Source organism: Mesorhizobium sp. M7A.F.Ca.US.011.01.1.1 (assembly GCF_003998295.1).
Lineage (GTDB): Bacteria > Pseudomonadota > Alphaproteobacteria > Rhizobiales > Rhizobiaceae > Mesorhizobium.
In genome coordinates this window covers 57,672-115,342 of sequence record NZ_RZRT01000007.1, presented here as the reverse complement: position 1 = coordinate 115,342, position 57,671 = coordinate 57,672, and the positions used below count along the sequence as shown (strand labels likewise).

Here is a 57,671-nt window from a genome sequence, read left to right as displayed (position 1 = left end):
CCCTGGAACACCATGCCGGCGGCGCGTTGCTCGGCCGGCCGGTCGGTGATGTCGACGCCGTCGCTGAGCAGCCTGCCCTCGGTCGGCGGCACGAAGCCGGCAAGGATCATCAGGAAGGTGGTCTTGCCCGAACCGGACGGCCCGAGCAGGGTCAGGAACTCGCCACGGCCGATATCGAGCGACAGATTGTCCAGCGCACGGAACGAGCCGAAGCTCTTGCCGATCCCGATTGCCTTGATCTCTGCGGCACGGCCGGGTTGCTGCATACTGCCCTTTCCCTAACGCTTGTCGAAATCGTAGGCAGGGTGCCGGTTCACCGCAACCGAATAGTTTTCGCCTGATCGGCAAATTCCATTCATCTATGGCGAGATGTCGCCACCTGCCCTCAATACGGCAGAATGCGGTTCTCCTGGAGTTTCGACCGCAGCCATCCTGCGAACTCTTCCAGAACCGGATGCGAAGCCTTGGCGTGTTCGGAGACCAGGAAATAGGAGCGCGGCGACTTGATCGCTATGTCGAACGGCCTGACCAGCCGGCCCTCGCTCAGCGCCCGCCGGCTGGTCAGTTCGTCGCCCATGGCGATGCCCTGGCCGGCAATCGCCGCCGAAAAGACGAGGTTCATGTCCGAAAAGAAGATGCCGCCCTCAATGTCGGGGTTTTCCACCTTGGACAGCGCCAGCCAGCGCGCCCAATCCTCGGTGTCATCGAGATGCAGCAGGTTGGCGCGCAGCACGTCCGACGGCCGGGAAAAACCGCCGACCTTGTTGAGCAGCGTCGGGCTGCAGAGCGGCGTGAACGAGATTTCGCAGAGCGGCTCGACCGCCCGGTTCGGCCAATTGCCAACACCAAACGCAATGAAGGCATCGGCATCGGCGTTGCTGACGTCGTCGAGCCGGCGCGGCGTCAGGATGCGCAGCGCCACGTCAGGATACATCTGCCGGAACTCGCCGATATGGGTGCACAGGAACAGCGAGGCGAAGCCGGGCGTGCAACTGACGGCGAACGAGCCGCCGACGCCGGTGCCGGCATCACGCGTCACCGCGTCACCCAGAACGGTCAGCGCCTTGCGCACGTCGCTGGCGTAGCGCTGGCCGCGCGGCGTCAGCGCCACGCCCTTGCCGATGCGTTCGAGCAGGTCGAAGCCGAGGTCGCGCTCCAGCAGGCGAAGCTGATGGCTGACAGCGCTGCGGGTCAGGTGCAACTCGTCGGCGGCGCGCCAGACGCTGCCGTGCCGGGCGAAGCTGTCGAGCGCGCGCAGCGCTTGTGTCGATGGTATTCGCAAGGAGCCTCAGGTGAACCGAATTTGCACGAACCGGGAAAACATATCACTTTTTAGCGGACCGCTTCACTGCTTTCTTCTTATGCCATGGAGAAACCGGTGGCCACCTCGGCGCAAGCAACCGCCCTTGCCTGTCTCGACGGCATCCAGCCGTTGTTGTCCGCGTGGACACGCACCATCTTCGATTACGGCGAGACCGCGTGGCGGGAGTATCAATCAGCCGCCTGGTATGTCGAGCGACTGAAACTCGAAGGCTTTTCCGTCGAAGAAGGTTCCGGCGGCATGCCGACCGCCTTCTGCGCGCATTGGACCAACGGCCCCGGCCCGACCATCGGCATGTACGCCGAATACGACGCGGTGCCGGGCAATTGCCAGGATGCCGCTACGGTCGAGCGTCCGCGCCGGGGACTTGGCAACCAGGCCGGCGGCCACACCGACCCGCATTCCGGACTGGGTATTTCGAGCCTCGGCGGGCTGCTGGCGACCAAGGCGGCGATGCAGCGCCACGGCATACCAGGCACGCTGCGCTTCACCGGCGAGCCGGCGGAAAAGGTGCGTGGGTCCAAGCCGATCCATGCCGCCAAGGGTTATTATGACGGCCTTGCCGGCATGATCTCCTTTCATCCGTTCTACATGCTGCCGCTCTGCAACACGGCGCGCTGGGACACGCATTGCGGCGCGGCCTACGCGATGATCTATCGCTTCATCTGCGACCAACCGGAGCGCTGGGCGCTGGCTGCGGGTGCCGCACCCATTCCGCAAGCACATTCGGCGGCGCGCGCGCCCGGCGCCAACGACGCATTGATGATGATGTACATGGCCTCCAAGGCTCTGCGCGATTCCATGCTGCCTCACCAGGGCGGCTGGTCGATCAGCGAGGCGATCCTGACGGCGGGGCAAGCGACCGCCGACAATTTGCCGGCGGGGCTGGCCGAGATCCAGTACATGATCCGCGTGCCGACGCTTGCCATGGCCGAGCAGGTCACCGCGGTGCTCGACCGCAATGCCGAGGCGGCGGCAGCGATGAGTGGTTGCCGCACCGAGCGGCATTGGGTGTCGAAGTCACGACCGGGACTTGCCAACCATGCCATGGCCGAGATCGCCTATGAAGCACTGTCGACGGTCGGGCCGCCGCGCTGGGACGAAGACGCCAAAGCCGTCGCGCGCGAAATACAGGTCAATGCCGGGCGCATGGCGAGCGACGAGCCGTTTATCGAAGAGCTGGAGCGCCTGATCGAGCCGCAGGCAGCGGAAGCGATCCTGCGCCGCGACCTGCCGCCCTCGCAGGTCAACTCGACCTCCGACGATTACACCGACATGAGCTGGCATACGCCGACGGCGCGCTTCTATGTCGCCCGCCCGGCGCTGCGTTCGGAAACCGGCTACCCCTATCCAGCCTGGGTGATGAATGCGCTGGGCGGTATTTCGGCCACGATAGACCCGATGGTGGCCTGCGCCTCCCGCACGATTGCGCTCGCCGCCCTTCGCCTGCTGGAAGACCAGACCGCCCGCGATGCGGCGATGAATGAATTCGTCGCCCGCACCGGCGGCGGCATCGGCGGTTCGAACTGGATCGCGCCGCTTTGCGACTACGAGCCGCCGATCGGGTTTCGCTGGCCAGAATATGTCACCACTGCGCGTGGACGCGACTGGTGGATACCGAGCAATCAGACACCCCCAAGTCACCTCACGAGGAGCACCCCATGACCGTTCATGACCGCATTGTCGCCGAGCCGTTTTCGCTGCAGCGCCGGAACCCCGCCGGCGGCACCAAGCCGCTGACCGCCTGGGGCTTCGCCAACGAGACCGACGTGCTGACCGACGTCCTGCTCGGTTCGCCCAATTTCCTGCGCCATCTGTCGACCAGCTCGCTGTCGCGAAAGCATCTGCGCGAGGCGCCCTGCAACGTCCAGATCGCCCAGGCGCAGCACAAGGACCTGGTCGCCGCCTACGAGCATTTCGGCGTCAACATCCACTGGCACGAGCCGACGCCTGAGCTGCCGATGCAGGTCTATTCCCGCGATTCCAGCGTCATGACGCCCTACGGCGCCTTCATCACCGCCATGGCCAACTGGTGGCGACGCGGCGAGAACTATGCCGCGATCCGCACCTATGAAAAGCTCGGCATCCCGATCTACGACATGGTCACGGCAGGCACGTTCGAGGGCGGCGACTTCAACGTCATCGAGGACGGCGTCGTGCTGATCGGCTGCGGCGGCGCGCGTACGCAGGAGGAAGGTGCCCGCCAGGTGCAGGCATGGTTCGACAAGGAAGGTTGGGAAACCCGCATCGCCTTCATCGACGAGTACTATGTCCATATCGACCTGATGGTGGTGCCGATCGCCGAGAAACTGACCGCTGTCTGCCTCGCCTGCACCGAACCCGGCATTGTCGACTGGTTGAAGGGCAAGGGCCACGAGATCATCGACGTGCCGTTCCAGGATACAATGGCGCTCGGCTGCAACTTCATGTCGCTGGGCAGGGACCGGGTGATCGCACCGACCTCCAGCCAGACGCTGATCGGCCAGCTCAAGGCGCGCGGTTTCGAGGTCGCGGCCGTCGACATGAGCGAGATTTCCAAGACCGGCGGCGGCATCCACTGCATGGCGCAGGCGCTGAAGCGCGAACCGGCCTGAGGAGTGGGATAGCGCTACGCTGCTTCGCTCACATTCGCATCAGCATGATCGGCATCCTGGCGGCCGAGGGTGCAAGGTCGCGCGGGCAAAACGGCTGAGATCGCCGGCTGGCGGCACCATGTGCCCGGCTTGCGAGTCGGAACGCTGCCCGATGCGAAACTTGCGCCATAGCTAATATAAGCGCACAGTAAAACCGTCTTTTGGGAGAGGACAGCTCATCTGCAAATCGGGAGGAAACCATGAACACCATGAGCCTCACCACGCTTGAACGCGGCAAAACGACAGTCGACGCCGCAGCCCTGGAAGCGTTTTCGGCACAATTGCGCGGCAAAATGCTGAGCGAAGGCGATGCCGCCTACGACGAAGCACGAACCGTCTGGAATGCCACGGTCGACCGACGGCCCGGGCTGATCGTGTGCTGCGTCGGCGCTTCCGATGTCATCAGTGCCGTGAATTTCGCCAGGGAGAACAGGCTTCTCGTCTCCGTGCGCGGCGGCGGCCACAACATTGCCGGAAGTGCGGTCTGCGATGGTGGCCTGATGATTGATCTGTCATTGATGAAATCGGTCCGGGTCGATGTCGCTGCGCGGCGGGCATGGGTCGGGCCTGGTGCGACGCTTGCCGATGTCGACAAGGAAACGCAGGCCTTCGGGCTGGTGGTACCGACCGGCATCAACTCGACCACCGGCATATCCGGCCTGACGCTGGGTGGCGGCTTCGGCTGGATCACCCGCAAATTCGGCCTGACCATCGACAATCTTGCCTCCGTCGATGTGGTCACCGCCGATGGCAAACTGCTCCGGGCCAGCCATGCCGAAAATCCGGACTTGTTCTGGGCGCTGCGCGGCGGCGGCGGCAATTTCGGCGTCGTCACGGCATTCGAGTTCGAACTCCATGAGTTTGGACCGCAAGTGCTGGCGGGGCTTGTCGTCCATCCCTTCGCCGATGCCGAAAAGGTGCTGCGGGAGTATCGCAAGGCGCTCGAGACCGCACCTGACGAGTTGACCTGCTGGGTGGTCATGCGGCAGGCGCCGCCGCTGCCCTTCCTGCCCGCGGAGTGGCATGGCAAGGAGGTTCTGGTGCTGGCCATGTGCTATTGCGGCGACATCGAGGCAGGCGAAAAGGCGACGCAAAAACTTCGAGCCATCGGCACGCCGATTGCCGATGTCGTGGGCCCCAGCCCGTTCACCGGCTGGCAGCAGGCATTCGACCCACTGCTCACGCCCGGCGCCCGCAACTACTGGAAGAGCCATGACTTCACCGAGTTTTCCGAGGAGGCGGCTGCGGTCGTCAGGGGGGCAATAGCCAGGCTGCCGGGACCCGAATGCGAGATATTTATCGGCCATGTCGGCGGCGCGGCAGGTCGCGTCAAGGCGGACGCAACGGCGTTCCCACAGCGCAGTTCGCATTTCGTCATGAACGTTCACGCCCGCTGGCGCGAACCGACGATGGACAAGGCTTGCACCGACTGGGCTCGTTCAATCTACGAGGCGGCCAAACCTTATGCCGCCGGCACCGCCTATGTGAACTTCATGCCGGAGGACGAGGTCGACCGGGTCGAAGCGGCCTATGGTGGCAACCATCGACGGCTTCTGGAAATCAAGCAGCGCTACGACCCATTGAACCTGTTCCGCATGAACCAGAATTTGCGCCCGAAAGAAAGCCTGCGAGCTGCTTGAGGCGCGCCCGTGCTGCAGTGATAAAAAAGCTCACGTCGCCGCTGGAGGCGCGGGCTTTTGCTGTCACATGCTGTTGGCGCGGGGCTGTATTCCCAGCCCGGCCCATCAGCAACAAACCCGATACTGTGTCTTCGCTGCCCTTGTGAGTGCTGGAAAAATGGAGGAATAGTCTCCCGGAATGCATCGCCCTGAAATTGCCGGTTTGCGGTTCTCAGGTCGTGCAATTGCTAGCCGGATATCGAATGGCCAGTCCCGAACCGCGCAAGAGAAGAGGTCCGATCGCCGCCCGGCTGTTGGCGCTCGATGCGTGGATCGATTCGTCGCTCTACGAGATCGGCTTCAAGGCGCGCCAGTTCTGGGAATCGGCGACGATCTTCTCGCGGCGCTTCCGCGTCAACGGCTGGCGCCGTGGCATCATCGAACTGTTGAGCGAAGGTTTCACGCTCGGCGCCGGCGGCATCGTGGTGATGCTGGCGCTGGCCATTCCGGCTTTCCAGGACACGGCCGGCGACTGGCGCGCCCAGGGTGACTTCGCCGTCACCTTCCTCGACCGCTATGGCAACGAGATCGGCCAGCGCGGCATCATCCAGCGCGATTCCGTGCCGGTCGATGAGATGCCCGATCACGTCATCAAGGCGGTGCTTGCCACCGAGGACCGTCGCTTCTTCGATCACTACGGCATCGATGTGCTCGGCCTTTCGCGCGCCATCTTCGAGAATGTGCGGGCGAACTCCGTCGTCCAGGGTGGATCGAGCATCACCCAGCAATTGGCCAAGAACCTGTTCCTCACCAATGAGCGCACGCTGGAGCGCAAGATCAAGGAAGCTTTCCTGTCGCTGTGGCTCGAGGCCAATCTGTCGAAGAAGGAGATCCTGCAACTCTATCTCGACCGCGCCTATATGGGCGGCGGCACGTTCGGCATCGAGGCTGCCGCCGACTTCTATTTCGGCAAGAGCGTCAAGGACCTGAACCTGGCCGAGGCGGCGATGCTGGCCGGCCTGTTCAAGGCGCCGACCAAATATGCGCCGCACATCAACCTGCCGGCGGCGCGCGCGCGCGCCAATGTGGTGCTGTCCAACCTTGTCGATGCCGGCTTCATGACCGAAGGCCAGGTTCTGCAGGCCAGGCTGCATCCGGCCGATGTCGTCGACCGCGGCGAACAGAAAAGCCCTGACTATTACCTCGACTGGGCATTCGACGAGGTCAAGAAGATCGCCAAACCTGGCCAGCACTCGCTCGTCGCCCACACCACCTTCGATGCCAACATCCAGAAGGCGGCGGAAGAATCGGTGGAATTCCACCTGCGCCAGTTCGGCAAGGAGTACAACGTCACCGAAGGTGCCGTCGTCGTCATCGAGACCAACGGCGCCGTGCGCGCCATCGTCGGCGGCCGCGACTATGGCGCCAGCCAGTTCAACCGCGCCACCAAGGCGCTGCGCCAGACCGGCTCGTCATTCAAGCCCTATGTCTACGCAACCGCGATGGAACACGGCTTCACCCCCAACTCCATCATTTCCGGCGGCCCGATCAGCTGGGGCAGCTGGTCGCCGCATAATTACAACGGCGGGTCGGCGGGCAACGTCACGTTGATCATGGCAATGGCCAAGTCGATCAACACCGTGCCGGTGCGGCTGGCCAAGGACCATCTCGGCATCGGCCCGATCAAGGCCATGGCCGAGGCGATGGGTGTGGAATCGCCGATCGAAGCACACAAGACGATGGTTCTCGGCACCTCGGGCATGACCGTGATGGACCAGGCGACGGGCTACAGCGTGTTCGCCGACAATGGCTTCGTCGGCTCCCGGCACGGCGTCAGCCAGCTCGTCACCCGCACCGGCGAGGTGGTCTATGATTTCGCCAAGGATGCGCCGCCGCCGCACCGGGTGCTGTCGGAGCAGGCACTGAAATCGATGAACACCATGCTGGCGGCAGTGCCGGTGATGGGCACCGCGCGGCGGGCTCAACTTCCCAACATCGTCGTCGCCGGCAAGACGGGCACGACGCAGTCCTACCGCGACGCCTGGTTTGTCGGCTTCACCGGCAACTACACGGCGGCGGTGTGGATGGGCAATGACGACTTCACGCCGACCAAGAACATGACCGGCGGCTCGCTGCCGGCGATGGTGTGGCAGCGACTGATGGTCTACGCGCACCAGAATATCGACCTCAAGCCGATCCCGGGCATCGACAAACCTTTCGTCGACGAGGAGATCGCGGCCAAGGCCGAGGAAGCGCTGAAGAAGAGCGACGAACAGGCGGCGGCCAATGCGGCGGCCGAGCGGCCGCCGGTGCTGTCCAGCCGCACGACCCAGACGCTGCGAGACATGACCACGCTGTTCCAGTCGGCCCCCGTCCTCAGTACGCCGCAGCCGCCGGAGACGCTGTCGGCGCTGTGATCTTTCCGATGGGCAGGTCTTTCGACTGGTCCGCGGCGGCAAATCCATCGGCCCGCTTGCCACAAGGCCCCGCGCCGCGATATCCCCGAGCGGCAACTCTTCTGTGTCCCCGGCCCCTCATGCTCAAAACTGCCTTCCTGACGCTGCTTTCGCTTGCCATAGCCATCGTCGGCGGTGGCGGCAGCGTCTGGTATGCGCTGAAAGTCCAGGATGGTGTCGGCGCCATCAGGATCGGCCAATGGACGGCCTTTCCCGATATCGGCACGCCGGCCGCCGATCCCTATTCCAAAGCCCGCGTGGCGCGCGAGGGTGTGCTTGCGCTCGGCCGCGCCGAGGGGCTGTCCTTCGTCGCCGAGCGCGACACGGGCGGCGCCGAGCTCAAGCGCGAATGCACCTACACAATCGAGGGTGGTTTCCCGACGGCACGGTTCTGGACGCTTTATGCCGCCGACCAGTCGCTCGGCGTCGTCGAAACCGGCAAACCCCGGCTGGCGGCGCTGCAATCCTACGGGGTGGTGCGCCAGCCCGACAATTCGGTCATCATTTCCGCCGGACATCACCCGATGCCGGGCAACTGGCTGCTGACCGACGGCTTCGGCAGGATGTATTTCGTGCTGACCTTCTATGACACGCCGATCGCCAGCAGCACCGGCCTGTCCGACGTCTCGCTGCCGCATATCGTCAAGGTCGGCTGCAATGCGTAGTTTTTACGCTGCGATGCGCGGACTTCTGCATGCCGTCCTGCTCGGCCTGCTCGGCGCCGGCATCGTCCACATCGTCGTGCTGCTTCTGGTGCCTGAATTTTCCGAACGCGATGCCTGGTCACGGCTGTCCATGGCGTCGGATCTCTACAAGATGACACGGCTCGATGCCGAGGCCGGGGGCGCGCCCGTGGTGAAATCCGTTGACCCGCTGTTCTATGCAACGGCGTGCCGGTTCGATCTGGGCGAAGGCATGGTCCGCGTCAAGGCACCTGGACATGTCCCGTTCTGGTCGGTCTCGGTCTATGACCGCAGCGGCCACAACATCTATTCCTTCAACGACCACACAGCGACCGGCGGCGTTCTGGATGCCGTCGTGCTGACGCCGGCGCAGATGATCGACGTGCGCAAGGATCTTCCAGAGGATCTTCAGGGGGCGATCTTCGTCGAAGCGCCGATCGAGGAAGGCATCTTCGTCATCCGCGCCTTCGTGCCCGACAGCAGCTGGAAGCCGATCGTGTCGCACTTCTTCGAACAGAGTTCCTGCGAGTTGCAGGACTTCTAAAGCGTGTCGCGTCTGAACGGATTCAGACGACCCGCTTTAGATCTTTGTTTATGCATGTCGTTATCCCAAAACCGGGGTCACTTTTGCGCGACATGCACTAGCCATGATCCCGGACCAGTGGTCGGTGGCCGCCGAAACTCAGTGGTGCGGGATCGGTTTTGTTCCTGGCGAGCCCGGCTTGTCGGGATCGACCGGCCGCACTTCGCCGGCACACGGCCGCTCGTAGCGGATGCCGGGAAAGATGATCACCGCCGCCGGCATTTCAGCGGTTTGCTTTACTCTGGTGTTTGGTGCCGTACGCGGCACGAAAGACAGTACCATGCCCATGGTTCGCGCATTCCTCTCGGTTTCCCCGGAGCACAACGCAACGCCTCCAAATGTCATTAAGGCCGGCAGAGGGTTAACGGAACGTTACCGCGTATCGTTGTTTTCAAAGGACAATTAATTAAAACGCCCTAAACGCTTAAAACGAATTCTTAAAACGCCTCGATTTCAGGGGCTGGCGGTGAAAATCCTCCGGTCCCTTCGTCTATTAGCCGTCGATAAAGTTGCGCCATGCTACTTTCAGGGCTTTTCAGACGGGCGAGCGTCTTTCTTCTTCCGGCTGAAGAATGCCTTGCATTTCTGCCACTCGGTCGGTTCGGACGCAAAGCCCTTATGCCATTGCTCATAATCCTTCGGGTCTGGGAGCAATGCCTGCACCTCTGGCGCGGAATAGTCAGCTTTGGCAACTTTCGGTAACCGCCAGAGAATGTGATGCCGATATTTTCTGCGAACCTCTTGGCCGTGCTTAGTCAGGGCCTCTGCCAACTCTTTGCAGAAATGGATGCAATCGTTGCAATAGCTCTCAATCGCAAAAAGCGTCTGTTTGTACTTCTCATCCGCACCACCTTCGAACGGAATGCCAAGATAGCGGATCAGGATTTCATCGTCTGGCCTTGCAGGCCCCTCATACCATTTCGTTATCATGTCGTTTCTGGCCGCCATCGACGTGTTGAGCGCGTCAATCGCAGTACTCACCGCGATCGCTAGCGAGAGCGTTTTCGTATCGAGCGTGAGTTTTTCAAAAGCGATGGTCTCCAACCGATCCATCGGAACTTTCGAGATAGGCAGGCTATGCAAGTCTGCCTGAAACAGAAATTTCTCCTGTTGCTCACCCTCCTTTGCTGCCTGCCTTTTCTCAATGAAGTCCGCGAACTGCTTTTCCATTTCGCGGAACCGGGCCAGCATCCCAATCAAATGCTGCTTCTTCAGCGACATGAAACTGTTGCCGATTGAGAAACAAAGGGCTTGCGCGGCGTTCACGGCTCTCAACGTAGCCACTATCTCGCGACGCTGATCTCTGCGAAAGATCGCGACCTGTGCTCCCCATGCACCAGCAAACGATGCTGCCACGCCGACAATCGCCGTACTGACGTTTTGGCTGGAATTTAGGTAATGCCAAAGGCTTGTAAGCTGGCTCATTTTCCACCCTAAAATTGACCAGCACTCTCATCGTCCGCGAAGATTCGAATCAATAGCTGGTTGGTTGGATAACTATCTGTTCCTCCCTGACGAGTCATCGCGCCACTACTAATAAGCCAGCACGGATCTTCTGCAGGTCATCGATTATTTTGCCAAGGAATATGCGGTCATCTCGCAAGCGCCAGTCATCTTTTTGACGAGGGCCAGAGATTTGAGAGCGTAGAGCATCACGGAAGCTAGATTGTGACGCCTGGATCACCGACCTTGGTCAAATGGCCGGTCACTCGACATCCTTACAATTTCCACAGTCTATGACCGTGAAAACCTCGCGGCTGCACAGAGGGTTTCTTTGAAGCGCTCCGAAGGAGTGCAAGTTGGATGCGGCAGCATGATCACGGGATTTCGAGAACACTTTCGGCGCTTTAAGTAAAGTGTTCTCGTTATTTAAATTTCTAAAGCGGATGCGTGTTAGATCAACCGCTTAGGTTAACGGAACGCTAACGGATCGTCGCTAACTTGATCTTTGTTCTTGGCGCTCGCGAAACCGGCACAGTCCCGGTCGAGCGCGGCCAAGTTTGTGTCGAGTACGGGCGTATCCTTCGTGTCATCTTCGGACTTCAGGCAAATCGCGGTACGAAAAGACTCGGGAAAGGCCGAAAGGCTGTTCCGCGCCGCGGTGTCGGCGTTCTGCTCGCTCACCCGCCCTTCACGCCGTGAGATTGGCCAACTCGAAGACCTGACGCTGCCGCTGTTCGACAACGTGTCCGTCGAATCTCGCCGTTACGTGGCGGCCGCCCTTTCCGAATGCGAATACGCCCCCGCCGCCCTGGTGCGCCGCCTTTGCGCGGAACCGGTCGACATTGCCGCGCCGCTGCTCATCCGCTCACGCGCCGTCAGCGACATCGATCTCATCGCCCTGATCGGGCGACATGGCCTGCCGCATGCGCGTGCCATCGCCCGTCGCAAGGGCTTGAACCCGACCATTGCTGATCTGATCAGGGCCCTAGAGAGGCCAACCCTGGTGCGTGCGCCTGAACCGGATGCGAACGCCGCCGCGGCAGACAAGATCGCGCCAGCGAGCGCGGAAACCGCCTCTGGCGAGTTGGCCCGGGAACAGGCGCTCGGCATCGCAGCCGAGAATGCACGGCGCAGGCTGCGCTCGATGATGCGCACGGGCGATGAGGCGGCAGCGACGAACGCCGATCCTTTCAAGGGCGCCGACACCTATGTGAAATTGCGCGAGACAGCTCTGACGGGAAACGCCGCGTTCTTCCAAACCGCGCTCGCCGATGCACTCGATATCGATTTCGAGATCGCGCGATCGCTCACCGCCAACCAGAATTATGCCTCGCTGCTTGCCGCCTTACGCTCGCTCGACCTCAGCGAAGACAGGGCCTTCCTGATCGCGGTTGCCGTCTATCCCAGCCAGTTCCCGCATCCGCAGGCTATCCGAACTTTCCTCGACCGTTACCGGCTGCTGCATCGCGAAGCGGCCCAGGACAAGATGCGGTCGTGGCGGGCGGAAACCCTTTCAAGGGCGGTTCGCGGCGCAGCACCTGCCAACAGCGATACACGCACCGCCTCGAACAGCGACGATGCGGCTGATACCTCCGGCCTCAGGGCGTCTTCACGGAAATAAGCTCCTCGACGGGCACGGTGCCGGCCTCGATCTCGACCACCCAGATGTCGGGATCGAACTTTTTCTCCCTTTCCAGCCTGGCGTCGAGCACCGCGGCATCCTCGCCGGCTCCGAGCAGAGTGAAAAACCGGTCGTCGGGCTTGGCCGAATCATAGCTTGTCTGCGGCGCCGGCCCGAACAGGGCAACCTCACCCAGCCTGCCCCGCGCCAGCACGAACACAGCGCCGGCCTCGGTCGCGCCGCGCTTGACCACGGCGGCAAATCCGCCGGCGCCGAAAACCCGGCGCAACAGGGCCGAGACCCACAGATCCGATGTGACACGCATGAGAAAACTCCGCGAATGCATGTCGCCCAAAAGGTGGGTTCCGGTTTTGGAACAACGGCATGCATGAGAACAAGGCAGGCGGGTTCTCTAAAGTAGTTTGCCGTTTCAAGGAAACGGCAAACTACTTTAGCCCTTGTTTGACGCGATTCCGGACGGAAAACCGTTTCACACTTTTCCTGGAATTGCTTTGTCGATATTTCCGCCGCTGGGCGAGCCGTCGTTTCAGCCGTCAGTTGGTCAGGCCGATCTCGCGCATCTTGACGTAGACGATCTCATCGGGCTCGCCGGTCTGCGGCAGCCCGAACAGCGACTGGAATTCCTTGATCGCTGCCTTGGTGCGCGCGCCGACGACACCATCCAGCTGCATGTCGTCATTGCCGAACGCCTTGAGCCCGGCCTGGATCTTGACGATGCGGGCATCGGGCGCTTGCGTCGCGGCATTCGCCTGTCCGGAATTTGTCTGTCCCGAACCTGTCTGCAAAGACACCGGAACCGCGGCCGGCGTATCCGGACGCGGCTGCGGCCTGGGTACCACGGAAGCGGTTTTCGGCGTCGCGCCCAGTTGATCGAGCAGAAGCGCGTCGATCTCGCCGGACGTGTTGAGCCCAACCTTCTGCTGATAGTCCTGGATAGCCTTGCGGGTGTTGGGTCCGGAAATGCCGTCGACCGTTCCCGAATAGAAATCGAGATCCTTCAATATGCCTTGCACCTGCTCGACAACCGGATCGCCCTTGATCGGCGCCGGCGCGCCGGATGGCCGCACGATGTTGAACGTCGTTTCCGGCTCGTCGGGCGCCGCGTGCGGAAAGCCCGCAATGCTGCGGGTCGCGAAGAATGCGCCGGCATGCGGGAAAGGCTGGTACCACAAGGCATTTGCGGAGACGTAGAACAGCGTCACCAGGAATGCCGTCGAGCCGCCCACCAGGACAGGGTTGCGCGAGATCATGCCGCCGACGGCGACAGCGCCGTCCTGAAAGGCGTTGCTGCGGCGCTTGACCGCCTTAGCCTGTTTTGCGGAGCGAGCCATTTCTGTCCCCTTTCGCCATCGCCACAGGCATGGTCAGCACGCCGGCCTTCTCCGCCTGATGTCCCTTCGGTCCGTTCACCGGCAGGCTGATGGTCACCGTGGTGCCCTCGCCCGGCATGCTTTCGATGGACATCGTGCCTTCGTGCAGCGCCACCAGGCCCTTGACCAGTGAAAGGCCAAGACCAGTCCCCTCGAAACGGCGGGTATAGTCGTTCTGGATTTGCATGAAGGGCTTGCCGAGATTGGCGAAATCCTCCTCGGCGATGCCGATGCCGGTGTCCCTGACCCAGAAATGCAGGCGCGAACCGATCCGCTTGGCACCGACGACGACGTCGCCGCCGTCGGGGGTGAATTTGATCGCGTTGGAGACCAGGTTGATGAGCATCTGCTGCACGGCGCGCTGATCGGCATTGATGTCGCCGGCGTCCGGCGCGATCTGCGCCCGCAGATCGATGTTCTTGGCCTGCGCCTGCAGTTGCATCATCGACTGGCACATGTCGACCGCTTCCGCGAACCGGAACGGCTCCGGCTCGGTCGCATAAACGCCCGATTCAATCCTGGACACGTCGAGTATCGAGGTTACGACGGCGAGCAGATGCTGGCCCGAATCCCGTACCAAGCCGACATATTCCTTCTGGCGCGGATCCTTGAAGGTGCCGAACATCTCATGCAGCAGCATATCCGAGAAGCCGATGATGGCATTCAACGGCGTGCGCAGTTCGTGGCTGACCACCGCCAGGAAGCGCCCCTTCGCCACCTCGGCGGATGCGGCCGCCTCATTGGCCGCCGCGAGATCCTCACGCAACCGGCTGATCTCGTCATTCTCGCGCAGGACGAGCGTAAAGACGCCACCCTGTTCCTCACCACGCACCAGATCAAGCGAGAACGGCCGGTAATTGTCGGCCGTCAGGCTATTGCCGTTCTGAGGCAGCCGGATGCGCAATTCGAGCCGGCGCGACAGCGCACCGTCGCGCATGTCGGCCATTGCGCTGAGATAGGAAACGCGATCCGACAGATGGACGCGATCGAAGAGGCCGTTTCCGGACAGCAGTTCGGGCGGCAGTTTCAAAAGCGTGCGCGCTTTCGGCGACGCGTCCAGGACCTCGCCATGACGGGCAACGCGCAAGACCACCGCATCGATGATGTCTTCGAGCTGGTCGGCAGTGTCGACCACAGCCGCGTCGGCCGTGTTTTGAAACGCCGATGCACGCGGCATCAGTGTCAGCGCCCACGCCAGCGGCACCAGCCAGTGCCACGCCGCGATCTGCGCTCCTGCGAACGGGAATACGGTTCCAGCCAAAGGCTGAGCCAGGATGGCGACAGCGGCCGACACGGCTCCCCACAGTGCTGCACGTCGCGAGCCGCCGATCCACCCGGCTTCGAAAGGCAGCGCCAGGACAAGCATGGCGACAGGCGAACCCAACCCGCCCGCGGCGGCAATGAGACTGCCGAGAGAAATGCCGGCCAGCACCAGGGCGACCCGACTTGCCATCGCCATCTTGCCGGTCGCCGCCACCAGCAAGGCGACGAACCAGCACAGGCCAAAGGCGGCGAAGATGGCGGCCATGGTGACGGCAACGCCCATGCCTGAAGTGACCAGCGTGACCGCGGCGCCGGCGGCAAAGAAAGGAGCGGCGAGCATGACGCCGATGAAACGGCGCTGGCGCTCGCGGTCGCTCCGCCCAAGGATGGACGGATGGACCATACGTTCGCAACCGGCAGAAATCGCGCCAGGCAATTCAACGTATCTGGCCTTGATTGAACTCAACTCAACGCACTCGCACTTGTCGTGGACAGCTCTGCTTTGCAGATGGTTTTGGTTGGCTTTGAAACTCGCATCCAGCGTTTAAGGAATGGATAAGGCAGGGCCGACCAAGGCCCTGGCCTGCGGCAAATATCGGGATGCCGGCCGCCGAAAGCACGGGCAAATGCAGCCATAGTAAACGGAGAGTTATCCGGCGACGGCACCTATCGGACAGACGCACACGGCACCCGGACTTCCACATTCCAAGAAAAACACAGGAAAATCATGGGGATATATGGTTATTTGTTGTTAAGGAAAATCACTGGCAATTGAGACAAATCGATTGCAGAACGCTTCGTTTCGAATTTGCCTAAAATTTGAGGAAAATTCTCTCTTTGCCCGCAAGCGGTCCTTTGCGCCTGTGTGCCAAGATCCTGCCTACAAAAGAGGTCATGCCATATGGATGCATGATCCAGTCACGACGAGAGGGCAAGGACATGGTCTTCCTCATAAGAATGGCTTTCTGGTTTTCGCTGGTGCTGCTGGCGCTGCCGCTGACTGTGGGCCCCGATGAATCGGGCCGCGAAAGCGTCGGGCCGATCCAGGCCTTGTTTGCGGCACGCGAAGCGGTTGGCGATATCGCCGGCATTTGCGAACGCAAGCCCGATGTCTGCGAGACCGGCAAATCGGCAATGCACACCATTACCGCCCGCGCCAAGGAGACCGCCAAGATCGCGGCAGCGATAATGGACGACAAGTCCGCCGCCGGCCCCGACACGTCGACGATGACCGGCAGCCTGCCCGAAGAAATCGTCTTGCCCGAGACCGTCAACCTGCCGCCTCAGAATTAAGCCGCTTCGACGGCGCACCGCGGGCTGTCTGCCCTCTCGACGCCCGCGGTGTCCTTGTTTTTTCCGTGACGCGGCGCCGCCGCGTGACTATATCCGGGCCATGACCACCACGATCCAGACGATCCGCGACGATTTTTCGTTCCTCGAGGAATGGGAAGACCGCTATCGCTATGTCATCGAACTCGGCGAGGCGCTGCCGCCATTTCCCGACGAGCAGCGCAGCGCCGCCAACAAGGTGCCGGGATGCGTGAGCCAGGTCTGGCTGACCACCGAACGCGGGGCTGGAGCCGACCCAGTCATCACCTTCACCGGCGATTCGGACGCTCACATCGTGCGTGGACTGGTTGCGATCATGCTGGCGCTGTTTTCCGGCAGGACCGCCAGCGAAATCCAGCAGACCGATGCGGAAGCGACATTGAAAGAACTCGGCCTCGACGAACATCTGTCGCCGCAGCGCGCCAACGGCCTTCGCTCGATGGTCAAGCGCATCAAGCGCGACGCCGAGGCAGCGCTCAAGCAGACCGCCTGACACCTCCATACCCGATCCGCGCGTCGCGGCGCGCAAAAATCAAACGGCGCCCGAAGGCGCCGTTGATGTCGATCCGATCTGGCTTATTTTAACGCAATTCCCAAGGGAAAGCTCTATGCGCTGGAATTGCTCTGGCAGCGATTACCGCGCTTTGCGCTTGCGGCCGAGGCCCATCTTCTTGGCAAGCTGTGACCGGGCAGCCGCATAGTTGGGTGCAACCATCGGATAGGTCGGGTCAAGGTTCCACTTTTCGCGATACTGATCCGGTGTCAGGTCATAGTGGGTCATCAAATGACGCTTCAGCGACTTGAACTTCTTGCCGTCTTCAAGGCAGACGATGTAGTCGTCATGAACCGACCGCTTCGGGTTGACCGCCGGCTTCTGCTTGTCGGCAGGCGGCTGTTCGGCGGTTCCGCCCACACGCCCGAGCGCAGCATGGACATCGGATATCAGGTTCGGCAATTCGCCGACCGGCACGGGATTGTTGCTGACATAGGCGGCCACCACATCGGCGGTCAATTCGATCAGCGCATCGCTGTTTCTGGAAGGTGTTTCGACAATATCCATGGTCTTCGGGCCCCAACAAGAGTTACATCGATCTGCGCCCTTTTTTACAAGCAGGGCATCGCACGAATTTTGTGCAGGTAGAGTTTCTACGATTCGTGTCGCGGGCACATCAATGAGCGCGCAGACCAAGTAAGTCAATTCGGCCCTTACGCTATATTGAACGATATTGATCAATTATTCCACGATCAGCTTCAATCTTTCGTGCATTGTGTAATTTATCGATATTTCGCGCTCCCGCCGGCGGCGGCTGACGTAACGTCAGATCGCCGTTACATTCGTGGCGACTCACGAAACGGGTTTTAATGTTTGATCTTGCTTGGCTATCGCCCGAGCAATATTGGTTGTTCACATTTATCCACAAAACCGTAGGTTGCCGTGGTCATACGCAAGCAATCATGCATGCCTGTCATCCAACCGATCGGCTGATTGCTGCCGCGTCAATCAATGCGGGGTGATGTATTTGCCATAGGCCCAGCCGGTGATGAAATTGCCGTTCTGGGCCGGATCATGCCAGACTTCGCACCAGCGATAGCGAATCTTCTGTTCCTGCTTCCATGCCGGCTGGTTGGCGATGTCGAGCAGGTTTATTCCGCCGGTGCATCGCCCGGTCATCTGCAGAACGGTCCCGTTCGGATATCCCGCCTGCTTCTGGGATGTGCCCGAAGGGTATTTGCGTACATTGAGCGTGTCGCCGAACGGCACATTGGCCACTTGCCAAGCCGCAAATACGGTCGCATGAGACTGGCCGGCAAAGGCCAGAGTTAGCGAAGCAACGGCGAAAGCCGCAGCAGTCCGAGACCAAATAGTCGTCATCTCTCCTCCCGGCTCATCTCCTGGAGCCGACACAACCCATACGCTGTGGCTCTTGAACCTGCCCTGAGCGGCGTGTTCATTCGCCGTTCAAGATATTTCTCCATTTGAGATGGTCCATTCAAGGTACTGGCCCATTCAAGATACTGGCAAAGCGAGAAGCAATGACCAAGACATCCATATTTCCGATCGTCAGCCCGCCTACGCCCGAGAAGCGGCCGGTTTCCGACACGCATCACGGCATCACGCGAACCGACGACTATGCCTGGCTGCGGGCCGGCAACTGGCAGGAGATGTTCCGCGACCCGTCATTGCTCGATGCAGGAATCCGCGTAGAACTCGAGGCGGAGAACGCGTACCAGTCGAAGCTGATGGCCGACACGGTCGAACTGCAGAAGCAGCTTTTCAAGGAGATGAAGGGCCGTATCAAGGAAGACGATTCTTCCGTGCCGATGAAGGACGGACCCTATGCCTATGGCTCGTCCTTCAAGCTTGGTGGCGAGCAGCCGCGCTATTTCCGCATGCCGCGAGACGGCGGTGCCGAGCATATCCTGCTCGATGGCGACGCGGAGGCCGCGGGCAAGGCCTATTTCCGTCTCGGCGGCGTCGACCATTCGGCCGACCACGCCAAGCTGCTGTGGGCGTTCGACGACAAGGGCTCCGAATTCTACACGCTTCGCGTGCGTGACCTTGCCGACGGCAGGGAGCTTGAGGACCAGATCCCCGACACCGGCGGCTCAGGTGTCTGGAACGCTGGCAATGACGGCTTCTTCTATACACGTCTCGATCCCAACCACCGCCCGTCCAAGGTGCTGTTCCATGCGCTTGGCGACAGCCCGCAAAGCGACCGGCTGATCTATGAGGAAACCGATCCCGGCTTCTTCATGAATGTCGACGGCACCCGCAACAGCGAGTGGATCATGATCGGCATCAACGATCACGAGACCTCGGAATACCGCCTGATGCGCGCCGACGATCCGTTTGCCGAACCGAAACTGGTATCACCACGCGAGGTTGGCCTTCAGTACGAGTTGGAAGAAGGCGGCGACATCTTCTTCATCCTGACCAATGCCGACGGCGCCAAAGACTTCAAGATCATGACGGCGCCGGAGAGCGATCCCGTGCGCGCCAACTGGCAGGAACTGGTGCCGCACGAGCCCGGCCGGCTGATCCTGTCGGTGATCGGCTTCAGGGACCACATGGTCCGGCTCGAACGCAAGGAAGGCCTGCCGCGCATTGTGGTGCGCGACCGGATCAGCGGCGAGGAGCATCTTTTGTCCCTCGACGAGGAGGCCTTCTCGCTCGGCCTGTCGGGTTCCTATGAATACGACACCGAGATCATGCGCTTTTCCTACTCGTCGATGACGACGCCGGCGCAGGTGTTCGATTACAATATGCGCACCCGCGAGCGGGTCCTGCTGAAGACCCAGGAAGTGCCGTCCGGCCATGATGCGGACCACTATGTCACGCGGCGCCTGATGGCGCCGGCCAGCGACGGCGAACTGGTGCCGATCTCGCTTTTGCATCATCGCGACACGCCGCTGGACGGATCCGCGCCTTGCCTGCTTTACGGCTACGGCTCCTATGGCATCACCGTGCCGGCAGCCTTCAACACCAACTGGTTCTCGCTGGTCGACCGTGGCTTTGTCTTCGCCATCGCTCACGTTCGCGGCGGCAAGGACAAGGGCTATGGCTGGTACGATGACGGCAAGCGGGAGAACAAGATGAACACGTTCACCGATTTCATCGCCGTCGCGCGCCATCTGGTCACGGAGCGTTACACGGCGCATGACCGCATCGTCGCGCAGGGCGGTTCGGCCGGCGGCATGCTGATGGGTGCCGTCGCCAACATGGCGCCGGATTGTTTTGGCGGCATCGTCGCCGAGGTTCCCTTCGTCGATGTCCTCACCACCATGCTCGATGCGACCCTGCCGCTGACGCCGCCGGAATGGCCCGAATGGGGCAACCCGATCGCGTCCGCTGACGACTACCGGACCATTGCCGCCTACTCGCCCTATGACAATGTCGCTGATCACGACTATCCGCCGATCCTGGCGCTGGCCGGTCTCACCGATCCGCGCGTCACCTATTGGGAACCGGCCAAATGGGTGGCCCGGCTGCGCGACCGCAAGAGCGGGGACAATCCGGTTCTGTTCAAGATCAACATGGATTCCGGCCATGCCGGCGCTTCCGGCCGGTTTTCGCGGCTGGAAGAGATCGCCTACACCTATTCCTTCGCGCTGAAAGTGATGGGCAAGGCGCAGCCTACGGGAGCAACCAACAAATGATCGACCTCACCACCCTGATCGCTTACATCGCGGTCGTTTTCGGCTTCGTCTTCATTCCAGGCCCCGCCACCCTGCTGACGATCGCCCGGCAACGAGTTCCGCAACCAAGGTCGGCATCGCGACGGGCGCCGGGATCGCTGCCTGCGATGTCTTTCACACCGTCATGGCGATGATCGGCATATCGGCGATCATCGCCGCGTCGGCGACGCTGTTCAGCGTCATAAAGTACATCGGCGCGGCCTACCTGATCTATCTCGGCATTCGCGCGATCATGGAGAAAACACCGGCCAATCCGGCTGCCGGCGCGCTTGCGATCTCTGCCGGCAAGGCGTTTCGACAGGCTGTCCTGACCGAAGTGCTAAACCCCAAAACCGCTCTGTTCTTCCTCGCCTTCCTGCCTCAGTTCATGCGGCCTGAAAACGGAACGGTGATGCTTCAGATGGCCGCGTTGGGGGTCATCTTCGTCGTACTGGGCCTTTTCAGCACGGTCGTCTTTGCCGTGAGCGCTGGCCGGCTCGGCACGTTCCTGCGCCGAAATCCGTCAGTGTTACGATGGCAGGGCAAAGTTGTCGGCGGCATCTACTGCGCTTTGGGCGTCCGTCTGGCGCTGCAGCAACGCTGACTCCAGACGATGATCGACGCGCCCTTTCCGGAGGGCTGGGTGATCAGGACTTTTTGAAGTTCCGTTGCTCATTTTCACTCGCAATTGCGATGACCGCGCGCTACCCAGTGCGCGGCTTTTCCCGGCCTGACAACCTCCAATCGCGTAAAGGTTCATTATGCTGCTCGTCGACGTCTATCTCGACAAATCGTCCATCCAGGGAATCGGCGTCTTTGCCAAGAACCACATTCCTCGCGGTACTCTGATCTGGAAGCTGGACCCAAGGTTCGATCGGCTCATCAAGGTCGAGACTTATGAGCGCGCGGCCGGCCCGGTGAAGAGCTATCTCGATCGCTACTCCTATCCCGACCGCCGCGATCCGAACTACATCGTCTTCGAAGCCGACGACGCGCGCTATATGAACCATGCCGACGAGCCGAACTGCGACGTCTCCTCACCCGAGGAGAGCTTTGCGCTGCGCGACATCGCGCCTGGCGAAGAGCTGACATGCAACTACAACCATTTCTTCGAAACGGGCTTCGATTTTCTCGGTGACCGCCACCTGTCATCCGCAGACTCGGTCTAGTTCGCCGTCTTCTTGCGGGCCGGATAGCCGTTTGGATGCGCCGGGATCGCCTTCAGATAGGCGGCGATGGCCGCACGGTCCTGCGGCGTCAGTTCGGCGATATTCCGCTGCACGTCTACCATGGCGCCGCCGACGGAATCGAAATCGGGCGTGAAGCCGGTTTCGAGATAGTTGGCGATGTCAGCCTCCGACCAGTTGCCTAGACCGCCCTCGCCCGACGTGATGTTTGGCACGACGCCGCTGCCTTCGGCGGCCACGGCGCCCGCCAGCCACTCGTTCTTCTTCGTGCCGCCGGCAAGATCGCGCGGCGTGTGGCATTCGCCGCAATGGCCTGGCCCCTCGACCAGGTAGCGGCCTGATATCACCGGATCAGGCGTGCCCTGGGGGAAGGCAACAACCGGCTGGTCGCTGAGGTAGAGCAATTTCCACAGGCCGATGCCGCGGCGGATATTGAAGGGAAAACCGAGCGAATTGCCCGGCGCCTTGCCGGCGACGGCCGGCAACGTCTTCAAGAAGGCATAGAGATCGCCAATGTCGGCCGGATTCATGCGCGCGTAGGATGCATAGGGAAACGCCGGATAAAAATGCTCGCCCGACGGCGACACGCCCTTCAGCATGGCGTTGGCGAGGTCCTCGACCGACCATGCGCCGATGCCATCCTTGGGATCTTGCGAAATGTTGGGCGGCACGAAGGTTCCGAACGGCGTCTTGAGTTCGAGGCCACCCACGAGTTGAAGCCGGGCGTCGCCCTGTGAGCCCGGCTTTGCATGGCAGGATGTGCAACCGCCGGCATAAAAGATGCGCTTGCCCCTGGCTGCGTCGCCAGGACCGAGCTTGGCCAGGGTTTCCCTGTCGAGCCTCACCGGAGCCGACAGGACCCACCCGGCAACCGCGCCGACGCCGCCCAGAATGACGACGGCGCCGACAAGTTTCTTCAGCCATGCCATGGCTGGTGATCAGCCCTTCTTGATTCTGTAGCCTTGATGGCAGGTGCCGCAATCCGAGCCGATAGCGCCGACTTGCGCCTTCAGCGCGTCGGCATCGGCGGGAGCCGCAGCGACCGCGGCCTTGACGTCGGCGAGATATTTGTCCTCCGCTGCGTTGAAGCCAGCCATGTCTTCCCAGATTTTCGGCGAGGCCGTGGTGTCGCCGGTGTCGCTGCCGGCCGGGAACAGCGCATCGGCATCGAATTTGTCGGCATTCGCCTGCAGCGCCTGGAGTTGCGTCAACACAGCCGCCGCATCAAAGGGTTCCTCGCCCTTGACCACTTTCGACAGGCCCCCGACGATCTTTCCGCGTTCCTTCATCAGTGCCTGCCGATCGAGGATCGGGTCGGCAAAGGCCGCCGAAGCCGCGAGTGCGAGCATAGAGATGGCGATAACAAGCTTTCTCATTCAATTGGCTCCATGATGAAGGCATTTCGGGACAGGACGTTAACGGATGCTACAGGGGAAAAATTCCCTTCCCCCGGATGATTTTTGCCAGACCTTTGTTACGGGAATCTCGACGCAGAAAAAGAAAAGCCCCGCGCGATGAACTGCCCCCCGAAAGTTGGGCATCAACCTTCGGGGGGAGCAGTTCATCGCGCGGGGCTTCTCTACGATCGATCAGGACATCAAACGCGCTGTGTTCAAGCGGACTCGAACGACGCGGTTTGAGTCTTTGTTTTCGTGCATGTCGTTATCCCAAAACCGCTGCGCACTTTTGGGCGACATGCATCAGGCCTTTTCGTACAATTCGAGGACATGGTCCCAGTTGATCAGGCTATCGACGAACGCCTCGAGATATTTCGGCCGGGCGTTGCGATAGTCGATGTAATAGGAGTGCTCCCAGACATCGACGCCAAGGATCGGCGACGCGCCATGAACGAGCGGGTTCTCGCCGTTCGGCGTCTTCGAGATCGCCAGTTTGCCATCCTTGACCGAGACCCAGGCCCAGCCGGAACCGAACTGAGTCGTGCCGGCGGCAATGAAGTCGGCCTTGAACTTGTCATAGCCACCAAGATCGCTATCGACTGCCTTCTGCAAGGCGCCCGGCAGCTTGTTGCCGCCGCCGCCTTTCTTCATCCACTTCCAGAAATGGATATGGTTGTAGTGCTGGGCGGCATTGTTGAAGAGGCCGGCATTCTTGCCGAACGACTGCTTGACCACCTCTTCGACCGACAGATCACCCAAGCCGGCCTCGGCGGCGAGCTTGTTTCCGTTATCGACATACGCCTTGTGGTGCTTGTCGTGGTGATATTCCAGCGTCTCTTTCGACATGTAAGGCTGCAAGGCCTCATAGTCGTAAGGCAGAGCGGGCAATTCAAAGGCCATGGATAGTACTCCCTCGTGGAAAAATCCGGTGTCGATACCGGAGTAAGATAGGTCTGGAATGGATTGGGACAACTCCGGATGAAGCGTCGGTCGCCTTTTTATCCGCTCAAGCGGCGGAAGTCGAATGCGCCCAAGCCCAATAGAGTTCGCGCGCCTTTTTGGCCACCGGCCCGGGTTGCAGATTGCGATCCTCGATACGCGTGACCGGCACCACCTTGGAATGGTTCCCGGTCGAAAAAATTTCGTCCGCTTCGAGGAAATCTCGCACCGACAGCGTCTTTTCCGTGGTCCTGAAGCCATATTCGCCGAGCAGCGTTATCGTGCGCGAGCGGGTGATGCCGGACAGGAAGGTGCCGTTCGGCGCAGGCGTAAAGACGTGACCGTCCTTGACCAGGAAGATGTTCGAGGTTCCGGTCTCGGCGACGTTGCCCAGCATGTCGAGCACCATTGCGTTGTCGAAGCCGCGCATCTTGGCTTCGAGAATGGCTCGACCGTTGTTGGGGTAAAGGCAGCCGGCCTTGGCGTTGGTCGGCATGGTTTCGATGGTCGGACGCCGGAACGGCGACACGGTCACCGAAAAGCCAGTCGCCGGAATCATCGGTGATTCATAGAGGCAAAGGCAGAAGCGGGTCGAGGCGGGATCGGCCGGCACGCCCATATAGCCGCCATGCTCGGCCCAGTACATCGGCCTGATATAGACCGCCGTCTTGCCATCGAACTTCTTCAACCCATCCCATGTCAGCCCGACGATCTTGTCGGCGCTCATGTTCGGCTTCAGGCCGAGTGCGATCGCCGAAGAATTCACCCTGGCGGCATGCAGGTCGAGATCCGGCGCCACGCCTTCGAACCAGCGGCCACCGTCGAACACGCTGGTGCCGAGCCACATGGCGTGGCTGCGCGGCCCCAGAATGGCGACGTTGCCCTCGTGCCAATCACCATCGACGAAAGTCCATGTCGCGGATTGCGCCGCAGCCGCCAGTGTCATCTTGTCGTCCCGCCTCAATCGGTCTCGTGTGACGGCCATTGGAAGATGCTTTGGCGGGCGCCGTCAACCGGCATCATGGAGTTTTGTTGAGGCCAGTGCCGGGGCGCAATGCAATCAAAGCTTGCACCTTGTCGCACCTGCCCTCAAAACTGTTGTCATGCAATACGCCGCCTATGTCTTCGACGCCTATGGCACACTGTTCGACGTGCATGCCGCCGTGCGCCGTCATGCCGACCGGATCGGGCCGGACGGCCAATTGTTGTCGGAGATCTGGCGCGCCAAGCAGCTCGAATATTCCTGGGTGCGCACGCTGATGGGCGCCTATGCCGATTTCTGGCAACTGACCGAACAGGCGCTCGATTTCGCCTTGCGCAAGATTCCCTCGGCCGACCCCGGTCTCAAGGCGATATTGCTGGATGCCTACTGGCGGCTGGATTGCTATCCGGAAGTGCCGGCCGTGCTCAAGGCGCTCAAGGCTTCGGGAGCGAAGTTGGCGATCCTGTCCAACGGCTCGCCCGAAATGCTGCAGGCAGCGGTCAAATCCGCCGCGCTCGACCAGGTTCTGGATGACATCTATTCCGTCGACAGGGTGCGGCGCTTCAAGACCGATCCGGCTGTCTACGATATGGTCGCCACCGGCTGGCGCCTCTACCCCGGCGCGGTTTCCTTCCAGTCCTCCAACCGCTGGGACATTGCAGGCGCCACCAAATTCGGCTTTCGCACGGTGTGGATCAACCGTTCCAACCAGCCCGAAGAATACCAGGATTTCCCTCCGGCCCTTATCCTGCCGTCGCTCGAAGCCCTTGTGCCCGGCAGCTAGGAGACCTGTGTCTCTGGCGCCACAGTAGCGGCTCGGTCACAGCTTCGCCTTTGTTTGCCCACGTTCGGGCCAGAATCGGAACCGCCTATCGCCCCAGGTGTTGTCAGGCACCCCGCGGAACTGTCGGCGAATTCACGCTTTGTTGCGATTTGAGACTTAAAGAAGGCAACCATGTCCATAACCGAAATCGAATCTTTTCGCCTGAGCCGTCGCGGCTTTCTCAACGCCGCGGCCCTGGGCGCCGCTTCGATCGCGGTTTCCGCATGCGCCACTACCGGGCCGGGCCCGGTCGAGCCGCCGCCGCCAGCCTATGTCGAACCGCCCCTGGCCGATTATGTGACGATGTACGCGGCAGTCAGCGACGGCGGCTTCGATTTGCCGGCCATCCCCGTCGACAAGATCGATCCGCAGTTCCTGCGTCAGATCGTTCCCGACCCGACGGAACAGAAGCCGGGAACCATAGTCGTCGATACCACCGGCCACTTCCTTTATCTGGTTCGTCCAGGCGGTCAGGCGATACGCTACGGCGTCGGCCTTGGCCGCGCCGGCTTCGAATGGTCCGGCGACGCCGTCGTTCAGTGGAAGCAGAAATGGCCAAAGTGGACGCCGCCGGACGAAATGATAGCCCGCCAGCCGGAATTGAAGCCTTACAGCGCCGACAATGGCGGCATGCCCGGCGGCCTGAAGAACCCGCTCGGCGCACGCGCGCTCTATCTGTTCCAGGGCAATGTCGACACGCTCTATCGTCTGCACGGCTCGCCTGAATGGCGGTCGATCGGCAAGTCGGTATCGTCAGGCTGCGTGCGTCTGATGAACCAGGACATTATCGACCTCTATGATCGCGTGCCCTCGAAGACGCCGGTCGTCGTGACCAGCGACGCCAGCCAACCCATGGTGGCGACGGCCAACCGACAGGCGATCCCGATCGACGCCGGCGTGCCGGACGGTTCGGTGCTGCTTGGACCGGTAAAGGCGATCACCAACTCCATCTTCTGATCAGGCGAAGGGGCGGCGGTTACGACGCTCCTTCACCGGATTGTCTCTCTGAAACGGAACCGATTCTGCATCGGCGGAGACCGGTCTGTCGCGTGGCGTCCCACTGCGATATTCTGTGGTGATGAAACTCAGCCAGAGCATACGGTTCTGCACGTCCGAGGACGGTACCCGCATCGCTGTCGCATCATGCGGGGAAGGCAAGGTGATCGTTCGGGCGGCGCACTGGCTGAGCCATGTCGATTATGATCTCGAAAGCCCGGTTTGGCGGCCATGGCTCCAGTCCCTTTCGGCCCACAACCAGTTTGTGCGCTACGATCCACGCGGTTGCGGTCTGTCGGATCGCCATGTCGCCGACCTCTCGATCGAAGCGTGGCACGCAGACCTGGACGCCGTGACGGCGACCATTGAGCAGCCAAGTTTCGTTCTGCTCGGTCTTTCGCAAGGCGGCGCTCTCAGCATCGCCTATGCGCTGCGGCATCCTGAGCGGGTGTCGCATCTGGTGCTGCTGAATGCCTACGGCCAGGGTGCGAGAGTTCGAGCGCAGACCGAGGCCGAGCGATTGGAAGCCGAAACACTCGTCAATTTCGTGCGCATTGGCTGGGGACGCGAAAATCCTGCGTTCTGCCACTTCTTCACCAACCTTTTCATTCCCAACGGGACACAAGAACAGCATCGCTGGTGGGGCGATCTTGAGCGCGTGACGGCAAGCGCCGACGTAGCCGCCCGCCTGCTCTGGCAGATGCAGGGGATCGACGTCCTCGACCTCGCGGTAAAACTCCGCGTCCCGACGTTGATAGCGCACAGCCGCGGGGACATGCGCGTGCCATTCGATGAAGGCTGCAAGCTTGCCGCAGCGATCCCTGGAGCCCGCTTCCTGCCGCTTGAAAGCAAAAATCACGTTCTCCTGCCGACCGAGCCAGCCTGGAAGGTGTTCCAGGATGAACTCGATGCCTTCCTCGGACATGAGCGGCCAAGGCAGCCGCGCGCAGTCCGAGAGGCCGGCCTGACACCTGCCGAGGCGGCGCTTCTGGATCTGGTCAAACAGGGGCTGGACAACCGCGCGATCGCGAAGCGCTTGAGCAAGAGCGTGAAGACCGTGCGCAATCAACTGTCGATGATTTTCAGCAAGCTCGGCGTCCACAGCCGATCGCAGGCAATCGTGATGACGCTGTCCGACAGAGAGCGAGCGCCCCAGCCCGATTGAGTTCCTCGCAGACCACAAACAAGGGACTTCTGTCCCTATTTGCGTTCGCTTTCACTTCCCCCACGGGACTGCTGCATCATGCCCATCATCCGAGGGTGTCTCATCCTCGGAATCGACGGAGCGATAGGCCGTCGTCCGAAGATCAGGAGGAACCCGACATTACGCAACTCAATGAAACCAAGCTCAATGAATTGGTAGGCCGCGTTTTGGGCGACCTTGGTGGTGCGGTCAGCGTGCCGTTGGTTCGGATCGGAGATGCGCTGGGTCTTTACAAAACGCTCAAGGAAATCGGCCCTGCGAAGGCCGACGAACTTGCCGATGCTGCAGGATGCGCGCGTCGCTACGTTCGCGAATGGCTGTCGGCGCAGGCGGCGTCCGGCTACGTGCACTATGAACATGGACGGTTTTCGCTGACGCCCGAGCAGTCATTCGTATTTGCCGAACCCGACAGCCCGGTCCATCTGATTGGCGGGTTCGATACCGCGGCTGCTATGGTCGAGAACCAGCCAAAAGTGGAATCGGCTTTCAAGACCGGGCGAGGCGTTGCCTGGGGCGATCAGGCAGGGTGTCTGTTCTGCGCCGTGTCACGTCTGTTTCGGCCGGGTTATGTCAATGCCCTGGTGAAGGACTGGCTACCGGCGCTTGACGGAGTCGTCGCCACGTTGAAGGCAGGGGCATCAGTGGCCGACGTTGGATGTGGGCACGGTCTGTCAACGATCCTGATGGCGCAGGCGTTCCCCGCCTCCCGCTTCATAGGTTACGACTTCCATCCGGCCTCGATTGCCGCCGCGACCGCGCATGCCCGGTCGTATGGACTGACGAACCTGAATTTCGAGGTCGGCCGGGCCCAGGATTTTGGCGGGCGCGACTTCGATCTGATCACCTGCTTCGACTGCCTGCACGATATGGGCGACCCAAAGGCCGCGGCGGTGCATATTCGCAAATCGCTAAAAGAGGGCGGCACCTGGATGATCGTCGAACCCATGGCGGGAGATACTCTGGAGGAAAATATCAATCCGGTCGGACGGCTGTACTACTCGGCCTCGACGATGATCTGCGTTCCCACATCACTGGCACAGGAAATGGGCCTCGCGCTCGGCGCTCAAGCAGGAGAGAACCGGCTGACGGAGGTGATCCGGTCAGGTGGGTTCTCTCGTGTCCGGCGGGCTGCCCAGACCCCACTCAACATGGTGCTCGAAGCGACCTGACGCAGAAAAGGTCGGTTCGGGCCCTCCTCGAACCGGCAACGTCTTTCCGGCAAAACCGGCTGTCCCAATGCCGCCTATCCGATGCGGCTCCAAGCCACGGGCATTTCGCCAAAGCGGATGCCCCTGCCTTAGATCCGAAGCTCATCGTCCCCTCGACAGACTCCCCAATATCCCGCGCACGATTGCCCTTCCGACCGACGAGCCAACTGAGCGCACCACCGACTTGATCGCCGCCTCGGCCACGGTCTGGCGGTTGGACGGGCGCGGTGCAGATGTGCGCCTGCCACCGGATTGCCGCGCGGGATCGTCATTGCCGAAGCCCGGAATGGTCCAGCGCGAGCCGCCGCTGCCGGCCTGCTGGGCCTGCTCTTCGGCATCCTGCGCGTCCTTGGCCTTTTTCTGCAGCATTTCGAAAGCCGATTCGCGATCGACGGCCTGATCGTACTGGCCGGCGACCGGGCTTTCCTGGATCAGCTTTTGCCGCTCAGCGGCGGTTATGGGTCCAAGCCGCGAGGATGGCGGGCGGATAAGCGTCCGCTGCACCATGGACGGAACACCCTTGGCCTCCAGCGTCGAGACCAGCGCTTCGCCTGTGGCAAGCTGAGTAATGGCGGTCATGCAGTCAAAATCGGGATTTGGCCGGAACGTCTCGGCTGCCGTCCGGACTGCCTGCTGCTCACGCGGCGTATAGGCGCGCAGCGCGTGCTGGACGCGATTGCCGAGCTGGGCCAGAACCTTTTCAGGGATATCCAAAGGGTTCTGCGTGACGAAATAGACGCCGACGCCTTTCGAGCGGATCAGTCGGACCACTTGTTCGACGCGATCGATCAGCACCTTGGGTGCTTCGTCGAACAGAAGATGCGCCTCGTCGAAAAAGAACACCAGCTTCGGCTTGTCGGGGTCGCCGACTTCCGGCAGCACCTCGAACAGTTCCGACATCAGCCATAGCAGGAAGGTCGCGTAGAGCCGCGGATTCATCATCAGCTTGTCGGCGGCAAGCACGCTGATGGCGCCGCGTCCGTCACGGGTGGTGCGCATGATATCGGCGATACGCAGTGCCGGTTCGCCGAAGAAATTTGCGGCCCCCTGCTGCTCCAGGACCAGCAGCGTGCGCTGGATCGCCCCGACCGATGGCTTCGTCACGTTGCCGTAGCGTGAGCCGATCTCGTCGGCACGCTCGGCGATGTTGGCGAGCAGCGCCTGCAGGTCCTTCATGTCGAGCAGCAGCAGACCTTCCTCGTCAGCCAGGCGGAAGGCGATGTTCATGATGCCTTCCTGCGCCTCGGTCAGGTTCATCAGACGCGACAGCAACAACGGCCCCATTTCCGAAACCGTGGCGCGGATCGGATGACCCTGCTCGCCGAACAAGTCCCAGAAGATAACGGGGAATTCCTGGAAGTCATAAGGATCGAGCTTGACCTGTTCGGCCCGCTTGACGAGGAAATCCTGTGCCGTGCCCATCATCGCGATGCCCGACAGATCCCCCTTGATGTCGGCGCAGAACACCGGCACGCCGGCGTTGGAAAATCCTTCGGCCAGGATCTGCAAGGTGACTGTCTTGCCGGTACCGGTGGCGCCCGTCACCAGGCCATGACGATTCCCATATTGCAGCAACAGCTGCTCGGCACGCTGATAGCTGTCGTCGGGCTTGCGGCTGGCGCCGATGAAAATACTGGTGTCGTCAGCCATGTGTCCGGTCTCCGCAAACTGATGTGTTTAAGCCAGTGGCCTTGCCGCAGGTATAGTGGGGCCGTTGCACAGCGACAATGCCATTCGTCCAAATCGGGGCCATTCGTCCAAATCGGCCCCATTCGTTCAAATCGGGTTTTTGGAGCTTGCGGATTTTGCCGCTGTTTGGCAATCGTCGTCCACGCGGACCGACCTATATCTGATGGATCGAATCCGGTCTCTGAAAGCGCATTGCATTGCGATATCGGACCGGGGACCGTAGACTGAACCACTCCCGGCTGGTGCGGCCGCATGAAACGAGGAGGACGGATGGGCGCCGGAGCCTTGATCCAGGACGTGGAACCCAAGAACGCCGAGCGTCAGCGATGGCTCGCCTTGGCGGAAAAGGCATTGGCAGGCGCTTCCTTCGAGGAAAGGCTGGTCTCGCACAGCGACGACAACATCCGTATCGAACCGCTCTACGACCGCAGCACTGCGGCGGAACCGATTGTGCGCGCAAACCCGAAATCGCCATGGATCGTCAGCCAGCGAGTCGACGATCCCGACACCAACCGCGCCAGAAGCCAAGCGCTGGAGGATGTGGCGCAAGGTGCCACGGGATTGTCGCTGGTCTTCGAGGGGGCGCCGAACGCGTTCGGCTACGGCTTGCCGAGAACGGCGGAGGCGTTGGAGGCGGTGCTGGACGGCATACCGCTCAACCGCGTCCAGGTCCGCATCGACGCCCATCCCTGGAGCCGCGCCGTGGCCGACTGGCTGGTCGCTTTCCTGAGCAAGCGGCGGTCGGACCCGGCAAAACTCAACCTCTCCTTCGGCATCGATCCAGCGGCGATCTTCGCGGGAACCGGTCGGCTGCGCATGTCGATCGAGGCGCTGCAGGCCTCCATGCCGCAGTCGCTGGCGCATTTCTTCGCGATGGGCGTTCCGGGCGTGCTGCTGGAAGCTGACGGGCGCGTGTTCCACAATGCCGGCGCTACGGAAGCGCAGGAACTTGGCATCATGCTGGCCTCGGCTGTCTCCTATCTCAGAATGTTCGAGACGGCGCGGCAGCCGCTTGTCTATGCCGCACCTCATATCGGTTTTGCACTCAGCGTCGACCAGGACCAGTTGCTGTCGATAGCCAAGATGCGGGCGCTGCGCAGGCTCTGGGCGCGGCTGCAGGAGGCTTGTTCGATCCCGACATCCACGGCCAGTATCCATGCCGAGACGTCGTTTCGCATGATGACGGCGATGGACTCGGAGACCAACATCCTGCGCACCACCATTGCATGCTTTGCCGCGGCGTGCGGCGGCGCCGATTCGATCTCCATCCTGCCGCACACGATCGCGCATGGTCTGCCGGCGGGTTTTGCCCGTCGTGTTGCCCGCAACACGCAGCTGATCATGGCCAATGAAAGCCATATCGATCATGTCACCGATCCCGCCTATGGTTCCGGCGCTGTGGAGGCGCTGACCGCGGAATTGTGCGAACTGGCCTGGGCGGAGTTGCAGACGATCGAAGCCGAGGGCGGTGTCTTGTCCAGCCTTCAGGACGGACATGTCCAGAAGCGCGTCCACGCGGCGGCGGCGCGGCGCAATGCAGCCTACCGCACAGGTGAACGGGCCATCATCGGCACCACGCTCTATCCATCGAAAGACGAACGCCCGGTCGAGACGCTGACGGCGGACAGGCGGCCCGCTTTCACAGAAGGCGTTGCCGTCTGCGAACCCCTGTTTCCTGCCCGCATCGACCAGTCGATCGGAGCCGCCTCTTGATCCCGGATTTCGGCCAGATCGGCTGGGTCCCGCCACGCCGCGCACCCGTCGAGGTCAAAGGCCAGCGTACGACGCCCGAAGGCCTCATCGCCAAGCATCTGTACAATCAAAGCGACCTCAAGGGGTTGCCGCATCTCGACACCTATCCGGGGCTGCCGCCCTTCGTGCGCGGCCCCTACCCGACCATGTATGTCCAGCAGCCCTGGACGATCCGGCAATATGCCGGCTTCTCGACGGCCGAAGATTCCAACGCCTTTTACCGGCGCAATCTTGCCGCCGGCCAGAAGGGGCTGTCGGTCGCCTTCGATCTTGCCACGCATCGCGGCTATGACAGCGATCATCCGCGCGTCGCCGGTGACGTCGGAATGGCTGGCGTCGCCATCGATTCCATCCTCGACATGCGGCAACTGTTCGACGGCATTCCGCTGGGCGAGATGACGGTGTCGATGACGATGAACGGCGCGGTGCTGCCGATCATGGCGCTCTACATCGTCGCGGCGGAAGAACAGGGCGTTGCGCAGAAGGATCTTGCCGGCACCATCCAGAACGACATTTTGAAGGAGTTCATGGTCCGCAACACCTACATCTATCCGCCGAAACCTTCGATGCGGATCGTGTCGGACATCTTCTCATACACATCGAAGAACATGCCGAAGTTCAATTCGATATCGATCTCCGGCTATCACATGCAGGAGGCCGGCGCGACGGCCGACCTTGAGCTCGCCTACACGATCGCCGATGGCATCGAGTATGCCCGCGCCGGCGTCGCGGCGGGCCTCGGCATCGACCGCTTTGCGCCTCGCCTGTCCTTCTTCTGGGCCATCGGCATGAATTTCTTCATGGAGGTCGCCAAGCTGCGGGCCGCGCGCCTGTTGTGGGCGACCCTGATGCAGAAGAATTTTTCGCCCAAGGACGAGCGCTCGCTGTCGCTGCGCACCCATTGCCAGACTTCTGGCTGGTCGCTGACGGCGCAGGACCCCTACAACAACATCATCCGCACCATGATCGAGGCAATGGCTGCAACGCAGGGCCACACCCAGTCGCTGCACACCAATTCCTTCGACGAGGCGATGGCGCTGCCGACCGACCATTCGGCGCGGATCGCCCGCAACACCCAGCTCATCCTGCAAAAGGAATCCGGCACCACGCGCATCATCGACCCGTGGGGCGGTTCGGCCTATCTCGAACGGCTGACGCATGATCTGGCGGCGCGCGCCCTTGCCCATATCGAGGAGGTCGAGGCGCTCGGCGGTATGGCGGCGGCGACCGAACAGGGCATTCCCAAGCTGCGCATAGAGGAAGCCGCCGCGCGCACGCAGGCGCGCATCGATTCCGGCGAGCAGATGCTGGTCGGCGTCAACGCCCATCGGCCCGAGACCGACATCGAGGTCGATGTGCTGAAGATCGACAATGCCGAAGTCAGGGCGCGGCAATTGTCGAAGCTGCAACGGCTGAAGGGCACGCGCGACGTCGCCGCCGTCGAAAGCGCGCTCGATGCGCTGACCCGTGCCGCGCAAGGCAATGAAAACCTGCTGGAATTCGCCATCCGAGCCGCGCGCGCCAATGCCACGGTCGGCGAGATTTCATTCGCGTTGGAAAGGGCGTTTGGGCGCCACGTCGCTGCGGTGCAGACCATTTCCGGGGTCTATCGCAAGGCGCTTGGCGATCATCCCGTGGTCGAGGGTCTGCAGGACAAGCTTGACGCCTTCGAGAAGAAGACCGGCGGCAAGCCGCGCATCCTGGTCGCCAAGATGGGTCAGGACGGCCACGACCGTGGCCAGAAGGTCATCGCCACGGCCTTCGCTGATCTCGGCTTCGACGTCACCGTCGGCGCGATGTTCCAGACACCCGATGAGATCGCCAGGCTGGCGGTCGCACAGGACGTCCACATCGTCGGCGCCTCGTCGCTGGCGGCGGGACATCTGACGCTGATCCCCGAACTGCGCGATGCGCTGAAAAAGCTCGGCCGCGGCGACATGCTGATCGTCGCCGGCGGCGTCATCCCGCCGCAAGACTATGACGCGGTGCGGCAGGCCGGTGCGGCAGAGATCTTTCCCCCGGGCACGGTCATACCGGAAGCAGCGGATCGCCTGCTGGACCGGCTGCTGGCCTAGACTTGTTATAATATCTGTTGCAACTTCTCGCCGGTCGAGTTATAACCTGCGTTGCAACAGGATATCTGTCATGAACACGACCATTCGCAAGATCGGCAATTCCGAGGGTGTGATCCTGCCCAAGGAGTTGCTCGATCGTCTGAACATGAAGGCAGGCGACAGCATCGTCATCGTTCAGGAAGGTGAAGAGCTTCGTTTGCGTCGCACCGAAGACAGCGCCGAGGAATTCGAGCGTAAGATGAAGACCGCACGCGAGCGGATGAAAAAGTACGAGGTTGCCTACCGTGCGCTCGCGAAATGACCGAGCATCATTTGAGGGAGTTCGTGGAGTCGCTTCACGCTGAGCAGTTGCGCCTGCACGGCGGGGCGGCAGGCATACGTGATGAAGGCATGCTGGAGTCGGCGCTCTCCCGTCCACAGCAGCGAGAGATTTATGGCGATCCGGATCTTTGCGAACTGGCGGCGGCATACCTGTTCGACATCGCCAAAAATCATCCGTTCGTTGACGGCAACAAACGTACTGCCTTTGCAGCGGCCGATCTGTTTCTTTATTTCAACGGATTGAGCGTCGAGGCCGACCAGCAGGACGTCATTCAACTGGTCTTGATGGTCGCTGCTGGCGAGATCGATGAAACTGGAGCCGCGGCTTTCTTCCGCGACCATGTCGTCAAGCTCGAGGATTAGCTCTCGGACAGCTTGACGATTTCCCATTCCTTGCCGTTGACGCTGGCCAAGTCGCCGACCTTCTTGCCGAACAGGGCCATGGCCATCGGCGAAACATGCGAAATGCTACCCTTGGCCGGATCGGCTTCGTCCTCGCCGACAATCTTCCAATGCACCTTCCTGCCGTCATCGCTCTCGATCGTGACGCCCATGCCGAAGCGTATCAGGTCGCTGCCCGGCTCCGGTACGGAGAGTTCGGCGCTTTCACGCCGGGCGGTCCAATAGCGCAGGTCGCGCGACACGACCGCAATGCGCTCGCGGTCGGCTTTGCGTTCGGCCTTCGCCAGTATGTCGCGCAGATCGGCAAGATTCTCGTCGATCATCGCCAGGCCGCGTTCCGTCACCAGATTGCGATGGTGGCTGACTGGCCGTTCACCGACACCGGCAATGGCATTTTCGCTGTCTTCCTCGCGGGTGAAAGCTCTGCTCATTTCCTGAACTTAGGCCCGCAGAGGCTGCTCGACAAGCCATTGTCGCGCGCTCGGCAGGAGAGACAGAACGGCTGGCACGATTCCTGCGACGCCAAGGCTGAACGCTGGGATTCTGTGCCGATGTTGAACAGACGAACGCTGCTGACCGGAACCGCCGGCTTCGCCGTCATGGGCCTTGCGCTCGGCAAGGCGGCCACTGCCAGTCTGACCGGCATCGAGAAAGCCTCGATGCGCGGCTCGATCAATGCCACCGACCTCGGCGTGCAGCCCGGCACATCAGACGATCAGAGCAAGGCCTTCGCCAAACTGCTGCGTGACGCAAACAGCCGCGACATGCCGATATTCCTGCCGCCCGGCACCTATGTCGTCTCCAATCTCTCGCTGCCCGGCCGCGTGCGTCTTTCCGGGGTGCCGGGCGCGACGCGCATCGTTTACGGCGGTGACGGCCACCTGTTCATGGCCGAACAGGCCGACCATATCGAACTTAGCGGTCTGGTCTTCGATGGTTCGAACCGCACGATGGGCGATTACACGCAGGGGCTGCTCGATCTGCGCCGTATCGCGCACCTCGCCATCGACAATTGCCAGATCACCGGCAGCGGCAAGAACGGGCTGGCGCTGGAACACGCGATCGGCCGGGTCGAGCGCAGCGAGATATCGGGCGCCGCCGATGCCGGCATTTACTCGGTCGAGGCTGGCGGGCTGTCTATCACGGGCAACACCGTCTCCGATTGCGCCAATGGCGGCATCCTCGTGCACCGCTGGCAGGCGGCGGAAGACGGCACCATGGTCACCGGCAACCGCGTCCAACGGATCCAGGCACGCGGCGGCGGAACCGGGCAGAACGGCAACGGCATCAATGCCTTTCGCGCCGGCAATGTCGTCATCTCGGGCAACATCGTCTCGGACTGCGCCTTCTCGGCGATCCGGGCCAACAGCGCCAGCAACCTGCAGATATCGGGCAACACCTGCTCGCGCTCGGGCGAAACGGCGGTCTATTCCGAATTCTCGTTCGAAGGCGCCATCATCAGCAACAACATCGTCGACGGTGCCGCCAACGGCATCTCGATCGTCAATTTCAACGAAGGCGGCCGCATGGGCGTCTGCTCGGGCAACATTGTGCGCAATCTGTCGACCAGCGGCCCCTACCCTGCCGACTCGCCGGGCTTTGGCGTCGGCATCGGTGTCGAGGCCGACACCACCGTTTCCAACAATGTCATCGAGAACGCGCCGCTCTATGGCTTGCAGATCGGCTGGGGCCCGTATCTGCGCAATGTCGTGGCCACCGGCAACATTATCCGCAAGGCTGGAACCGGGATCGTCGTATCCGTGGTCGAGGGCGCCGGTACGGCCGTCATTTCAGACAATGTCATCGACGGCGCGCTGAACGGAGCGGTTGTCGGCCAGCGCTGGGCGGAACCGGTGACAGGCGATCTCGCCTCCTCAAACGATAGCGGCTATGCGCATCTGACCGTCGAGCGCAATCACGTCAGTTGAGGGCCGCTGTCGGCCTCAGCGCCCCGACCTTGGCACCGTTGCGGTTTTTGATGGGCGTGTTTGCCAATTCGCTCAGCTTGAACGCCAAGGCCTCGTCGGCGCGCAACAGTTTGGCAAGGACGGTGGCAACCATGGCTTCGCCGGCGCGGCCGGCGCCATCATCGCATTTGAGCGCGATGCCGAGGCCAAGTTCCGGAATTGCGGCACAGTGGACGCCTTCGGCGCCGCCTTTCGTGAAAATCCGCCCTGGTGCGGCCTGCATCAGCGCGACATCTTCGCGGCCGGTACCGGCAACGAAGAAAGGCTCGGCCATGCAGGCGGCCAGCAGCCGCCTCGCGGCCTTGGCTCGCTCGGGACCAAAACCATTGGTCGTGGCCATGCGGGCAAAGCCGAGCGCGAAGCTCCTGAGCGGCACCGCATAGGTCGGGATTGAGCAGCCATCGGTGGCTCGCTCATCAACGCCGTGGACAGCACCCGTCACCGACTGCATGGCGTCGCGCACCATTTCCTGCAAGCCGTGCCCCGGCTTGACATAGCCGCGATGCGCAATGCCGGCGTGGACGCAGGTGCAGAGGAAGCCGGAGTGCTTGCCGGAACAATTGTTGTGCAATGCGTTCGGCGAGCCGCCGGCGCGGGCGAGCGCAATCTCGGCGTCATGATTGGACGGCCAATGCGTGCCGCATTCGAGCGCTGATCCGTCCAGCCCGGCCTTGGCCAGCATGGATCGCGCAAGGTCGACATGGGCCGGCTCGCCCGAGTGGGACGCGCAGGCGAGCGCCAGTTCGCGGTTGCCGAAGCCATAGGCATCCGCCGCCCCGCTTTCGACCAATGGCAGTGCCTGGATCGCCTTGACGGCGGAGCGCGGAAACACCGGCTTGGCCGTGTCGCCGATCTCCCAGACAGGCTTGCCGTCGCCATCGAAGACCGCGACTGAGCCGCGATGCGCGCTCTCGACGATCGCGCCGCGCAACACTTCGATCAGAACCGGATTTGTCATGAACCCTCCCGTAAATGCGGGCGGTTTATCTGATCCGGTCGAGAATGGAAACGTAGTTGGCCACCGCCGCACCGCCCATGTTGAAGATGCCGCCAAGTTTTGCGCCCGGCACCTGGATGCCGCCAGCCTCGCCGACAAGCTGCATGGCGGTCAAGACATGCATGGACACGCCCGTGGCGCCGATCGGATGGCCCTTGGCCTTCAGCCCGCCGGATGGATTGACCGGCAGGCGACCATCCCTGGCCGTTGTGCCGTCCAGCGCCAGCTTGGCCCCCTCTCCCGGCTTGGCAAGGCCCATCGCCTCATATTCGATCAGTTCGGCAATGGTGAAGCAGTCATGCGTTTCGACGAAGGAGAGATCGTCGAGCGTCACGCCGGCGTTCTTGAGCGCCCGGGTCCAAGCCTGCTCGCAGCCTTCGAAGGTCAGGATGTCGCGCTTCGACATCGGCAGGAAATCCTGCACATGCTCGTTGGCGCGGAAGGCAACGGCACGACGCATCTTAAGCGCCGTGGCGGTGTCGGCGAGAATGAGGGCGGCGGCGCCGTCGGAGACCAGCGAGCAGTCGGTGCGCTTCAGAGGACCGGCGACGAAGGGGTTCTTCTCGCTCTCCTGGCGGCAGAACTCATAGCCGAAATCCTTGCGCATCTGCGCATAGGGATTGTCGACGCCGTTCTTGTGGTTCTTGGCGGCAATCATGGCCAGCGCATCCGACTGGTCGCCGTAGCGCTGAAAATAGGCCTGCGCGATCTTGCCGAAGACGCCAGCGAAACCCGCCGGTGTCTCGCCGTCCTCGGGCAGATAGGACGCCTTGAGCAGGTTTTTGCCGATCTCCGGCCCCGGCGTCGTCGTCATCTGCTCCGCGCCGACCACCAGCACGATGCGAGCGGCATTCGCGTCGATGGCACGAATGCCCTGGCGGACCGCCGCCGATCCGGTGGCGCAAGCGTTCTCGACGCGCGTCGCCGGCTTGAAGCGCAGCCGGTCATCGGCCTGCAGCACCAGGCTGGCGGTAAAATCCTGCGCCGAAAAGCCGGCATTGAAGTGGCCGAGCACGATCTCGTCGACCTCGTCGGGACCGATGCCGGCATGGTCGAGTGCGTCCGTAGCGACCTTGACGATGAGGTTTTCGAGCGTTTCGCCCTCGAGCTTGCCGAAGCGCGAATGCGCCCAGCCAACGATGCATGCGGTCATGGCGGTCTCCATCCTTGGCGCCAGCCTAGCATGTGGGCCACGGCGCATTTCGCCTCTATTGTTCAAATATAAACAATCCTGCTCGCCTCGTGAAGGGCTGGAACCAGACAATCGCTTGGTACAGGCGACGCCAGTGCTGATTTTTAAGTTGATTGACCCGTCAATAAAAAATAATCCTACTCGAAAGGGATCATTGCAAGATGCCGAAAATCGGAATGGAACCGCTGCGCCGCAAGGCGCTTATCGACGCGACGATCTCGGCGATCGGCGAGCGCGGCTCGCTCGACGTGACCATGTCCGAAATCGCCGGGCGCGCCGGCGTTTCATCGGCTCTTGCCCATCACTATTTCGGCGCCAAGGACGAGCTGCTGCTGGCGACGATGCGCCACATCCTGGCCGAGCTTACCGCCGACACGTTGCGCGCCCTTGGTTCGGCCAACACCGCGCGCGAGCGCGTCTCGGCGGTGGTCGCCGTCAACTTCTCCGACATCCAGTTCCAGCCGGAAACCATCGCCGCCTGGCTCGCCTTCTATGTCGAGGCGCAGAAATCATCGGCGTTGCGCCGGCTGCTCAGGGTCTATGCGCGGCGGCTGCATTCGAACCTGATGAGTGGGCTGACCGGCATCTTGCCCAGAGCCGAAGCCGACCGCGCCGCCGAAGCGACAGCGGCAATGATCGACGGGCTCTACATCAGGCGGGCGCTGAAGGACGGCGTGCCCGATGCCGCGACCGCGATCGCGCTGGTCGAGGACTATCTCGAAACAAAACTCGGCGAGCGGTACAAAAAGTGACAATTAAGCGACCCAATTTCCTCATCGTCATGGTCGACCAGCTCAACGGAACCCTGTTTCCGGACGGCCCGGCGGAGTTTCTGCACACACCGCACCTGAAGGCGCTGGCCGCCCGATCGGCGCGCTTTGCCAACAACTACACCGCCTCGCCGCTCTGCGCCCCGGGCCGTGCCTCGTTCATGAGCGGGCAGTTGCCGTCGCGCACCGGCGTCTATGACAATGCCGCCGAATTCGCCTCATCGATCCCCACCTTCGCCCACCATCTGCGCGCCGCCGGCTACTACACCTGCCTGTCGGGCAAGATGCATTTCGTCGGACCGGATCAGATGCACGGTTTCGAGGAGCGACTGACGACCGACATTTATCCTGCCGATTTCGGCTGGACGCCGGATTACCGCAAGCCGGGCGAGCGTATCGACTGGTGGTATCACAATCTGGGTTCGGTGACCGGCGCTGGCGTCGCCGAGATCACCAACCAGATGGAGTATGACGACGAGGTCGTGTTCCTGGCCACGCAGAAGCTCTATCAGCTTTCGCGCGAACAGGATGATGCGAACCATCGGCCCTGGTGCCTCACCGTATCGCTGTCGCACCCGCACGATCCCTATGTCGCGCGCAAGCAATATTGGGATCTCTATGAGTATTGCCAGGCGCTGGATCCGGAAACCGGGTTCATCGCGCATGACGAGCAGGATGCGCATTCGCAGCGGCTGTACCACGCCAGCGACTATCCTTCTTTCGAGATCACGCCGGAACAGGTGCGTCGTTCGCGGCAGGGCTATTTCGCCAACATCTCCTATGTCGACGACAAGCTGGGCGAGATCCTGGATGTTCTCGAGCGCACCCGCATGGCCGACGACACAATCATCCTGTTCTGCTCGGACCACGGCGACATGCTCGGCGAGCGCGGCCTGTGGTTCAAGATGAGCTTCTTCGAGGGCTCGGCGCGGGTGCCGCTGATGATTGCGGGCAAGGGTGTGCCGGCCGGGCTGATCGAAACGCCGGTTTCCAATCTCGACGTGGCGCCGACGCTTTGCGACCTCGCCGGCATCGACATCGCCGCGATCGCGCCGTGGACCGACGGCCAGTCGCTGCTGCCGCTCACCAAGGGTATTGAGCGCACCGCGCCGGTGCTGATGGAATATGCCGCCGAAGGCTCAAACGCGCCTTTGGTGGCGATCCGCGACGGCAGATACAAATTCGTCCATTGCGAACTCGATCAGCCGCAACTGTTCGATCTCGAAGCCGATCCGCTCGAACGAGACAATCTGGCCGAGGACCCGGCCAATGTGGCCTTGGTGGCGGCATTCATGGACAAGGTCCAGGCGCGTTGGGACATGGCCGGCTTCGACGCCGCCGTGCGTGAAAGCCAGGCGCGTCGCTGGATCGTCTATCCGGCGCTGCGCAACGGCGCCTACTATCCCTGGGATTTCCAGCCGCTGCAAAAGGCGTCCGAGCGTTACATGCGCAATCACATGAACCTCGACAATCTCGAAGAGAGCAAAAGGTATCCGCGAGGCGAATGATGTCAGACCTTCTCGTCCCCTCCCTCGACCATCTCAAGCAGGCCTATGCCGTCACATCCAGGGCGACGCAGATCACGCCGCTGCTGGAATCGACAGCACTGGCCAGGGAGACGGGGGCGGCCCGCGTCTTCATCAAGCCGGAATCGCTGCAATGGGCCGGCTCGTTCAAGGTGCGCGGTGCCTATTGGCGGCTGAAGCAGCTTTCAGCTGACGAAGCGAAGAAGGGCGTCGTCGCCTACTCCTCCGGCAATTTCGCGCAAGGGCTGGCGGCCGCCGGCCAGGCGCTTGGTATTCCGGTCACCATCGTCATGCCGATCGACGCACCGGCCGCCAAGCGCGACGCCACGGCAGGCTATGGCGCTCGTGTCGTGCTGACCGACCACGGCGAGCGCGCGCGCGAGGAAGTCGCGGCCGCCAAGGCACGCGAGATCGCCGAGACCGAAGGCTTGGCCCTGCTGCATCCATTTGACGATCCGGAGATCGTCGCCGGCCAGGCGGGCGCCGGCCTCGAAGCGCTTGACCAACTCGAAGCCAAAGGTGCCAGCGCTGATCTTTTGTTCTGCTCGGTCGGCGGCGGCGGACTGATCGGCGGCGTTTCGCTTGCCTTCCACTATCTGTCGCCCGCCACTGAGATCATCGGCGTCGAGCCGGAAGGTTTCAACGGCATGGGCTCGTCACTGGCGCATGGCGCCATCGAAACGATGCCAATCGGGCCGAAATCGATCTGTGACGGGCTGATGTCGCGACGGCCAGGCGACGCGCCGTTTGCCGCGGTCAAGACCGCAGGTGTTCGCGGCATCACCGTCGACGACGCGTCTGTCCGCCGGGCGATGCGGATCGCCTTCGAGCGCATGAAGCTGGTGCTCGAACCGTCCGGCGCCGCCTCGCTGGCGGCACTGCTCGGCGGCGAGGTGGATGTGGCGGGCAAAACCGTCCTGGTTGTGGCTACTGGCGGCAATGTCTCGCTCGCCGACTTTATGGCGCATATGAACCATGCTTGAAGCGGATTTCGTCATCATCGGCTCCGGCTCGGCCGGCTCGGCCATGGCCTACCGCCTGTCCGAGGACGGCAAGCATTCGGTCATCGTCATCGAATTCGGCGGCAGCGATATCGGGCCGCTGATCCAGATGCCGTCGGCGCTGTCGATCCCGCTCAACATGAGCCTCTACGACTGGGGTTTTGCCAGCGAGCCGGAACCGCATCTCGGCGGCCGCGTGCTGGCGACGCCGCGCGGCAAGGTCATCGGCGGCTCGTCCTCGATCAACGGCATGGTCTATGTGCGCGGCCACGCCCGCGACTTCGACCATTGGGCCGAAGAGGGTGCGGCCGGCTGGGGCTTCGCCGACGTGCTCCCTTATTTCAAGCGCATGGAGGACTCGGACGGCGGCGAGGATGGCTGGCGCGGTCACGGCGGGCCGCTGCATGTGCAGCGCGGCTCCCGTAAAAATCCGCTCTACGGCGCCTTCGTCGAGGCCGGTCGCCAAGCCGGGTTCGAACTGACCGACGATTACAACGGCGCCAAGCAGGAAGGCTTTGGGCCGATGGAGCAGACCATAAGCGGCGGCCGCCGCTGGTCGGCGGCATCCGCCTATCTGAAGCCAGCTCTCAAACGCAAGAACGTTAGCCTGCTCAAGGGTTTCGCCCGCCGGGTGATCATCGAGAATCAACGCGCCGTCGGTGTCGAGATCGAAGCTAACAAACAGATTCAGGTCGTTAAGGCGCGACGTGAGGTGATCGTTGCCGCATCATCGATCAACTCGCCCAAGATCCTGATGCTGTCCGGCATCGGCCCGGCCGAGCATTTGCGCGAAAACGGCATTGCCGTGGTGGCCGACAGGCCCGGCGTCGGCCGCAACCTGCAGGACCATATGGAGCTCTACATCCAGCAGGAATCATTGCTGCCGATCACGCTCAATTCGGTGCTGAATCCGTTCTCGAAAGCGCTCATCGGGGCGCAGTGGCTGTTCCTCAAGACCGGGCTTGGCGCCACCAACCACTTTGAGGCGGCGGCCTTCGTGCGCTCACGTGCAGGCGTCGACTACCCCGACATCCAGTACCATTTCATCCCTGCCGCTGTCCGCTATGACGGCAAGGCCGCGGCCAAGTCGCACGGTTTCCAGGCGCATGTCGGGCCGATGCGCTCGAAGTCGCGCGGCTCGGTGACGCTGCGCTCGCCGGACCCGAAATCGAAGCCGGTGATCCACTTCAACTACATGTCGCATCCTGACGACTGGGCGGAGTTCCGCCACTGCATAAGGCTGACGCGCGAGATCTTCGGCCAGTCGGCGTTCGATCGCTATCGGGGCAACGAAATCTCGCCGGGCAGCCACGTGCAGTCGGACGACGATCTCGACATCTTCATCAGGGATCACGCAGAGAGCGCCTACCATCCTTGCGGCACCTGCAAGATGGGCCGCGCCGACGACATGATGAGTGTCGTCGATCCGGAGTGCCGGGTCATCGGCGTCGAAGGATTGCGGGTCGCCGATTCCTCGATCTTCCCGCGCGTCACCAACGGCAATCTCAATGCACCCTCGATCATGACCGGCGAAAAGGCTTCCGACCACATCCTTGGCCGCACGCCGCTGGCGCCGTCCAACCAGGAACCATGGATCAATCCGCGCTGGCAGGTCGCGGATCGATAGGGCATTGTCGAACGGACTTGGTAGCGAATACATCTGGAGAAAACCATGCGCGCCCAGCCCACGGCATCGCACTATGTCAATGGACGCTACATCGAGGACGAAGGCGGCGCGCCGCTGCCGGTCATCTATCCGGCAACCGGTGAGACCATCGCCATGCTACGTTCGGCGACGCCGAACGTGCTGGAACTCGCCGTCGAGGCAGCGCGGGCGGCGCAGCCCGCTTGGGCGCGGCTGAAACCGGTCGAGCGCGGGCGCATCCTGCGCCGCGCCGCCGACATATTGCGCGCCCGAAATGCCGACCTCGCCCGCATCGAGACGTTGGACACCGGCAAGGCGATCCAGGAAACGCTGGTGGCGGACGCGCCTTCCGCCGCGGACTGCCTTGAATATTTCGGCGGCGCCGCCGCCGCCTACAATGGCGAGTCGGTCGATCTCGGCGGGCCCTTCGCCTACACAAGGCGCGAAGCGCTCGGCGTCTGTGTCGGCATCGGCGCCTGGAACTACCCGATCCAGATCGCCGGCTGGAAATCGGCACCGGCGCTCGCCATGGGCAATGCCATGGTATTCAAGCCGTCGGAAAACACGCCGCTGTCGGCGCTGGCGCTGGCCGAGATATACAGCGAGGCCGGGCTGCCCGACGGCCTGTTCAATGTCGTGCAGGGCTATGGCGATGTCGGCGCCGGGCTTGTCGGCCACGATGTCGTCGCCAAGGTCTCGGTGACCGGCTCGGTGCCGACCGGCCGCAAGGTGCTGTCGCTGGCCGGCTCAAAAATGAAGCACGCGACGATGGAGCTCGGCGGCAAGTCGCCGCTGATCGTGTTCGACGATGCCGACATCGAGAACGCCATTGGCGGCGCCATGCTCGGCAATTTCTATTCGACCGGCCAGATCTGTTCCAACGGCACGCGGGTCTTCGTGCAGAGCGGCATCCACGGCCGCTTTGTCGATCGCCTGATAGAGCGGACCAAAAAAATCCGCATCGGCGATCCGCTCGATCCCGAAACCCAGATGGGGCCGCTGGTCTCCAAGGCGCAGCACGACAAGGTGGTCGGCTATATCGAAATCGGCAAGCTGGACGGCGCAACGCTTGCCTGCGGCGGCAACGTGCCGTCGCTGCAGGGTTTCCAAGGCGGATTCTTTGTCGAGCCGACGGTGTTCACCGGCGTCACCGACACAATGCGCATCGCCCGCGAAGAGATTTTCGGGCCTGTCATGAGCGTGCTGAAGTTCGACGATGAGGACGAGGTGATCGACCGCGCCAACGACACCGAATTCGGCCTTGCCGCCGGCGTCTTCACGCGCGACCTGCCGCGCGCCCACCGCGTCATCGCCGAGTTGCAGGCTGGCACTTGCTGGATCAACGCCTACAATCTGACGCCGGTGGAAATCCCGTTCGGCGGCTTCAAGCAGTCAGGCATCGGACGTGAGAATTCACTGGCGGCACTGGCACTCTATTCGCAGCTGAAGTCGGTGTATGTCGAGACTGGGGATGTAGCGAGCCCGTATTGAGAGGCCGGCCTCTCAATACGGGCTCATCCCTTCTCCACCGTCCCATCAAGATACTGCGTCAGCGCGCAGACCAGATGATAGAAGATGCTGGCAGGAACGTCCGATGCCAGCGAGCGGCCGCGCTCGTCGATGCGATCGATCCACAGGCCGAGCGGCGCCGGGTCGATGTGCCAGCGGAACAGCCGGCCGACGCGCGCTTCGATTTCCGGCTTGAGATCGGGGCCGCCAGAGCCATCCAGCGCGATCGCCGCCTTCACGGCTTCGGCCTGCGGCCAACTGCGGGATATCAGGTCGAGCGGCAGGCCTTGCCTGGAGACGGCGCCATAGGCAAGCCCGGTGGCGCGGTTGAGGCCATTGGCAGTGGCCGACGCGTAAAGTTTTCGGGCAAAGCCGCTCAACTCGGCCTGGCCGCTACGCCCGGCGAAATCTACCAGCAAAGAGGCCCATTCGAAATGGTGGCCGGGCTCGGTCCATGAGCCTTTCTCGCCGGTGGAGGGTTTCCATTCGGCATCGAAATACTCGCCAAGCGTCCAGCTTTCCGGATCGAAGAAATGACTGCGGAAGAGGTCGATGATACGCGCCGCGCGCCGCAGATGGGCGCGCTCGCCGGTCGCCTGGTGCCAGGCGAGAAAGGCCTCGAGCAGGTGCATATGCGGGTTGGAGCGGCGCTCGCCTTTGCCGTCCGACGTCTCAAGAAAGCCGGTCATACGGCTGTCTTCGAGATGCGCATCGAGAAAGGCGAAGGTTTCCTCGCCGAGGCGCAAGGCGTCGGGATTGCCAGACATGTGCGCATGCGCGAGCGCCAGGAGCACGCAGGAATGATCGTAGGCATCCTCGGTGGCGTCGGCGACCGAGCCGTCGACGTTCAGCGTGCGAACCCAGCCGCCTTTGTCGGTGCGGCCCTTGCCGGCCATGAAGGCGATGCCGTGGCTGATCAACCGATCGGCCGGACCGTCCCAGCCGCGCGCCCGCGCGACGGCGAAGGCATAGACCTGCCTTGCCATGGTGCGCATGCGCTTGGGCTTCATCAACGGCGAGGCGTCCAGGCCGAGCGCTTCGTGAAAGCCGCCATGGCGTTCGTCGACGCCTGATGTCGACCACAGCGGCAAGGTCTCGTGAAACAGCCAGTGATGCACGCGCCGGCGCCAGGCGCCGCTTTCGATGACGCGGTCATGCGCCGGCGTGAACCTGGTTTCCAGGCGACCCGATTTTTCGAGCTGCTCGACGATCTTCTTGACGTGTTGACTGTGGCTGACCGGGGCAACGAAGGTGGCATCCGATGTCGAAACGATGGCGATGTCCTTCATGCCGATCGCCGACAGCAGGCGGCCGTCACTGCGAATGTAGGAATTCTCGCAATCGATAGCGACGACATCGCCGATGATGACATTGCCCCGGTCGTCGGCGGGGCCGACATCGAGCAGCGACTGCCACGAGCCGAGATCGTTCCAGCGGAAGCCGGCCGGCACCATGGCGATGTCTTTTGTCCGCTCCATGATGGCGTAGTCGATCGAATTCGACGGAATGGCGGCGTAGAGTTCCAGCGGCATGTAAAGGCCGGACAAATCCGATGTCGCTGCCTTGTAGGCTGCTTCGGTGGCCTGCCAGATATCCGGCTGGAACGCTATGAAGGCGTCACGCATGGTGCTGGCGCGAAACAGGAAGATGCCGGTGTTCCAGTAGAAATTTCCGGCCTTGAGATAGCTCTGCGCAGTCGCAAGATCCGGCTTTTCGACGAAGCGCGACACGTCGAAGGTGCCGCCGCTTTCGGCCGCGACCTCAATATAGCCGTAGCCGGTCTCTGGTTGCGTCGGCTTGATGCCGAACACCACCAGCCCGCCCTCGCGTGCAGCCTCCGTACCTGCTTCGACACTCTGCCAGAATTGGCGCGGGGTCGATATCTCATGATCCGACGGCACTACCAGCATCAGGCTGTCGCCGAACTCGGACAATGTGCGCAGCGTCGCCAGTGCGACGGCGGCGGCTGTGTTGCGCCCGGTCGGCTCGAACAGCGGACCGCCGCCGGCGAGGTCGAGGCCGGCAAGATCGGCGTGAACGCGATCAGCATGGCGCTCCGCGGCGATCAGGAAGATCGGCGTTTCGCCTTCCAGCCGGGCCGTCAGCCGACGCAAGGTCTTGGCCAGCATCGAGCCATCGCCGGACAGATCGTGGAACTGCTTGGGGTTGTCCTCGCGCGACAGCGGCCACAGCCGCGAGCCGACGCCACCGCTCATGACAAAACTGACGATCCGCTCGGTCATTCAACTACCATTCAAAAGGTCTGGTTGTAGGCGCCCACCTCGGAGCTGCGGCGCAGCACGGCGTCGACAGCCTCGAACATCTCCCGTCGACGCTGCGACGACACCGGGCTTTCGACCACCACGACCAGTTCCGGTTTGTTCGACGAGGCGCGCACCAGCCCCCAGGTGCCGTCGTCGGCGACGACGCGCACGCCGTTGACGGTGATGAGGTCTGCGATCTTCTGGCCCGCGAAAACCATTCCATCCCGCTTCATGGCCTGAAAGTCGGCAACCACCCGCTCGACAACGCCATACTTCATATCGTCCGCGCAGTGCGGCGACATGGTCGGCGTGCCGAAGGTCAGCGGCAGCGCGCGGTAGAGATCGGCCATCGAACTGCCCGGGCTGCGATCCAGCATCTGGCAGATGGCGATGGCGGTGACCAGCCCGTCGTCATATCCGCGCCCGATCGGCGGATTGAAAAAGAAATGACCCGACTTTTCGAAACCGGCGACAGCACCGAGTTCGGCGACGCGGCGCTTGATGTAGGAATGGCCGGTTTTCCAATAGTCAGTGACGGCGCCATTGGCGCGCAGCATTGCGTCGGTATGGAACAGGCCGGTCGATTTGACGTCGACGACGAAGGTCGAGCTGGGATGCTGGCTGGAAATATCCCTTGCCAGCATCACACCGACCTTGTCGGCAAAAATTTCATTGCCTTCATTGTCGACGACACCGCAGCGGTCGCCATCACCGTCGAAGCCAAGGCCGATGTCGGCGCCTGATGCCAGCACCTTGTCCCGGATGGCATGCAGCATCCGCATGTCCTCGGGATTGGGATTGTAGCGCGGAAATGTATGGTCGAGCTCGACGTCGAGCGCGATGACCTCGCAGCCGATGCGCTGCAACGCTTGCGGCGCGAAGGCGCCGGCGGTGCCATTGCCGCAGGCTGCGACCACTTTCAGTTTTCGGGCGATGCGCTTGTCGCGGGTCAGATCGTCGAGATAGGTCGCGCGAAAGTCACGGATGAAATCGTAGGAGCCGCCGCCGACAAGGTCAAAATCGCCGGACAGCACGATTGCTTTCAGCGCGCTCATCTCTTCCGGGCCGAAAGTCAGCGGCCGCGCCGCACCCATCTTGACGCCGGTCCAGCCATTTTCGTTGTGCGAAGCGGTGACCATGGCGACCGAGGGCGTATCCAAAGCGAACTGAGCGAAATACGCCATCGGCGACAACGCCAGTCCGATGTCCCTCACCCGTGCGCCTGCAGCCATCAAACCGGACACCAGGGCCAGTTTGATCGACAGCGAATAGGAGCGGAAATCATGCCCGGTAATGATATCGGGACCGGCGCCGAGACGGCGGATTAGCGTACCAAGCCCCATGCCGAGCGCCTGGACGCCGATCAGATTGAGTTCCGGTCGTTGCGCGGAGCCGGGATGGCCGAACCACCAGCGCGCATCATATTCGCGAAAGCCGGATGGCTTGATCAGCGCTTCGGTTTCGAATTCGAAACTGTTGGGCCGGGCGTCGCCAACGATGCTGAAGGACAAGACTGGAAACTCCGAATGGCGGAAATTACGAATTGTCGAGGGCTGCGGCTTAGCACACAAGGCTTTAAGCCACGTTTATTCCGGAAGGGAATCCGGGCCTTTCGGGCAATGCTCGACGAAAGCCGACGAAATGCGACAGAAGTGCCGCCGTGCCGCTTGCAGGAACCAAGTGTGGCGGCTATAAGCCCGCGGTCTGGTCACGGAGTGTAGCGCAGCCTGGTAGCGCACCTCGTTCGGGACGAGGGGGTCGCAGGTTCAAATCCTGCCACTCCGACCAGAAAAAACAGACACTTAGGTGCCCGTTTCTCCCGATACCCCACAGATTTCCCCACAGTATGAGACCCATCGTCCCCGCACGTGGAGGGATGTGTGCATGTTGACGTTCTTGCTTGCCGCAGCGCTCGCGTCAGCGTGGCCTGCAGTGCTGATGGCGACACAATAATCCCTAACAACACACATATCGACGCGTCAGCAATCGAAAGATTTCAGTCGGCCTCCGAAAGTCCTTCAGCAGCCAGCGTCACCGCATTTCCAGCAGCCATTTCTTTGGCCGCATCAGCTATTTTTATGGTGATGCCTGCAAGCTCGCGTCGCCTTTGAGCTGCTACTTGGCTACCATTTCGCATTGGATCCGCACACATCTGCCGATAGCCGGCGAGAAGCCTCTTGTACTGGGAATAATTAAGGCGCGCGAACGCTACCGCTGCCGCTTTGTCCTTAGGCAATTCGCCAATACGATTCCAAAGGTCCGCCATGTCAGTCGGCTCGTTCAAGTCGAAGTCATCTGGAGGTGCTTCTCCAAAGACACCGATAGCGTCGCGCACCTGTCTCGTATCCAGAATGATAAGGCGAGCTGTAAAATCAAGCTTGGTGAGTATCTGCCTTCTCCTAAGATCTCGATCTATCATTTGTATCGATCGGTCGAAGCGAACCTTAGCCAATGCGCCGTCGTAGGCAATGAGGGACGCACCAACCACAGCGAACGCTGCTGTCGCAGCTCCGATAGATGATACGATAGCCCGCCAGTCAGGGAGGAAATAAGCAGGTGCGACAAGTGCCATTGCGGCGACAACAAAGCTGGCCCCCAGCCAAAATTCCCAACCTCGGCGCATGTCCCCTCCAAATTACCGACTTTAACATGCCAATACTCGTCTGCCTGAGGGCCGGCCACAAGTTTCATCAGGGATTTTCGATAGCTATCGACAATGGTGGTTCATTCGCGCACAAGGCCGGTGTTAGTGGAGGCCGGATTGATGGACTAAACTTACCGCAGGGATCGCCATGACCGTTAAGGCGGGCCGAGAGGTCGCAGGTTCAAATCCTGCCACTCCGCCAGAAAAAACAAGGCAACCGAACACCGCCTACCCCACAGATATCCCCACGGAAAAGTCTAAAAGGTCATCTGGGCTGTGCGCCAGACGCGTTATTGTCGAACCGCGGCACCTACGGCAAATATCAGACTTTAGAATCGAGGATTGAAGCAATGGCGGATGGTATGCTGTTCCATCTTCCGTACGAAAAGCCCATCGGGAGGAACGGGAAGCGGAAGACCGCCGCCGCAAGCATCTGACGCACAGACGGGAGCTGCACAAAAAACGGCAAGAGCGGGAGGTCAATAGAGTGATCTTCCTGCGCCAACTTGCGGACTATCAAAGAGAAGCCGCTGATCTTCACGTGACCATTGCCAATACCTCCGAGGCTTCGCCACAAGCCAGTCCCGAATACTTTCGCATGATCGGATGGGCGGAACAGCGTCTGGCACAAATGGCAGCTCAAAATCAGTTAGACATCCTGACGTCGAACTTGCGATAACAGAATCTCTTCCCGGAACTGGATGACCTTCACGACCCTGAAGGTGATCCACCGCCGCCAAGTTCTTGGGGTGATTGACTGCTGTAGGCTCTGATAGGGCAGGACCATTTGCAAATGCGTCTTACGCCGATAATTGCCGCGTAGGTCTGGCGTTGAGACGGAGCCTACCGCGGACAAACTAATGTCCGCTTGGAGCCGCGCAGAAGGCTCATAGGTTCTGATTTTTCATGGAGCCAAGCTAATCTCGGTAGTAAAAATCCGATTAGGAGCCATTCATTCCTTTGATTGGGCCGCTATTCTCTCTAAGGTTGGGCATGAAGTGGGCGGAAAACAAAACATATCTCAGCGCGACTGATCTCGTGGGCCATCTGAGCTGCCGCCATCTCACGAGCCTAGACCAAGCCGTTGCGAAGGGGACGCTTGCCAAACCAGCTTCTTACGATCCGTTTCTCGAAATCCTTCGAGAACGAGGCGCGCTTCACGAGCAAGCGTATATCGACCATCTGAAAACTTCGGGTCTCGATGCTGTGCGGATTGAAGGCATCGATATCACGGCGACAACGGCCGCACAGACACTCGATGCCATGCGCGCTGGAACGCCCGTTATCGTCCAAGGAGCTTTATTGAACGGACGGTGGAGCGGCCGAACAGACGTGCTTCTCCGTGTTGAGACACCATCAGCGCTCGGCCCCTGGTCCTATGAGGCAGTCGACACCAAGTTGGCTCGCGAGACAAAGGGAGGCACGGTCCTCCAGCTTTGCCTTTACTCCGATCTCTTGGGCGGCGCTCAAGGCCAGACGCCTGAATTCATGCATGTGGTTCCGCCATGGGCGGATTTTCAACGAGAGCAATATCGCTTCGCTGACTACGGCGCATTCTATCGCCGAGCCAAATCCGGGCTTGAGCTGACAGTCGACTCTGTCGCTGACTCCGACACCTATCCTGACCCCAACAGTCACTGCGATGTTTGCCGCTGGAGCAAGCAATGTGACAAGCGGCGCCGAGCCGACGATCACCTGTGTCTCGTCGCCGGCATTTCCAAAGTGCAGATCAACGAACTCAAGAGCCGCGGCGTAGGTGCCATGGAACCCCTGGCTCATATACCCCTGCCCCTGCAATGGAAGCCCGAGCGCGGCTCGGCCCATTCCTATGAGCGTGTTCGCGACCAAGCGCGGTTGCAAGTTGAGGCGAGAGTCAGCGGAAACCTCTGTTTCGAGCTCCTCCCTGTCGAAGCAGGCTTCGGACTGTCATGCCTTCCGGAACCTTCTGACGGAGATGTCTTCCTTGACCTGGAAGGCGACCCGTTCGTCGGCGAACACGGGCTCGAGTACCTCTTTGGATATCAATTCAAAAATGAGACTGGCGAATGGACCTACGTCGGAGACTGGGCTGTCTCCCGCGACGACGAGAAGCTGGCGTTCGAAGCGTTCGTCGACTTCGTAACGGAGCGTCGAAAGGCATATCCGGAACTGCACGTCTACCACTACGCGCCCTACGAGCCTGGGGCTCTGAAACGGCTGATGGGTCGCTATGCAACGCGCGAAGAAGAATTCGACAACATGCTACGGTCGAAGCTGTTCGTCGATCTTTACGCAGTTGTCCGCAACGGCCTTCGCGCCAGCGTTGAAAGCTATTCGATCAAAAGGCTCGAGCCGTTTTATGGATTCACGCGCGAAACAGCCCTTCAGGATGCAAACATCGCACTGCTGAGTCTCCAATCGAGCTTGGAACTAGGACACCCGGACAAGATTCGCGAACAAGACCGATCGGTGGTCGAGAGCTACAACCGCGACGACTGCGTATCGACGCAGTGTCTTCGGGACTGGCTGGAAATGCTCCGCGCTCAGGCGATTGCTGCCGGTGAAAACATTGCCCGGCCCCAGCCCGGCGACGACGTCGCAAGCGAAAACGTCACGGCATGGCTCGCAAAGATCGGCCCGCTGATTGAGCGACTAACGGCAGGCGTATCGGCCGATCCGGAGGAACGCGACCATGACCAGCAAGCGCGATGGATACTCGCCAACATTCTCGATTGGCATCGGCGCGAGGCAAAGGCGACTTGGTGGGAGTTCTTTCGCCTTCGCGATCTGTCGGCCGAAGAGTTGATGGACGAACGCAGCGGCCTGTCGGGCGTCACCTTCGTCGGCGAGGTCCCTGGGGCCGGAAAGCTGCCGACGCACCGCTATTCATTCATTCCGCAGGAAACAGACATTCGCGTCGAGGACGACCTGCACAACGTCGGCGGCGACAAGATTGGAACCACCGTTGCCGTATCGCAGCAGAACCGTACGATCGACATCAAAAAGACGGGCAAGTCCGTTGGTGTGCATCCCCAGGCGATCTACGGCTCCAAGACTTTCGGCTCTGATGAACAGGCCAATTCCCTCGTGCGGATCGGCGAATACGTGGTGGACCACGGGCTGGCTGGCGATGGGCCATTTTGTGCGGCGCGCGATCTGCTGCTGCGCCTGGCCCCCCGCCTCCGGGGTGAGCCGATCAAGATTGATGGGGAGACAAGCCTGGCCGCAGCGATGCGGGTTGCCACGCTCTTCGATGGCGGCATCTTCCCAATACAAGGCCCTCCCGGCACCGGAAAATCGTTCACTGGCGCGCGGATGGTATGCGCGCTTGTTCGCGACGGTAAGACTGTCGGGATCACCGCCAACAGCCACAAGGTCATCAGGAATCTGGTCGACAAGGTCATTGAAGCGGCCGACGAACTTGGCGTCGACCTGACGTGCATCTTAAAGCCGAAGGAGATGGAATCCAATCAGCATCGCTTGGTTTTCGCAAAGACTAATGCCGACGTGTATGGCGCGTTGAGCGGACCCTGCAAAGTCGCGGGGGGAACAAGCTTTCTCTGGTCACGTGCCGATGCGTTCGCATCGGTCGACGTTCTCGTCGTGGACGAAGCCGCTCAGATGTCCCTGGCAAATGTGCTGGCGGTTTCGCAGGCAGCCCACACGGTCGTGCTGCTTGGCGATCCTCAGCAGCTGGATCAGCCGATGCAGGGAAGTCACCCGGATGGAACCGACGTGTCTGCCCTCAACCATATCCTTCATGGCGATAAAACTATCGATGCTGGCCAGGGCCTCTTTCTCGAAGAGACCTGGCGACTCCATCCGGACCTCTGCGCATTCACTTCGGAACTGTTCTATGAGGGCAAGCTGACGTCGAGACCGGGACTTGAGGGCCAGGTCATCTCCACTGGTCCGATAAGCGGTTCCGGCCTACGGTACCTCCCTATCACCCACCGTGGAAATCAGAATTCCTCACCTGAAGAGGCTGACGCCATTCATCGTCTTGTCGATCACGTGCTGCGGTCGGATACACATTGGATAGATCGGGATGGCAAAGAAGCGGCCATCACCCTCAACGATATCCTGATCATCACGCCCTACAACGCGCAGGTTTTCGAAATCCAGCAGCGCCTGCTCGGCGCCAGAGTCGGTACGGTCGACAAGTTTCAGGGTCAGGAGGCGCCAATCGCGATTTATTCGATGACGACGTCAACTCACGCAGATGCTCCACGGGGGATGGAATTTCTTTACAGTCTAAACCGCTTCAACGTTGCGACTTCGCGTGCCAAATGTTTGTCGATTCTGGTAGCGTCACCGCCTGTGTTCGAAGCGGAATGCAGCACGCCACGCCAGATCCAGCTTGCCAATGCATTCTGCAGATATCTTGAGCTGTGCTCGGAAATCCCGTTGCCAATGACGCATCAGCATTGACCTCATGGTCGCAGCATTCGAGCAGGGCCGCAGCACAAGCTTGCACTGCGCGCTGTCGTGCTCCGTGTTCGAAACTTGCTCACGCCGCGGTCCAAGGGGCAGACTGCAAGCACAGATCATTAGCTTCTGTAGACCATCGCCTCAGTTTGGGAACACTGACATGACTGACGCACAAGCTATTCCGACCAGGCCAATTGACGTCTCGGATCAGCAACTTGACGAATTTCAGCAGCGGTTCTGTAAGGCCCCCGGGGGCAATTTGCGCCTCCTTGCTCCTGCCGGCAGTGGTAAGACACAATCTCTTTTATGGCGGTGTGCAGAGCTTTATCGCCGAGCGGATTCGAAGGGCCGGTTCCTGGTCGTGACTTTCACCCGTGCAGCCCGCGACGAACTACGCGCACGACTTTCAAACCCCGATTTCGCGTTCATGGCGAGTGCTGTCGAAGTGGTGACTCTGAACGGCTGGGGCTTCAAAAGGCTACGCGCCAATCATCACAGCCCGCGCCTGCTGGTAAGTGAATTCGAAAAGTCAGGTTGCGTGCGAAATACGTTGCAGCCCGTCTGGCGCAAATTCCCTCGGATTGAGAAAGCCATGGAGGCGCAGCCCTACGTTGTTGACAAGGTTCTGAACGGCCTGATTGAACGACTGAAATCATTAGGCTTCGACCATGAAGCTCCGAGCATTTGGGCCGCCCACGACCAGATGGATTACCTCATGCGTCTGGGTTTGCTTTGGCAAATCCAAAATCTAATCGACCAGTTGGCCGAATGCGAGATACTGGCCGACAAGCGCCTTGAATCCTTTATCGAAGGTGTGCTGCCGTTTTGGGTCGACAGTTGTCAGACGATGATTGGGCAGGCTCTTTTTTCGCTGGAAGATCAGAAATATGTCGCGTTCCTGGATTTGCGCCGGCAGATTGCGGAGGATCGCTTTCCCACCGGCGGTTCGCGGTACACACAGGTACTCGTCGATGAATTCCAGGACATCAATCCGCTTGACCTCAACCTAGTCCGAAAAATTGTCGATCTGCACAAGGCTGACTTGACGATCGTGGGGGATGATGATCAAGCCATCTTCGAATGGCGGGGGGCGACACCCCACTACATCCTGCAACCTGATCAACATTTCGATCGTGAATTTTCGACCCACATCCTGGAACGAAATTATCGTTGCCCCAGAAATCTTGTAACGGCGTCACAGAAGCTGATCGTTAACAACAAGCGTCGAGAAGATAAGCGTGTCGTTGCGATGCAAACGGCAGATGCAGAGGTCCAAATCGTGAGGAGCGATAGGTTCGTCGAATCCATCGATGCTGTGATGGATGAAGTGCGATCTTTCCTCGCCAGCAACAGACCAAATGCGAAGCTTGCGATTCTTTCCCGGAAACGCGCGCAACTTATCCCGTATCAGGTTTTGATGGCGAGCGAGGATTTGCCCTTTTGTGCAGCTGAAGATCTTCAGATTTTCATGAGTGGTGCCTTTGAAAAGCTGCGCCATGCGCTGCAGACATGTGCAATGGCGCGAGCCAATTTCAGGCCGCCTGCGCTTGTGGACGACATAGTCAAGCTTTGCGACTTGGTGAAACGGTATCCGTTGAAAAAGGCGGAACGAGAAGCATTGGCCGGCCATTTGCGCACGAGCCGACCAAAAAGCTACGGCGACGCGCTCGATGCGATAGCAGCCTACCGCGGATCATTGAAAGGCCTCAACGAGGATGGCGCCGCCGGCCTCGTTTTCTGCCGGGTGCTGCGCGACCTCTTGGATGCGCCGACGGTAAGGGATGCAATCGCGGCATTGGGTGCGGGCTTTGCGGGGCTCAACCAGGATTATGGCAAATCGCAGGAAGACATATTTTACACCGATCCGCCCTTCCTCTACTTGGCGGAATTTGCGGGACGCTATGAGGACGACTTCCAACGCTTCATTGATGATCTTGACAGCGCACGCGATACGCTTGCTCGGCTGCCGGGCGAGGAGGACGCTTCAGGCGCTGCTGACGAACTGTGGCGCCGACCAGTTCATCTGATGACAGCGTTGCGCGCGAAGGGCAAAGAATACGATACCGTCATCATACTTGACGCCAATGATGGCATCTGGCCCTTGCGCCGGGCGGAAACGGCAGAAGCCAAGGAGAGTGAGCGCCGCTTGTTCTACGTCGCCATGACAAGACCAAAGCGCCGTCTCATGATTACGCTTAGTGGAAGGATTGGAGACCAACCCGCCAACCCGTCGCCGTATCTGACGGAAGCGGG

At 61.4% G+C, this 57,671-nt stretch carries 48 protein-coding genes, 1 tRNA gene and 1 pseudogene (2 of these 50 cut by a window edge); 30 read left to right on the top strand and 20 right to left on the bottom strand.

Going from position 1 to position 57,671, the window contains the following annotated elements; translation table 11 throughout:
• Positions 1–266: the 5' end (the start) of an ABC transporter ATP-binding protein gene (locus EOA13_RS11355; RefSeq protein ID WP_127292554.1), read on the bottom strand. 829 nt of this gene lie to the left of the window's left edge; 266 of the gene's 1,095 nt are visible here — the first part of the coding sequence; it begins with the start codon at positions 264–266; its stop codon lies beyond the left edge, outside the window.
• A gap of 119 nt (positions 267–385) precedes the next feature.
• Positions 386–1,282, bottom strand: a complete 897-nt coding sequence (locus EOA13_RS11350; protein ID WP_127292551.1) for a LysR substrate-binding domain-containing protein — start codon at positions 1,280–1,282, stop codon at positions 386–388.
• 84 nt (positions 1,283–1,366) lie between these two features.
• On the opposite strand from EOA13_RS11350, the gene EOA13_RS11345 reads away from it, so the two are divergent.
• The 6 genes from EOA13_RS11345 to EOA13_RS11320 all read left to right on the top strand — a co-directional run bounded on the left by EOA13_RS11345 (position 1,367) and on the right by EOA13_RS11320 (position 9,256).
• The gene (locus tag EOA13_RS11345; protein ID WP_206535273.1) at positions 1,367–2,986 is read left to right on the top strand and encodes an amidohydrolase; all 1,620 of its coding nucleotides are present in this window, start codon (positions 1,367–1,369) and stop codon (positions 2,984–2,986) included.
• Positions 2,983–3,915 (top strand): dimethylarginine dimethylaminohydrolase family protein, encoded by a 933-nt coding sequence (locus EOA13_RS11340; RefSeq protein ID WP_127292545.1) that lies wholly within the window; start codon positions 2,983–2,985, stop codon positions 3,913–3,915. Before EOA13_RS11345 ends, EOA13_RS11340 begins: the two co-directional genes overlap by 4 nt.
• A 239-nt stretch (positions 3,916–4,154) precedes the next feature.
• Positions 4,155–5,594, top strand: coding sequence for an FAD-binding oxidoreductase (locus EOA13_RS11335; RefSeq protein ID WP_127292543.1), 1,440 nt, complete (start codon positions 4,155–4,157; stop codon positions 5,592–5,594).
• Between the two features lie 242 nt (positions 5,595–5,836).
• Positions 5,837–7,990: a penicillin-binding protein 1A gene (locus EOA13_RS11330; RefSeq protein ID WP_127292540.1), complete on the top strand. Its 2,154-nt coding sequence runs from the start codon at positions 5,837–5,839 to the stop codon at positions 7,988–7,990.
• Positions 7,991–8,109: 119 nt separating this feature from the next.
• On the top strand, positions 8,110–8,694 hold the full coding sequence (locus EOA13_RS11325) for a DUF1214 domain-containing protein (RefSeq protein ID WP_127292537.1): 585 nt from the start codon (positions 8,110–8,112) through the stop codon (positions 8,692–8,694).
• Positions 8,687–9,256, top strand: coding sequence for a DUF1254 domain-containing protein (locus tag EOA13_RS11320; protein WP_127292534.1), 570 nt, complete (start codon positions 8,687–8,689; stop codon positions 9,254–9,256). Before EOA13_RS11325 ends, EOA13_RS11320 begins: the two co-directional genes overlap by 8 nt.
• Before the next feature lie 138 nt (positions 9,257–9,394).
• On the opposite strand, the gene EOA13_RS11315 is transcribed toward EOA13_RS11320, so the two are convergent.
• Both EOA13_RS11315 and EOA13_RS11310 read right to left on the bottom strand, forming a co-directional pair.
• Positions 9,395–9,583, bottom strand: coding sequence for a hypothetical protein (locus EOA13_RS11315; protein WP_127292531.1), 189 nt, complete (start codon positions 9,581–9,583; stop codon positions 9,395–9,397).
• A gap of 237 nt (positions 9,584–9,820) precedes the next feature.
• A complete protein-coding gene (locus tag EOA13_RS11310) occupies positions 9,821–10,720 on the bottom strand; it encodes a hypothetical protein (protein ID WP_127292529.1) in 900 nt (299 codons plus the stop codon).
• 601 nt (positions 10,721–11,321) lie between these two features.
• On the opposite strand from EOA13_RS11310, the gene EOA13_RS11305 reads away from it, so the two are divergent.
• A complete protein-coding gene (locus tag EOA13_RS11305; protein ID WP_127292527.1) occupies positions 11,322–12,359 on the top strand; it encodes a hypothetical protein in 1,038 nt (345 codons plus the stop codon).
• Here EOA13_RS11305 and EOA13_RS11300 read toward each other — a convergent pair.
• The 3 genes from EOA13_RS11300 to EOA13_RS11290 form a co-directional block, all read right to left on the bottom strand.
• Positions 12,337–12,684, bottom strand: coding sequence for a DUF1491 family protein (locus EOA13_RS11300; RefSeq protein WP_127292524.1), 348 nt, complete (start codon positions 12,682–12,684; stop codon positions 12,337–12,339). The genes EOA13_RS11305 and EOA13_RS11300 overlap by 23 nt on opposite strands.
• Before the next feature lie 229 nt (positions 12,685–12,913).
• Positions 12,914–13,711, bottom strand: coding sequence for a peptidoglycan-binding protein (locus tag EOA13_RS11295; protein ID WP_023812791.1), 798 nt, complete (start codon positions 13,709–13,711; stop codon positions 12,914–12,916).
• Entirely contained in the window at positions 13,686–15,416 is a 1,731-nt protein-coding gene (locus EOA13_RS11290) for a PAS domain-containing sensor histidine kinase (protein ID WP_127292521.1), read from the bottom strand. The genes EOA13_RS11295 and EOA13_RS11290 overlap by 26 nt, the downstream gene beginning before the upstream one ends.
• Before the next feature lie 536 nt (positions 15,417–15,952).
• Between EOA13_RS11290 and EOA13_RS11285 the strand changes: the two genes are divergently transcribed.
• Positions 15,953–16,306: a DUF5330 domain-containing protein gene (locus tag EOA13_RS11285; protein ID WP_127292690.1), complete on the top strand. Its 354-nt coding sequence runs from the start codon at positions 15,953–15,955 to the stop codon at positions 16,304–16,306.
• A 100-nt stretch (positions 16,307–16,406) separates the two neighbouring features.
• Positions 16,407–16,835 (top strand): SufE family protein, encoded by a 429-nt coding sequence (locus EOA13_RS11280; RefSeq protein WP_127292519.1) that lies wholly within the window; start codon positions 16,407–16,409, stop codon positions 16,833–16,835.
• Between the two features lie 141 nt (positions 16,836–16,976).
• On the opposite strand, the gene EOA13_RS11275 is transcribed toward EOA13_RS11280, so the two are convergent.
• On the bottom strand, positions 16,977–17,402 hold the full coding sequence (locus EOA13_RS11275) for a MucR family transcriptional regulator (RefSeq protein WP_013532660.1): 426 nt from the start codon (positions 17,400–17,402) through the stop codon (positions 16,977–16,979).
• 441 nt (positions 17,403–17,843) lie between these two features.
• Positions 17,844–18,215 carry an SH3 domain-containing protein gene (locus EOA13_RS11270; protein ID WP_127292516.1) on the bottom strand — a complete coding sequence of 124 codons (372 nt, stop codon included), beginning with the start codon at positions 18,213–18,215 and terminating at the stop codon, positions 17,844–17,846.
• Positions 18,216–18,376: 161 nt separating this feature from the next.
• On the opposite strand from EOA13_RS11270, the gene EOA13_RS11265 reads away from it, so the two are divergent.
• The 3 genes and pseudogenes from EOA13_RS11265 (at position 18,377) to EOA13_RS11255 (ending at position 21,687) form a co-directional block, all read left to right on the top strand.
• Positions 18,377–20,500 (top strand): S9 family peptidase, encoded by a 2,124-nt coding sequence (locus EOA13_RS11265; RefSeq protein ID WP_127292514.1) that lies wholly within the window; start codon positions 18,377–18,379, stop codon positions 20,498–20,500.
• Positions 20,497–21,122: pseudogene (locus tag EOA13_RS11260) on the top strand (LysE family translocator). The gene EOA13_RS11265 and the pseudogene EOA13_RS11260 overlap by 4 nt, the downstream one beginning before the upstream one ends.
• A gap of 157 nt (positions 21,123–21,279) precedes the next feature.
• Entirely contained in the window at positions 21,280–21,687 is a 408-nt protein-coding gene (locus tag EOA13_RS11255; RefSeq protein ID WP_127292511.1) for an SET domain-containing protein-lysine N-methyltransferase, read from the top strand.
• Here the strand turns inward: EOA13_RS11255 and EOA13_RS11250 are convergent.
• From EOA13_RS11250 to EOA13_RS11235, 4 genes are all read right to left on the bottom strand, one after another.
• Positions 21,684–22,634, bottom strand: a complete 951-nt coding sequence (locus EOA13_RS11250) for a cytochrome c (RefSeq protein WP_127292508.1) — start codon at positions 22,632–22,634, stop codon at positions 21,684–21,686. The two genes, EOA13_RS11255 and EOA13_RS11250, sit on opposite strands and share 4 nt — an antisense overlap.
• A 9-nt stretch (positions 22,635–22,643) precedes the next feature.
• Positions 22,644–23,081 carry a cytochrome c gene (locus tag EOA13_RS11245; protein ID WP_127292506.1) on the bottom strand — a complete coding sequence of 146 codons (438 nt, stop codon included), beginning with the start codon at positions 23,079–23,081 and terminating at the stop codon, positions 22,644–22,646.
• Positions 23,082–23,405: 324 nt separating this feature from the next.
• Entirely contained in the window at positions 23,406–24,002 is a 597-nt protein-coding gene (locus EOA13_RS11240) for a superoxide dismutase (RefSeq protein WP_023812781.1), read from the bottom strand.
• A 106-nt stretch (positions 24,003–24,108) separates the two neighbouring features.
• Positions 24,109–24,987: a branched-chain amino acid aminotransferase gene (locus EOA13_RS11235; protein WP_127292503.1), complete on the bottom strand. Its 879-nt coding sequence runs from the start codon at positions 24,985–24,987 to the stop codon at positions 24,109–24,111.
• A gap of 157 nt (positions 24,988–25,144) precedes the next feature.
• On the opposite strand from EOA13_RS11235, the gene EOA13_RS11230 reads away from it, so the two are divergent.
• The 4 genes from EOA13_RS11230 (at position 25,145) to EOA13_RS11215 (ending at position 29,215) form a co-directional block, all read left to right on the top strand.
• A complete protein-coding gene (locus EOA13_RS11230; protein ID WP_127292500.1) occupies positions 25,145–25,807 on the top strand; it encodes a haloacid dehalogenase type II in 663 nt (220 codons plus the stop codon).
• A gap of 171 nt (positions 25,808–25,978) precedes the next feature.
• Positions 25,979–26,803: a L,D-transpeptidase gene (locus EOA13_RS11225; protein ID WP_127292497.1), complete on the top strand. Its 825-nt coding sequence runs from the start codon at positions 25,979–25,981 to the stop codon at positions 26,801–26,803.
• A 121-nt stretch (positions 26,804–26,924) separates the two neighbouring features.
• The gene (locus EOA13_RS11220) at positions 26,925–28,007 is read left to right on the top strand and encodes an alpha/beta fold hydrolase (protein WP_127292495.1); all 1,083 of its coding nucleotides are present in this window, start codon (positions 26,925–26,927) and stop codon (positions 28,005–28,007) included.
• A gap of 158 nt (positions 28,008–28,165) precedes the next feature.
• A complete protein-coding gene (locus EOA13_RS11215) occupies positions 28,166–29,215 on the top strand; it encodes a class I SAM-dependent methyltransferase (protein WP_127292687.1) in 1,050 nt (349 codons plus the stop codon).
• Between the two features lie 141 nt (positions 29,216–29,356).
• On the opposite strand, the gene EOA13_RS11210 is transcribed toward EOA13_RS11215, so the two are convergent.
• Positions 29,357–30,904, bottom strand: coding sequence for a helicase HerA-like C-terminal domain-containing protein (locus EOA13_RS11210; RefSeq protein ID WP_127292492.1), 1,548 nt, complete (start codon positions 30,902–30,904; stop codon positions 29,357–29,359).
• Between the two features lie 309 nt (positions 30,905–31,213).
• On the opposite strand from EOA13_RS11210, the gene EOA13_RS11205 reads away from it, so the two are divergent.
• The 4 genes from EOA13_RS11205 (at position 31,214) to EOA13_RS11190 (ending at position 35,454) form a co-directional block, all read left to right on the top strand.
• On the top strand, positions 31,214–32,656 hold the full coding sequence (locus tag EOA13_RS11205) for a methylmalonyl-CoA mutase subunit beta (protein WP_127292490.1): 1,443 nt from the start codon (positions 31,214–31,216) through the stop codon (positions 32,654–32,656).
• Entirely contained in the window at positions 32,653–34,770 is a 2,118-nt protein-coding gene (gene scpA / locus EOA13_RS11200) for a methylmalonyl-CoA mutase (protein ID WP_127292488.1), read from the top strand. Before EOA13_RS11205 ends, scpA begins: the two co-directional genes overlap by 4 nt.
• 70 nt (positions 34,771–34,840) lie before the next feature.
• A complete protein-coding gene (locus EOA13_RS11195) occupies positions 34,841–35,071 on the top strand; it encodes an AbrB/MazE/SpoVT family DNA-binding domain-containing protein (protein WP_127292485.1) in 231 nt (76 codons plus the stop codon).
• The gene (locus EOA13_RS11190; protein ID WP_127292483.1) at positions 35,068–35,454 is read left to right on the top strand and encodes a type II toxin-antitoxin system death-on-curing family toxin; all 387 of its coding nucleotides are present in this window, start codon (positions 35,068–35,070) and stop codon (positions 35,452–35,454) included. Before EOA13_RS11195 ends, EOA13_RS11190 begins: the two co-directional genes overlap by 4 nt.
• On the opposite strand, the gene greA is transcribed toward EOA13_RS11190, so the two are convergent.
• A complete protein-coding gene (greA, locus tag EOA13_RS11185; RefSeq protein ID WP_127292480.1) occupies positions 35,451–35,924 on the bottom strand; it encodes a transcription elongation factor GreA in 474 nt (157 codons plus the stop codon). The two genes, EOA13_RS11190 and greA, sit on opposite strands and share 4 nt — an antisense overlap.
• A gap of 120 nt (positions 35,925–36,044) precedes the next feature.
• Between greA and EOA13_RS11180 the strand changes: the two genes are divergently transcribed.
• The gene (locus tag EOA13_RS11180) at positions 36,045–37,421 is read left to right on the top strand and encodes a TIGR03808 family TAT-translocated repetitive protein (RefSeq protein ID WP_127292477.1); all 1,377 of its coding nucleotides are present in this window, start codon (positions 36,045–36,047) and stop codon (positions 37,419–37,421) included.
• On the opposite strand, the gene EOA13_RS11175 is transcribed toward EOA13_RS11180, so the two are convergent.
• Both EOA13_RS11175 and EOA13_RS11170 read right to left on the bottom strand, forming a co-directional pair.
• Positions 37,414–38,418 carry an asparaginase gene (locus EOA13_RS11175; RefSeq protein ID WP_127292474.1) on the bottom strand — a complete coding sequence of 335 codons (1,005 nt, stop codon included), beginning with the start codon at positions 38,416–38,418 and terminating at the stop codon, positions 37,414–37,416. The genes EOA13_RS11180 and EOA13_RS11175 overlap by 8 nt on opposite strands.
• Positions 38,419–38,443: 25 nt before the next feature.
• On the bottom strand, positions 38,444–39,610 hold the full coding sequence (locus tag EOA13_RS11170) for an acetyl-CoA acetyltransferase (RefSeq protein ID WP_127292472.1): 1,167 nt from the start codon (positions 39,608–39,610) through the stop codon (positions 38,444–38,446).
• 200 nt (positions 39,611–39,810) lie between these two features.
• On the opposite strand from EOA13_RS11170, the gene betI reads away from it, so the two are divergent.
• Genes betI through betB form a run of 5 tightly spaced genes read left to right on the top strand, consistent with a single transcriptional unit; the run spans position 39,811 to position 46,082 of the window.
• Positions 39,811–40,401 (top strand): transcriptional regulator BetI, encoded by a 591-nt coding sequence (gene betI, locus EOA13_RS11165; protein WP_127292469.1) that lies wholly within the window; start codon positions 39,811–39,813, stop codon positions 40,399–40,401.
• Positions 40,398–41,927, top strand: a complete 1,530-nt coding sequence (betC, locus tag EOA13_RS11160) for a choline-sulfatase (protein WP_164780054.1) — start codon at positions 40,398–40,400, stop codon at positions 41,925–41,927. The genes betI and betC overlap by 4 nt, the downstream gene beginning before the upstream one ends.
• Positions 41,927–42,928 carry a threonine/serine dehydratase gene (locus tag EOA13_RS11155; RefSeq protein ID WP_127292466.1) on the top strand — a complete coding sequence of 334 codons (1,002 nt, stop codon included), beginning with the start codon at positions 41,927–41,929 and terminating at the stop codon, positions 42,926–42,928. Before betC ends, EOA13_RS11155 begins: the two co-directional genes overlap by 1 nt.
• Positions 42,921–44,573 carry a choline dehydrogenase gene (betA, locus tag EOA13_RS11150; protein WP_127292463.1) on the top strand — a complete coding sequence of 551 codons (1,653 nt, stop codon included), beginning with the start codon at positions 42,921–42,923 and terminating at the stop codon, positions 44,571–44,573. The genes EOA13_RS11155 and betA overlap by 8 nt, the downstream gene beginning before the upstream one ends.
• 45 nt (positions 44,574–44,618) lie before the next feature.
• Positions 44,619–46,082 carry a betaine-aldehyde dehydrogenase gene (gene betB / locus EOA13_RS11145; RefSeq protein ID WP_127292460.1) on the top strand — a complete coding sequence of 488 codons (1,464 nt, stop codon included), beginning with the start codon at positions 44,619–44,621 and terminating at the stop codon, positions 46,080–46,082.
• Positions 46,083–46,105: 23 nt separating this feature from the next.
• On the opposite strand, the gene EOA13_RS11140 is transcribed toward betB, so the two are convergent.
• Both EOA13_RS11140 and EOA13_RS11135 read right to left on the bottom strand, forming a co-directional pair.
• A complete protein-coding gene (locus EOA13_RS11140; protein ID WP_127292458.1) occupies positions 46,106–48,343 on the bottom strand; it encodes a mannose-1-phosphate guanylyltransferase/mannose-6-phosphate isomerase in 2,238 nt (745 codons plus the stop codon).
• Between the two features lie 11 nt (positions 48,344–48,354).
• Positions 48,355–49,875 carry a phosphomannomutase/phosphoglucomutase gene (locus EOA13_RS11135; RefSeq protein ID WP_127292456.1) on the bottom strand — a complete coding sequence of 507 codons (1,521 nt, stop codon included), beginning with the start codon at positions 49,873–49,875 and terminating at the stop codon, positions 48,355–48,357.
• Positions 49,876–50,075: 200 nt separating this feature from the next.
• On the opposite strand from EOA13_RS11135, the gene EOA13_RS11130 reads away from it, so the two are divergent.
• Positions 50,076–50,152: transfer RNA gene (locus EOA13_RS11130), tRNA-Pro, on the top strand.
• Positions 50,153–50,360: 208 nt separating this feature from the next.
• On the opposite strand, the gene EOA13_RS11125 is transcribed toward EOA13_RS11130, so the two are convergent.
• Positions 50,361–50,987, bottom strand: coding sequence for a hypothetical protein (locus EOA13_RS11125; RefSeq protein WP_127292453.1), 627 nt, complete (start codon positions 50,985–50,987; stop codon positions 50,361–50,363).
• A gap of 508 nt (positions 50,988–51,495) precedes the next feature.
• Between EOA13_RS11125 and EOA13_RS11120 the strand changes: the two genes are divergently transcribed.
• The 3 genes from EOA13_RS11120 to EOA13_RS11110 all read left to right on the top strand — a co-directional run.
• The gene (locus tag EOA13_RS11120; protein WP_127292450.1) at positions 51,496–51,687 is read left to right on the top strand and encodes a hypothetical protein; all 192 of its coding nucleotides are present in this window, start codon (positions 51,496–51,498) and stop codon (positions 51,685–51,687) included.
• A gap of 314 nt (positions 51,688–52,001) precedes the next feature.
• Entirely contained in the window at positions 52,002–55,418 is a 3,417-nt protein-coding gene (locus EOA13_RS11115; protein WP_127292448.1) for a TM0106 family RecB-like putative nuclease, read from the top strand.
• Between the two features lie 160 nt (positions 55,419–55,578).
• Positions 55,579–57,671 carry the 5' portion of an ATP-dependent helicase gene (locus tag EOA13_RS11110; protein ID WP_164780052.1) on the top strand. Its footprint extends 10 nt past the window's final position, so only the first 2,093 of its 2,103 coding nucleotides appear in the window; it begins with the start codon at positions 55,579–55,581; its stop codon lies off the right edge, out of view.

Excerpts from the sequence above, each read along its gene's own strand:
- EOA13_RS11345 (WP_206535273.1), top strand. The coding sequence starts at position 1,367 with ATGGAGAAACCGGTGGCCACCTCGGCGCAAGCAACCGCCCTTGCCTGT.
- EOA13_RS11340 (WP_127292545.1), top strand. The coding sequence starts at position 2,983 with ATGACCGTTCATGACCGCATTGTCGCCGAGCCGTTTTCGCTGCAGCGC.
- EOA13_RS11335 (WP_127292543.1), top strand. The coding sequence starts at position 4,155 with ATGAACACCATGAGCCTCACCACGCTTGAACGCGGCAAAACGACAGTC.
- EOA13_RS11330 (WP_127292540.1), top strand. The coding sequence starts at position 5,837 with ATGGCCAGTCCCGAACCGCGCAAGAGAAGAGGTCCGATCGCCGCCCGG.
- EOA13_RS11325 (WP_127292537.1), top strand. The coding sequence starts at position 8,110 with ATGCTCAAAACTGCCTTCCTGACGCTGCTTTCGCTTGCCATAGCCATC.
- EOA13_RS11320 (WP_127292534.1), top strand. The coding sequence starts at position 8,687 with ATGCGTAGTTTTTACGCTGCGATGCGCGGACTTCTGCATGCCGTCCTG.
- EOA13_RS11315 (WP_127292531.1), bottom strand. The coding sequence starts at position 9,583 with ATGGGCATGGTACTGTCTTTCGTGCCGCGTACGGCACCAAACACCAGA.
- EOA13_RS11310 (WP_127292529.1), bottom strand. The coding sequence starts at position 10,720 with ATGAGCCAGCTTACAAGCCTTTGGCATTACCTAAATTCCAGCCAAAAC.
- EOA13_RS11300 (WP_127292524.1), bottom strand. The coding sequence starts at position 12,684 with ATGCGTGTCACATCGGATCTGTGGGTCTCGGCCCTGTTGCGCCGGGTT.
- EOA13_RS11295 (WP_023812791.1), bottom strand. The coding sequence starts at position 13,711 with ATGGCTCGCTCCGCAAAACAGGCTAAGGCGGTCAAGCGCCGCAGCAAC.
- EOA13_RS11290 (WP_127292521.1), bottom strand. The coding sequence starts at position 15,416 with ATGGTCCATCCGTCCATCCTTGGGCGGAGCGACCGCGAGCGCCAGCGC.
- EOA13_RS11285 (WP_127292690.1), top strand. The coding sequence starts at position 15,953 with ATGGTCTTCCTCATAAGAATGGCTTTCTGGTTTTCGCTGGTGCTGCTG.
- EOA13_RS11280 (WP_127292519.1), top strand. The coding sequence starts at position 16,407 with ATGACCACCACGATCCAGACGATCCGCGACGATTTTTCGTTCCTCGAG.
- EOA13_RS11275 (WP_013532660.1), bottom strand. The coding sequence starts at position 17,402 with ATGGATATTGTCGAAACACCTTCCAGAAACAGCGATGCGCTGATCGAA.
- EOA13_RS11270 (WP_127292516.1), bottom strand. The coding sequence starts at position 18,215 with ATGACGACTATTTGGTCTCGGACTGCTGCGGCTTTCGCCGTTGCTTCG.
- EOA13_RS11265 (WP_127292514.1), top strand. The coding sequence starts at position 18,377 with ATGACCAAGACATCCATATTTCCGATCGTCAGCCCGCCTACGCCCGAG.
- EOA13_RS11255 (WP_127292511.1), top strand. The coding sequence starts at position 21,280 with ATGCTGCTCGTCGACGTCTATCTCGACAAATCGTCCATCCAGGGAATC.
- EOA13_RS11250 (WP_127292508.1), bottom strand. The coding sequence starts at position 22,634 with ATGGCATGGCTGAAGAAACTTGTCGGCGCCGTCGTCATTCTGGGCGGC.
- EOA13_RS11245 (WP_127292506.1), bottom strand. The coding sequence starts at position 23,081 with ATGAGAAAGCTTGTTATCGCCATCTCTATGCTCGCACTCGCGGCTTCG.
- EOA13_RS11240 (WP_023812781.1), bottom strand. The coding sequence starts at position 24,002 with ATGGCCTTTGAATTGCCCGCTCTGCCTTACGACTATGAGGCCTTGCAG.
- EOA13_RS11235 (WP_127292503.1), bottom strand. The coding sequence starts at position 24,987 with ATGACACTGGCGGCTGCGGCGCAATCCGCGACATGGACTTTCGTCGAT.
- EOA13_RS11230 (WP_127292500.1), top strand. The coding sequence starts at position 25,145 with ATGCAATACGCCGCCTATGTCTTCGACGCCTATGGCACACTGTTCGAC.
- EOA13_RS11225 (WP_127292497.1), top strand. The coding sequence starts at position 25,979 with ATGTCCATAACCGAAATCGAATCTTTTCGCCTGAGCCGTCGCGGCTTT.
- EOA13_RS11220 (WP_127292495.1), top strand. The coding sequence starts at position 26,925 with ATGAAACTCAGCCAGAGCATACGGTTCTGCACGTCCGAGGACGGTACC.
- EOA13_RS11210 (WP_127292492.1), bottom strand. The coding sequence starts at position 30,904 with ATGGCTGACGACACCAGTATTTTCATCGGCGCCAGCCGCAAGCCCGAC.
- EOA13_RS11205 (WP_127292490.1), top strand. The coding sequence starts at position 31,214 with ATGGGCGCCGGAGCCTTGATCCAGGACGTGGAACCCAAGAACGCCGAG.
- EOA13_RS11195 (WP_127292485.1), top strand. The coding sequence starts at position 34,841 with ATGAACACGACCATTCGCAAGATCGGCAATTCCGAGGGTGTGATCCTG.
- EOA13_RS11190 (WP_127292483.1), top strand. The coding sequence starts at position 35,068 with ATGACCGAGCATCATTTGAGGGAGTTCGTGGAGTCGCTTCACGCTGAG.
- greA (WP_127292480.1), bottom strand. The coding sequence starts at position 35,924 with ATGAGCAGAGCTTTCACCCGCGAGGAAGACAGCGAAAATGCCATTGCC.
- EOA13_RS11180 (WP_127292477.1), top strand. The coding sequence starts at position 36,045 with ATGTTGAACAGACGAACGCTGCTGACCGGAACCGCCGGCTTCGCCGTC.
- EOA13_RS11175 (WP_127292474.1), bottom strand. The coding sequence starts at position 38,418 with ATGACAAATCCGGTTCTGATCGAAGTGTTGCGCGGCGCGATCGTCGAG.
- EOA13_RS11170 (WP_127292472.1), bottom strand. The coding sequence starts at position 39,610 with ATGACCGCATGCATCGTTGGCTGGGCGCATTCGCGCTTCGGCAAGCTC.
- betI (WP_127292469.1), top strand. The coding sequence starts at position 39,811 with ATGCCGAAAATCGGAATGGAACCGCTGCGCCGCAAGGCGCTTATCGAC.
- EOA13_RS11155 (WP_127292466.1), top strand. The coding sequence starts at position 41,927 with ATGTCAGACCTTCTCGTCCCCTCCCTCGACCATCTCAAGCAGGCCTAT.
- betA (WP_127292463.1), top strand. The coding sequence starts at position 42,921 with ATGCTTGAAGCGGATTTCGTCATCATCGGCTCCGGCTCGGCCGGCTCG.
- betB (WP_127292460.1), top strand. The coding sequence starts at position 44,619 with ATGCGCGCCCAGCCCACGGCATCGCACTATGTCAATGGACGCTACATC.
- EOA13_RS11140 (WP_127292458.1), bottom strand. The coding sequence starts at position 48,343 with ATGACCGAGCGGATCGTCAGTTTTGTCATGAGCGGTGGCGTCGGCTCG.
- EOA13_RS11125 (WP_127292453.1), bottom strand. The coding sequence starts at position 50,987 with ATGCGCCGAGGTTGGGAATTTTGGCTGGGGGCCAGCTTTGTTGTCGCC.
- EOA13_RS11115 (WP_127292448.1), top strand. The coding sequence starts at position 52,002 with ATGAAGTGGGCGGAAAACAAAACATATCTCAGCGCGACTGATCTCGTG.